The 57,671-nt window shown below is 59.4% G+C and carries 12 protein-coding genes (2 of these 12 cut by a window edge); 10 read left to right on the top strand and 2 right to left on the bottom strand.

The annotated features are described in order from the left end of the window. Both odhB and lpdA read left to right on the top strand, forming a co-directional pair. Positions 1 to 264, top strand: partial view of a 2-oxoglutarate dehydrogenase complex dihydrolipoyllysine-residue succinyltransferase gene (gene odhB / locus C5F52_RS12675; RefSeq protein ID WP_104798725.1) — the end only. 990 nt of this gene lie to the left of the window's left edge; only the last 264 of its 1,254 coding nucleotides appear in the window; the start codon falls outside the window, past its left edge; its stop codon occupies positions 262 to 264. A 13-nt stretch (positions 265 to 277) separates the two neighbouring features. Continuing rightward, positions 278 to 1,705 carry a dihydrolipoyl dehydrogenase gene (lpdA, locus tag C5F52_RS12670; RefSeq protein ID WP_104798724.1) on the top strand — a complete coding sequence of 476 codons (1,428 nt, stop codon included), beginning with the start codon at positions 278 to 280 and terminating at the stop codon, positions 1,703 to 1,705. A 65-nt stretch (positions 1,706 to 1,770) separates the two neighbouring features. Here lpdA and C5F52_RS12665 read toward each other — a convergent pair whose 3' ends face one another. Together C5F52_RS12665 and C5F52_RS12660 are read right to left on the bottom strand one after the other, a co-directional pair. Next, on the bottom strand, positions 1,771 to 2,466 hold the full coding sequence (locus tag C5F52_RS12665; protein ID WP_104798723.1) for a response regulator transcription factor: 696 nt from the start codon (positions 2,464 to 2,466) through the stop codon (positions 1,771 to 1,773). A gap of 20 nt (positions 2,467 to 2,486) precedes the next feature. Continuing rightward, entirely contained in the window at positions 2,487 to 4,445 is a 1,959-nt protein-coding gene (locus tag C5F52_RS12660; protein ID WP_161499696.1) for a sensor histidine kinase, read from the bottom strand. Between the two features lie 265 nt (positions 4,446 to 4,710). On the opposite strand from C5F52_RS12660, the gene C5F52_RS12655 reads away from it, so the two are divergent. The 8 genes from C5F52_RS12655 to C5F52_RS12620 all read left to right on the top strand — a co-directional run. Continuing rightward, on the top strand, positions 4,711 to 5,478 hold the full coding sequence (locus tag C5F52_RS12655; RefSeq protein WP_104798721.1) for a SapC family protein: 768 nt from the start codon (positions 4,711 to 4,713) through the stop codon (positions 5,476 to 5,478). Positions 5,479 to 5,573: 95 nt separating this feature from the next. Further along, positions 5,574 to 7,130 (top strand): TolC family protein, encoded by a 1,557-nt coding sequence (locus tag C5F52_RS12650; protein WP_161499695.1) that lies wholly within the window; start codon positions 5,574 to 5,576, stop codon positions 7,128 to 7,130. Beyond that, the gene (locus tag C5F52_RS12645) at positions 7,127 to 7,981 is read left to right on the top strand and encodes an efflux RND transporter periplasmic adaptor subunit (protein ID WP_104798719.1); all 855 of its coding nucleotides are present in this window, start codon (positions 7,127 to 7,129) and stop codon (positions 7,979 to 7,981) included. Before C5F52_RS12650 ends, C5F52_RS12645 begins: the two co-directional genes overlap by 4 nt. Positions 7,982 to 7,991: 10 nt before the next feature. Continuing rightward, complete coding sequence (locus C5F52_RS12640) at positions 7,992 to 9,896, top strand: HlyD family efflux transporter periplasmic adaptor subunit (protein WP_161499694.1); 1,905 nt, start codon at positions 7,992 to 7,994, stop codon at positions 9,894 to 9,896. Next, positions 9,893 to 12,076 carry a hypothetical protein gene (locus C5F52_RS12635; protein ID WP_146100079.1) on the top strand — a complete coding sequence of 728 codons (2,184 nt, stop codon included), beginning with the start codon at positions 9,893 to 9,895 and terminating at the stop codon, positions 12,074 to 12,076. The genes C5F52_RS12640 and C5F52_RS12635 overlap by 4 nt, the downstream gene beginning before the upstream one ends. Beyond that, the gene (locus C5F52_RS12630) at positions 12,073 to 14,109 is read left to right on the top strand and encodes a DEAD/DEAH box helicase (protein WP_104798716.1); all 2,037 of its coding nucleotides are present in this window, start codon (positions 12,073 to 12,075) and stop codon (positions 14,107 to 14,109) included. The genes C5F52_RS12635 and C5F52_RS12630 overlap by 4 nt, the downstream gene beginning before the upstream one ends. Next, a complete protein-coding gene (locus C5F52_RS12625; protein WP_104798715.1) occupies positions 14,106 to 15,035 on the top strand; it encodes a hypothetical protein in 930 nt (309 codons plus the stop codon). The genes C5F52_RS12630 and C5F52_RS12625 overlap by 4 nt, the downstream gene beginning before the upstream one ends. A 2-nt stretch (positions 15,036 to 15,037) precedes the next feature. Continuing rightward, positions 15,038 to 57,671, top strand: the 5' portion of a protein-coding gene (locus tag C5F52_RS12620; protein WP_104798714.1) for a glycine-rich domain-containing protein. Its footprint extends 19,223 nt past the window's final position; the window shows 42,634 of its 61,857 coding nt (coding positions 1–42,634); it begins with the start codon at positions 15,038 to 15,040; its stop codon lies beyond the right edge, outside the window.

The raw sequence follows: 57,671 nt of genomic DNA, 5'->3' as shown, positions 1-57,671 counted from the left end.
GGTACGTTCTCGATCTCCAACGGCGGCACCTTCGGCTCCATGATGTCCACCCCCATCATCAACCCACCACAATCTGCGATTTTGGGCGTGCACGCCACCAAAGACCGCGCTATGGTGGAAAACGGCCAAGTGGTGGTTCGTCCGATGAACTACTTCGCGATGTCGTATGACCACCGCATCATTGACGGCCGCGAAGCTGTCTTGGGCCTGGTGGCGATGAAAGAAGCGCTGGAAGATCCAGCTCGCTTGTTGTTCGATATCTGATTGAAGGATTCACATGTCTAAACAATTCGACGTCGTCGTCATCGGCGGTGGCCCCGGTGGCTATATCGCAGCCATTCGTGCTGCACAACTCGGTTTCCAAGTCGCTTGTATCGACGAGTGGAAAAACGCAGCCGGTGGCCCAGCGCCCGGCGGTACTTGTACCAACGTGGGTTGCATCCCGTCCAAGGCCTTGCTGCAATCTAGCGAACACTTTGATCACGCCAACCACCACTTCGCCGAGCACGGCATCAGCGCCACCGGCGTGAAGATGGACGTGGCCAAGATGATTGCCCGCAAAGACAACGTTGTGAAGCAAAACAACGATGGCATCTTGTACCTGTTGAAGAAAAACAAGGTCACTTTCTTCCACGGTCGCGGCTCGTTTGTCAAAACCACCGAAGCCGGTCACGAAATCAATGTGGCAGGCAAGGCGGAAGAGGTCATCACCGGCAAGCACATCATCATCGCCACAGGCTCCAACGCCCGTGCGTTGCCTGGCACACCGTTTGACGAAGTCAACGTGTTGTCTAACGACGGCGCCTTGCGCTTAGGCGCTGTGCCTAAAAAATTGGCCTTGATTGGTTCAGGCGTGATTGGTTTGGAGATGGGTTCTGTGTGGCGTCGTCTCGGCGCTGACGTGACCATCCTCGAAGGCCTGCCCACATTCTTGGGCGCTGTGGACGAGCAAATCGCCAAAGAAGCCAAGAAGGCGTTTGACAAGCAAGGCTTGAAGATCGAACTCGGCGTGAAAGTCGGCGAGATCGTCAACGGCAAAAAGGGCGTCACCGTCAACTACACCAATGCCAAAGGCGAAGCCATTGCCTTGGACGCTGACAAGCTCATCATCTCCATCGGTCGCGTGGCCAACACGATTGGTTTGAACCCTGAAGCCATTGGCCTGCAGCTCGACGAGCGCGGTGCCATTGTGGTGGACGGTGATTGCAAAACAAACGTTCCTGGCGTGTGGGCGGTGGGTGACGTGGTGCGTGGCCCCATGCTCGCGCACAAAGCCGAAGAAGAAGGCGTTGCCGTGGCCGAGCGTATCGCTGGCCAGCACGGTCATGTCAACTTCAACACCATTCCTTGGGTCATCTACACCAGCCCCGAAATCGCTTGGGTGGGCCGCACTGAGCAGCAACTCAAAGCCGATGGCGTGGCGTACAAAGCCGGCACATTCCCGTTCCTCGCGAACGGCCGTGCCCGCGCTTTGGGCGACACGACCGGTATGGTGAAGTTCTTGGCCGATGCCACGACAGACGAAATCTTAGGCGTGCACATGGTGGGCCCACAGGTGTCGGAGTTGATCTCTGAAGCTGTGGTGGCGATGGAGTTTAAGGCCTCGGCCGAAGACATCGCCCGCATTTGCCACGCCCATCCATCTTTGTCAGAAGCGACGAAAGAAGCGGCTTTGGCGGTTGACAAGCGCACCTTGAACTTCTAAGAAGTTTTAAGCCCTGACGCTTAAAAGCCCGCTGGCGACAGCGGGCTTTTTACATGGGTTGGCGGCTAAACGATCGTGATCGGTGCCGTGAAGGCATAGCCAATTCTGTGCACCGTTTCAATGGGCAGATCGCTGCCCAAGGTGTCCTTGGCTTTGTTGCGCAAGCGTCGAACCAATATTTCCATGCGCCTGAAGTCGTACACCGCAGGGTCGTGACCCAGACTCAGCACCAAATCTTGACGCGATACAGCTTGACCCGCGTGATGTGCCATTTTGTGCATCAGCACAGACTCTGAATGGGTGAGCTTGAAGCCCACACCCGAAGGCGATTGCAAGGTCCAGTTCATGCGACTCAGGGTCCAACGGGGGCTGGCATTGCTGCGGGTGCGACGCAATAAGTTGCTCACCAAGGATGACAACTCTTCGAGCTGAATCGGTTTGACCAAATACACATCGGCACCTGCTCGAATGCCCTCAATCCGCTGGTTACCTTCCCCGCGCGCGGTGGTGATGATCACGCCTTTGTCACGGAGTTGTACGCACTCGCTGAGCCATTTCAAACCATCGCCATCTGGCAGTCCAAGATCAAGTACCAGTACGTCGAATTGGTGCGTACGCAACCACTGGGTGGCCATTTTTAGACTGCTGACGCCATCGGCCACAAAGCCCTCCATGTTGAGGTAGGTGACGATGGCCTCTTGCAAATCGGCCTCATCTTCAATCACCAGCACGCGGCCGGGTAGGGTGTCTGTCGTAGTCATCGTGCTGCGAATTGTCCCTCTTATTTAAGTGGCAGCCACACGCAAAAGGTACTGCCTTCGCCAATGGCACTCTTGAGTTCTAGTTCACCCTGATGCATGTTCACAATGCGCCGCACAAACGCCAGGCCTAAACCCAAGCCGGAAATCGTACTTTCCGAACTCACCCGGTGGTAGTCGTCAAACACTGCTTGGTGATCTTTAGGATCAATGCCGCAGCCTTTGTCGATCACAGCAATCCCGACCCAACCTGGCTTTTGTCGTGTCTCAATCGCCACCACTTCACCCGCTGCTGAGTATTTACAAGCGTTGTCGATCAAGTTCAACATGGCCACTTCCAACAGATCTTCATCTGCCCAAACGTCGCCCACAGCGCGGGAGATGTTGAGGGTGAGGGGATGGTTGTCGTGGTAAGAAATTTGCGAATCAATCAGTTCACGCAACCACGCTGCCAAGGGGATGTGCTCGGGCTTCATTTCCTGCATCGCGTGCTGCAAGCGGTCGCCGTTGAGCCAGGTATCAAACAAAGACAGCAATCGTCGCGTAGCGCTGGCCATGGTGTTGAGTCGCTTATCGAGGTTCAACTGTCCTTTTTCTTGTTCTTTGCGCAGCAGGCTGATTTGACTGTCTACGATGCCCAACGGGTTGCGAAACTCATGCGAGATCAGTGCCCCAAAGCGCATGTATTTTTCGAGCAACTGAGTTTCAGTGTTCAAGGCGAGTTTGAGTTCCACCGTGCGTTTTTGAACCTCGAGTTCGAGTCGTTCTTCGGAGATGCGGGCATTTTTCAGCAAACGCTCGTTCGCTTCCAAGGCTTCGTGCTGTGCGTGTTCTCGCTCTTGCCGTTCGAGATGAACCATATCTGCCAGCGCTAAGGCCAGTAGCAGCATTTCAAGCGCAGAGGACAACTGAAGGCTGTATGACGTGAATGTATTGGTCGGGATCAGCTCAAAAGCGCGCAAGGTTGCGGTGATCGCGCCCGACCACAAAACCAACCAAGCTAATAAGAAAAAACGCACCCGTTTCTGGCCACGCCGATGAACCTGAATGCCCGCAATCACCACCAGCGCGCCGGCAGGCAGGGTGGTGAGGAACAAGACCTCCAGAATCCATTGCAACGGCACGCCATGCCAAGGTGCGGTGATTTGTGCGATGGCATCGACCAAATAAATTGCCGAAAAAATTTGTAGCCAACGCGAGATCTTTGGCACATAGCGGTTCGCTCCCAAAAAGCGAGAGGCAAAGAGCATTGAAAAACAGCCCGACAGACTCAAGAAGAAAGACTGTGCAATGGCATCAAATTGCCCCTCACCAGGCCATACAAACATCTGACCCAAACCATTGCCCGCCAGCATGGCCAGCCCAAAGTTGCCGACAAACAAGGTGTAGAGCAAAAATCGCAGGTCGGTCAGCGAGATGGATAGGAACAGGTTGTAGATCAACAGCGCGATCAGGCCGCCGAAATACAAGGACTGCAGGATGAATGCGTTTTGGACGTGATGCCTGAATGTGCGCTCTTGCCAAACGGTGATGGGCACAGTGAGGCTGTGTTGGCTGGTCACACGCATGTAAAACATCTGTTTTTCAGTGCTGATCTCGACTGGAAATGCAAAAAACCTGTGCAAAAAGGGGCGCGAGCTGATCGGTCGGCTTCCGCCCGTTTGCACCGCAGCTTCGTTGGGCGCGAAAAAATCCAGCGTGTGCAATTGAAAAAATGGCACTTCAATCACCCAAGACGTAGGCGCCTCTGCGTGTCTTTGCAAAGGAATGCGGACCCAGTAAGCCGAACTTGAAAATCCAAGGTTGATCTGTCCGCGCTCTTGTGACCATGCCTTGAACTGTCCCGCGAGGGCATCACTGCTCACATCATCGCGTGTCAATGTCCCTTTTGGATCTTCCAAAACAGCCACGTCTGTGATTTTGTCTAGCGACAGGGTTTGCACGTTCAACGTGGTGGCCTGCGCGATGGGTAGCCACGACATCAAGACCAGCACAAACCAGCGCAAACTGAAAAAAAACAGAGTCTTAAAGGTTGTGTTTTTTGTTACTTTAAATTTCAAAGTATCTGTATTTTTCGGAAATGTCGTATTTGGCATGTATTTGTCGAATGTGGTGTCTATGTGAATTAAATCATTGGAAATATCATCCCCAGCCAACCTCTTAATAAGAGGTTTTGCCAGTTGTCACTTTGATATGTTTAGGGTGATGGCTGGCTGCAGGTATTTGCTGATTTTCAATGGAGAAAAAATGTTTGAACAAGTAGTTCCCGTCAATAAAGAGCGTCACGCCAATAAAAAAGTGCGTACCAGCAGCGATTTTCGTTTTGCTTCGAAATTCCATGTGGCTTACGTCACCGTGCATGAGTTTGCACGCGCTGCTGCCATCTATCCCTTGGTTTTCTTGGAAGACAAAGCCAATGACGATTTTCGCCCAGTGGCCCTGATGGGTCTGGACGCCGGTGAGAACTTGTTTGTGGACAGCGAAGGCCAGTGGGCGGGTTCATACATTCCCGCCATCATTCGCCGCTACCCGTTTGCCCTGACCAAGGCTGCCGAAGCTGACCGTTATGTCGTTTGTGTGGACGAAGCCAGCGACTTGCTGAGCGACACCGAAGGCGCGCCGATGTTCGACGAGCAAGGCAACCCCACGCAAGTCATCGAGAACGTCAAGCGTTACTTGAGCGAACTGCAACAAATGGACACCATGACCCATGAGTTCAGCAAGTTCTTGATTCAAAACAACCTGCTCACGCCTCTGAACATGCGTGTGAATGCTGCCAATCAAGTGCGCAACATCACCGGTTGCTACGTCATTAACGAAGAGCGCTTAAACAACTTCACCGATGCCAAGTTTGCTGAGATTCGCCAAAAAGGCTACCTGCCTGCCATCTATGCGCACTTGATCTCTTTGTCGCAAATCGAGCGTTTGGCCAGCCTGAAAAAGTTGCCAGCTGACGCTGTGGTTGAAGAAGGCAAGGCCTCTGTAGGCCGCGCTGCCAAAGAAACACTGCAATAAGCAGCCTCACGGACCCCGATGGCTGCCTCTGATGGTGTGGCCTCGGGGTTTTTCCTTTTGCAGACCGGACAAATGTTTTTCAAAGGTAGATGAGCATGCGGAATTTTTCTGATTCATGGGCTTTGCGCACGCTGCCCTGGTGCTTGATGACGGCGTTGACCGCGGGCAGCCTCGGTGTACATGCGCAAGTCACAGCACCTGTGGCCAAGAGCAGTGCCGTGATGGCGACCGGCTTGACCTTGAAAGACCTGGTGCGTCAAGTGCGTGAGGCCAACAAAGACATTCGCAGCAAACGCGCAGAAAAAGAAATTGCCCAAACTGGCATCGACCGTGCCTCTGCCGCCTTTCAACCAGTGGCGACGTTGTCGGCCACCAACGGCGTGAACCGCCAACCCAACACCTACGAAGAAAAACTGGTGCGCAGTAACCAAGCGCTGTATTTGCGCGACGGGCAAGATTACTCTGCCGGCGTGAGTCAGTTGTTGCCCACGGGCGCCAAGCTCGAAGCCAAAACCACGCTGTCGCGCTTCATCACCAACATCAACCAGCTCGACGGTCGCCCCGAAGGTGCCAAAGACAACCGCACCTTCATGGGCTTGACACTCACCCAGCCCTTGGCCAAAGACGGCGGATTTACCGTCACCAACGCACGCACGGATGTGGCCGAGTTGGATGTGGCCGTGGCCCAGCACACCCAGTTTGAGACCGAGTCCAGCGTCGTGGCTGAAGCCTCATTGGCCTATTACGAATTGGTTCTGGCGCAGCATCGCGTTGCTGCCGCAAATGAAAAAATCCGCACCAGCCAGCGCTTGCTGACCGAAGCGCGCTCCTTGAACCGACAAGGCCGTTTGGCCGAGGCCGATGTCTGGGAAATTGAAAATGCGCTGTCCCGATTCCGCGCGGGCTTGAGTGAAGCTGTGCAGGGCGAGCGTGAGCGACTGAACCGACTCAACACCTTGGTCATGGCCGCCACAGGTACGGGCCTGCCCACTTGGCGCGCGTCTGATGCCTTGCCTGCCGTGGTCAAGCCCAGCTCCAGCGCTGCCGCTGAGGCGTCTGTGCGTCTGGCACTGGACTCTCGCCATGACTTCCTCATGCAAAAAAAGTTGCTGGAGCGCGAAGGCGTGCAGTTGGTCTATGCCCAAAACCAAGCCCTGCCACGCATCGATCTGATTGCTTCTTATGGCCGCAACGGCCTGGCTTATTCCGCACAAACCGCTTTTAGCGCAGACACCATGCGCAACTACCCCACATGGAGCATGGGTCTGCAAATGCAAATCCCGCTGGGCGAAAACCGCCAAGGCCGTGCGGACGTCGCGTCTGCCAGTTTGCGCCGTGAAAACGCCTTGCTCGCGATCAAAGCTTTGGAAGTACAGATTGCCAATGACATCGACACCAGCCTCAACATGCTCGCCAGCGCGTCCGAACGCTGGGAGTTCTGGCAAGACGTCGCTCGCCGTGAGCAGCAACAACTGGATGTTGAATACAAACGTTTCGCAGCGGGTCGCAGCGAAATGCGCGAAATCATGATGCGCGAAGAGAAAACCGTGAACTCCCGTTTGATGGTCATCGAGCAGCAAGTTGCTTTCGCCAAAGCGCAAATCATTCTTGAATCTGCCCAAGGCGTTTTGCTGGAGCGCTGGCCGTCATGAGTAGATCGACACGTTTGAAACGCAGCGTGCTTCGCATCGTCACTTCGGTGTCGATGCTTTTTCCGTTGTGTTCGGCCATGGCACAAACGCCTTCGCCTAGTGCGCCGGTTGCGGCGCTCAGCGCCCCCGGCGTCACGCAAGCTTTGCGCGACGTCAAACTCAGCATGACCGTGGCGGGTCGCATCGATGGCATGTTGGTGCGTGAGGGCAGTCGCGTTCGCAAAGGTCAGGTGTTGATGTATCTGGACCGCACCCTTGAAGAACTTGAGGTGCAACGCCGTCGCTTGCTCGTTGAAGACCGGGCACGCCTAGACGAACTCAAGCAAAAAGAAAAAACCCTGATGGAGCAAGTCGAATCCTTGCGCCCCTTGTTGGCCAGCGGCGGCGTGTCGCGCAAGCAAGCGGAAGATGAGGAAATTGCGCTGGGTGCCGTGTCTGCCGAGCGTAAAGCGCTGGAGTCAAGCAAGGAGCGTGAACAGGTTGAGCTCTCGTTGGCAAAAGAAACCTACGAGCGCCGCAACCTGCGCTCGCCCTTTGATGGCGTGGTCACCAAAGTGGGCCTGCGTTTGGGTGAAAGTGTCTCGCCGCATGAGCCCTTCATGTCGGTGGTCGACACCAGCCGCGTGCGCTTCATGGGCACAGTGCCTGCGCGCACAGGCATCCACTTGAAAGTCGGTGCCACGGTCAAGATTGAGTTGACCGTTGATGGTCAGTTGCGCAGTCGCATGGCCAAAGTGGTGTTTGTTTCGCCCGTCACGGACCCGTCCAGCGGCTTGATTGAAGTCATCGCTGAGTTTGAAAATGCCGACGGGTCTGTGCGCCCCGGCATCAGTGGCCGCATGCTGCTCTGAGTTTCGAAGCATGCGCACCAGCTCCAAACCATCCAACGCTGAACAGGCCGCCGCTGCGCGTGATGCTGCGGCCTCACGCTGGGCGGCGTTGGCTGTTTTTGAAGGACCTGTTCAATCGTTTTGGGAGCAGTACCTCCAAGCTGTGGGCCAAACGTTGCAGGCCAGGCGCGTTTTGTTGCTGGTGTCTGGCATTGGTCAACCTTGGCGCGCCTTGGCCCAATGGCCCTCCGACGCGCCCGAGTTGGAGGGCGATGGCGATGGCGTCTTGCAACTGATATCTAGTGTGGCTACCGATCAGCCGATGCTGGAGCCCTTTGCTCAGGGCGGTCACGCGCTGGCCATGCCCTTGCCACAAGCGCCGGCAGGACCGCAACAAGTTGTTGCCGTGGTCGCTTTGCATGCGGCAGATTTTGGTGCGACTGCAAGCGATTTGATGGCTTGGGCTGCTCAGGTGGTGCGCCTTCCTGCGGATTACGCCAGGCGTTGTGCGGCGAGCGACAGTGCCGTTTCGACAACCGTAGTTCAAGATCAAGCGGTGACTTTGGCGGACGAGCCTCACGCCGAGCGCCTTTACCAAATTTTGCGTTTGTCCATTCAGTTGTCGCAGCAGACGCATTTTCTGCACATGGCGTATGAGCTTTGCAATGCCTTGGCAGTGCGCTTTGATGGTGATCGGGTGTCGCTGGGTTGGGTGCACCCACCTTATGTTCGACTGACCGCCATCAGCCACGTTGAAAAATTTGATGCCCAGTCGACGATCAGCCGTGCGCTAGAAAGTGCGATGGAGGAAGCCGCCGATCAGTCGGGCGAGTTGGTCTATCCACTGCCCGCTGATTCGCGCAAGGTCAACCGTGCGCACGAGTCTTATGCGCTGATGCAAGGCGTGACCGCGGTGGCCAGCGTGCCGCTGCGCGATGGCGACATCGTCAAGGGTGTGCTGTGTTTAGAAAAGCGTCAGGGCACTTGGAGCGAGGTAGAACTCTGGGAGTTACGCCTCATCGCCCAAGCCACTGTGCGCCAGTTGGCCGACTTGCATGAGCGCGGTCGTTGGTGGGGTGACAAAGCGCGGCTGGCCTGCAAGCGTTGGTATGTGGAGAGTTTGAGTCCCCGTCACAGCGTGCCCAAATTGGCTGCGGCTGCCAGTGTGGTGGTCTTGCTGTTCTTGTTTTTGCTGCCATGGGCCTATCGCGTCGACGCCACGTTGACCTTGCGCAGCAAAGACTTGCTGTTCATGCCCGCGCCGTTTGATGGCTACTTGCGCCAAGTGCATGTGGAAATTGGCGACAAGGTAGAAGCCGGCCAAGTCTTGGTGCAACTCGACACCCGCGACCTGGTGCTCGAAGAGTCCATGGCCGAGGCCGATGTGATGCGTTACAGCCACGAAGCTGAGAAAGCGCAAGCTGCGCGTCAACTGGCTGAGATGCAAATCAACTTTGCCCGCCAAGATCAATCGGCTTCCCGCTTGGCTTTGATTCGACACCAACTGGCGCATGCCAAAGTGACCGCACCGCGTGCCGGCGTGGTGGTGGAGGGCGAGCTTAAGAAAAATCTGGGTGCCCCTCTGCGCAAGGGCGATTTGCTGCTCAAACTGGCGCAAACCGACGACAACTACCTTGAGCTTGAAATCGATCAAATCGACGTGCACGAAGTCAAAGTCGGCTCGACGGGCGAGTTCGCACTGGTGGGCCGACCTGACCAGCGTTTTGCCATCAAGCTGGACCGAATCGACCCGGCCTCCACCTTGCGCGAAGGCCGCAATATTTACCTGGCCCGTGCCAAGGTGCAAGAGGCTATTCCTGCCTGGTGGCGTCCGGGCATGGGTGGCACGGCACGCATTGATGCGGGTGATCGCCCCCTGATTTGGGTGTTGACGCACCGCACCGTGCGCTTCTTGCGGGAGTTGTTCTGGCTATGAGCATGGACGACGCCAGCGGCAAAACCTACAGCGATGCGTGGCATCGTGTGGCCAGCGTGCGTGCGTGTTTGCGCAGCAGCGTGCGCGCGCACCGCCAGACTTTTCGTGGCGAAGAGTGGGTGGTGCTGCGCGACAGCTTGGGCAGCGATTTTTTCCGTGTCACCGCGGACGCCTACGCCTTCTTGAGCCGCTTGAACCCGCAACGCACCATCGACGAAGTTTGGGGCGAGTTGATGGAAGACGAGCCCGAGTTGGCCTTGACACAGGAGGAGGTGGTTCAGCTGCTGGGTCAGCTGCATTTGTCCAACCTCTTACAGTTCGACCGAGGTGCCGCCGCCGCCAGTTTGTTTGAGCGATACAGCAAGCGACGTGGTCAGGAAATCAAGGCCATGCTGCTCGGTTTCTTGTCTATCAAGGTGCCGCTGCTCGACCCGGATCGCTTCCTTGAGCGCGCCATGCCCGCCATTCGCGTGCTCTTTGGCCCGCTCGGCGCTGGGTTGTATGTCGTGTTGGTCCTGCTGGGGCTCAAAGCCTTGGTGGACGAGTCCTACCATTTGTTCGACCAATCGGCCGGCTTGCTAGCACCTGCCAATTTAGGGCTCTTGTACGTGGGCATGGTGCTGGCCAAGCTGGTGCATGAGTTTGGCCACGCTGCAGCGTGCAAACGCTACGGCGGCGAGGTGCACAAAATGGGCGTGATGTTGCTCATGTTTGCGCCGCTGCCCTACATGGACGCCACCGCCAGCTGGGGCTTTCGCAGCCGTGCCCAACGCATGTTGGTCGGTGCCTCGGGGGTGCTGTCGGAGTTGGCTGTAGCCGCCTTGGCTGCGATGGTGTGGGCCCACACCGCCCCTGGCGTGATCAATGCCTTGGCTTACAACGTGATCTTTGTGGCCAGCGTCTCCACCGTCTTGTTCAACCTCAACCCGCTGATGCGTTTTGATGGCTACCACATGCTGGTCGACTTCCTCGACGTGCCCAACTTGTTCCAGCGCTCGCGCGACCAGCTCAAGTACTTGGGTGAGTTCTGGGTGCTGGGCATCAAGACGGCACAGCCCGTGGCGCGCACGCCCAACGAAGCGATTTTGTTGCCGCTGTATGGCGTGATTAGCCTGGGCTATTGGGTGGGCTTGATGTCCACCATCATCTTTTTCATTGCCGAGCAATATTTGGACTTGGGTGTGGCGCTGGCTTGGGTCATGTTCTTCAGCATCGTGGTCATGCCCGTGTTCAAGTTCGGCAAATTCTTGTTCACCAGCCCCAAACTGCAACACCAACGCGCGCGCACCTTGGCCATCACGATGGGTATTTTGGTGGTGAGTTTTGGCCTTTTAGGTGGTGTGCCCATGCCTGACCGTGTGCGTGTCAAAGGCGTGTTGCAGGCTACCCAGTCGCGCGAGCTCTACAGCGACAGCGGCGGTGCGTTGGTGGCGTTGTTGGCTCGTCCCGGCCAATGGGTGACAGCGGGTCAACCCTTGGCGCGCCTTGAGAACCCAGATCTTGAGTTTGAAATCTTGTCCGTTCAACAACAGCGTGAGCAGTTGCTAGCTCAGGAGCTGCAAGCCATCACCACCGCTGTGGCGAACTTCGAAGCCCTTGAGCGCCAGCGCGAAGCCATGGACCAAAAGCTCGCTGAGCTCATGCGCCAGCAAAACGCCCTGACTTTGCTGGCTCCCATCGAAGGCATTTGGAGTGCCACCGAGCTAGACGCCAGCCATGGCCAGTGGATAGCGCGTGGCGGTAGTTTGGGCACCATCGTGGACGAGCGCGATTGGCGCTTTGTGGCTGTGCTGCCGCAGATCAACACCCATTTGTTTGAAGCCGGCGTGCTGGACACCGAAATTCGCATTCGCGGTCAGCAAGAGTTCAACTTGCACTCGGCCAAGACCGAGGTCATGCCGTTTGAACAAGGTCAGTTGCCGTCGCCTGCACTGGGCATGGCGGGTGGGGGCGAAATTGCCGTGCAGTCGTCTGACCCTAAAGGTCTGGCCGCCGCTGAGCCTTTCTTCCGCATCCACGCACAGTTGCCAAAGGTGCAGGGCGGTGGCTCTGACGCTGAGGAGTTACGTCGCTTGCACGGTCGCTTGGGCACGATGCGCATCACCTTGCCCAACTCGCCTCTGCTGTTTCAGTGGGAGCGTGGTTTGCGCCAATTCCTGCAAAGGAAGTTCCGCGTATGACCACAACTGCTTGGTCCCCCATCGATGCACCCGTTTCGAACGCGCAGCCCTCACGCAGCGCGTCGGTCGAAAAACTGCGTCGCCTTGAAAAACTGCCCGAAGGCTTGGACGGCTGGGCGGACAAGGCGCAAGGCTGGTTCAAGCGTCGCCCCAGCGAAGCCGCTTTTCTGTGGGCGGATGCACAGCGCTGTGCCGAACTCTGCGCGCAGTACGCAGAACTCGATGCGGAGGCCTTGCAGCATGCCAAGGTCATGGCGCAAGAAAACCTGCGCCGCGACCCCATGTTGGCCAAAGGCCAGCTGATCGAGGCCTTGGCCTTGGTCGGGCAGGTGGCGTTTCGCGAAATGGGCATGCAACCCTATCCGGTGCAGTTCATGGGCGCGTTGTCGTTGCATCACGGCTGGTTGGCCGAGATGGCCACAGGGGAAGGTAAAACCCTCACGGTGGCCTTAGCGGCTGTGCTGGCAGGCTGGAGCGATCGCCCCTGTCACGTCATCACCGCCAATGACTATCTGGCCGAACGCGACGCCCAAACCATGCGTCGCCTGTTCGACGCGTGCGGTGTCAGCTTGGCCTCGGTCTACGCTGATGTCGCTGCCGAAAAACGTCCTGCGCTGTACAACTCAGACGTGGTCTACGTCACCCCCAAAGAACTGTTGGCCGATTACCTGCGCGACCAACTGGCCGCCGGTGCGGGTCAAGATGCCGATTGGCAAGCCTTTCAGCGCTGGATGGGCCGGGGCGAGGTTCGCGCTGAATCGTCGTTGCTGCTGGTGCGCGGCTTGCACACGGCCATCGTGGACGAGGCCGACAGTGTGCTGATTGACGAAGCCGTCACCCCTCTTATTTTGTCGGCCCGTCGACCCAGCCGCGGCTTGAGCGAGGCGGTGGTCATGCTGGCTCAGTTGGCTCCCAAGTTGGTGGCTGACGAGGACTATGACTGCATCACACGCACCCGCAGCGTTCGTCTGCGTGAGGGTGCGATGGCTGCGCTGGAGCGTTTGGCACCTGAGTTGCCGCCCGTGTGGCGTCCGGCCCCGCGTCGCGAAGAGCTGTTGCGGCAGGCCTTGCAAGTGCATTGCTTTTTCCGCGTCGGCCATCAGTATTTGGTGGACGATGGCGAGATCGTTTTGTTGGACGAATTCACAGGGCGTATGACCCCAGGCCGCACCCTTACAGCCGGCCTGCATCAAGCGGTGGAGGCCAAAGAAGGCCTAGAGATCACCGACCCCAATGAAGCCCTGAGCCAAATGAGCTTTCAGGCCTTTTTCCGTGGCTTTACCCGTTTGTCCGGCAGCTCGGGCACGGTGTGGGAAGCGGTGGACGAGCTGTGGCAGGTCTACCGCTTGCGTGTTGTGCGCGTGCCCACGCATCGGCCACGCCAAACCCGGTACTTGCCCGCCCATGTGATGTTGACGGTTGACGCCAAGTGGCAGGCCGTTGCACAAGAAGTTATCGAAGCACAGAAACATCAGCGCGCGGTGTTGGTGGGAGTGCGCAGCGTCGAGTCGAGCGAGGTCTTGGCCAGTTTGCTGCTTGCGCAGAACATCGAAGTGGCTGTGCTCAACGCGGTGCACCATGCCGAAGAGGCCGCCATTGTGGCTGTCGCTGGTGAACCCGGTCGGATCACGATTGCCACCAACATGGCGGGCCGCGGGACCGATATTCGACTGCACCCAGTGGTTGAGCAAAGCGGCGGACTGCATGTGGTCATCGCCGAGGTCAACGAGTCGGCGCGCATTGACCGCCAACTCGCCGGCCGTTGCGGGCGTCAGGGTGATCCCGGCAGCGTGTCTTTGTACCTGTGCCTAGAAGACAGTTTGGTGCTGCGCTATTTGCCATCTTGGGCGCGTCGTGCTTTGGTGCTGCTGCGTGCCCGATGGCCACAACACGCGCCCGTTTGGACCCAACGCGCCTTTGTTTGGGCCCAGCGTCGATCTGAAGGGGATGCGTTTGAGCGACGTTTCTCGGTGTTGCGCAACGACGACTGGATGGCCTCGGCTTTGCCATTCGCGCAAAGGGGCGGCGTATGAAAGCGCATCTGCACACACCTGCTGCGCTGTGGCCCGTCTGGCGTCAGCCTGCCGAGCAAACCCTGCGCGCCATGTTGGGCGAGCTCGAAGGTTTGGGCATCACCGGCGGTGAGTCGTCAGTGCGCGTGTCGCCCAAGGGTGCTGTGGGCGGCCGCTGGTTGGCAGGATTTTCGCCAGCTGGTGTTTCTGCGAAGCGTCTGATGGGCTTGCCTGATCGCTTGGCCATGCCTGGCGAAGACGCTGTGCAATTTCGCACGAACTTGCCCCGTGCGCGCCAGATTTATTTGGCGGTTGAACAAAGCGATACGCAGGTGGTGGCCAAGGTCTACCTTGAGTACGCCTTGCCTGCGCCAGACTTGAGTCGACGTGCCCCTGAGCATCGCCAAGTGGCTTTGTCGATCGAGGCGTGCAAATGGCGCGTCGACGCTCCCGTCGGCCGTGCACGTCACACCGAGTATTGGCGCATGTCGGGCCTGGATGGCGGGGCGACTGTGGCCCTGCTCAACGAAGCCCAAGGCCTGAGCCCCGTGGCGCAGCCCTTGTATGACGCCGTGGGGCAAGTGCTGGACAAGGCCTTGCACGCTGCCACCGATTGGCGGGGATACCGCTTGCTCGTGGTGCGCGAGCCAGGCCTTCCAAGTCAAGGCGTTTGTGTGCGTTTTTATGGCAGCGACTTGCGCGCCTTGGACGCGATGCAGCCTTTGGCAACTATGTTTGACGCTTGGGGCATTGCACCCGAGCGCCAGTCTGACCTCATGTCCGTTTGGGCGAACCAAGAACTGGGCTGGCTGCATGCCGGTCTAGACGCCCAATCTCAACCTTATCTCACCATTTATGGCGCTTTAAACAGCGCCGACACACGGGCCGTGTTGATGCGGCCCAGTGCTGCTCGCCCTGAGCCGCGAGCAACCATGCAAGAAAGCTAAAAATGAAAAAAGTCAAACGCTCAAACCTCGGTTTCATTCGTCACGCGTTCCGTCGCAGTCGCAGCACGGTCGAACGCTTGGAAGACCGCATCTTGCTTTCTGCCGAACCCCTGGTTCAATTCAACCGTCTCGACAGCGATCAACCGCTGATGGTTGAAAACATGGCGCACGACCTGCAGCAAAAAGCAGTCAATCCGCTGGACATGGAGACCATCTCCAGCATTGCCAGCTTGATTGACCTGACCAAGCCGCAATCCGAGCAAAGCAACAAATTCAACTGGACCGGTTCCACGTCGTCTTTGCTCAAACTCAACTCGCAACTGTCTTCGTTGGTGCTGGACTTGGGTGATGGCGACAGCCAAGTCAGCTTGAGCAACGAGGACAGCGGCCACTTGCGGTTGTCCCGCGTCGGTGGCGACGCGATGTACGACATCGTGTTTGCCAAACCCACCAGCATTTTGGGCATTCGAGGCGAGGGCGGTTTAGACCGCTTGCTGCTGGAGAACGTGGACCTGGGCTCCACCAGCCTGTCGGTGGACGTCGAGCACATTCAACTGCCCTCTACCAGCACCGTCACGGGGCAAGGCAACCTCATGTTCACGGCCAGCAACAGCTTCACGGGCGACCTCGGCGTTGCCGTCGTGGGCTCCGACAGCCTGGACCTCACCGCTAGCATTGACGTGGCCGGCACGATGCAAATCACAGGCAATGTGGTGTTGGCTGCGCAAATCAATGTGGACTTGCAACAAGAGGCGGCTTTGACGGGGTTTTACACCGTCCATGGCAGCACCAGTTCCAGCGTGCGCGTGACCGATGGCGCGCAGATCACGGCACACAGTGTGTCTTTGAGCGCGCACACCGAATCTATTTGGGGCATTGCCGCCAACGATGGCTTGGTGGGCGGCCGTTTAGCCCTGGATCTGAAGCAAAACACCGAAGCCGTGGTCGAAGGTGGCGTCACCCTGTTGTTAGCCCCAGAAGCGGCCGAAGACGGCAGCGAGGGCACCGGCTTGGTGATCGAAGCCATTGACTGGACCGATGCCTCCGTGGTGCTCGATATGAGCGATGGGGCGATTTCTGCCCTCTCCAAAACCACGGAAGCGGGCCAAGCCCTCGAAGGCTTCGAGTTGGGCTGGACCCAGATCGACATGGTGCGCAACACCATTGCCAGCTTGGGCAGCTCCGCCACAGGCAAGACCCCCGTCACCGTGGGTGCTCAGCCCGACCAGAGCGCAGGTTTGGTGCAAGTTTCTGCGGCCAGTTTTGATGGCCCCGGCGATGCAGACGGCGAAAACGCCGGTATCCAAGGCTCGGTCATGTCCAGTTTGGTGGGCTTGCACATCAGCAACATTGAGCACAACGTGCAGGCCTCTGTGGCCAACGCGACGCTCGATGTGGGGGCTTTGAATGTGTATGCGCTCAACGAAACCAACTACCTCGCCAACGGCAAGATTGCCATGAACCGCAGCAGTGGCAGCACCGATGTGTGGTTGGACAGTGTGGACCTCACCAGTGCCGGTGCCTTGGCCTTGATTGCGAGCGACGCGTCCAACTTCACCGCCACCAGCGAAGGCTTCTCGGCCGACATTCCGCAGATGGAGACGCTCAAGGTCGGCGTGGCATCGACCAGCAACACGGTCAATCGCAACGTCAAGGCTGTCATCCTCAACAGCAACGTGAGCGCCAGTGAGTCAGCTTTGCTGGCCAACAGCAGTGGCACCTTGATCGTCACCCTGGAATCGATGGCCGTGTCTGGCACCGAAGAACTCGATGCCGCGTCGACCACCGCCACCCCCGCTGCAGGCAACAGCGCCACCAGCAGCTTCCAAATGTCATTTGGTGGCACCTTTGCTTGGAACCAACTCACCGGTCAAGTGCAGGCCTATGTGGACAACAGCACACTCGAAACCACCGAAGGTGATTTGGCGGTGCAAGCTGTCAACAGCTCGTCCCTGACTGCGCAAAGCAAAGCCGGAACCGCGGTCTACAACAACTCGGGCGCTGCCGCCGGTGCCTCGTTGGCCTTCAACGCCGTCGGTTGGGACATGGGCAACATTGCCGCTGCTGGCATCAACAGCGTGCTCGGCACCGATATCGGTACCACCGAATTGCCCTTATTGACCCAAGCCTTCATCCGTGGCTCAGACGCTACGGTGGCGGGCGACCTCAGCGTGCTGGCTGAAGATGCTATTGCCGTCGATGCCCAAGTTTCAAACTCCTCCGATGTGGTGGTTGGCGAATCTGGCACGGGCTTGTCTGTGGGGGCTGCCATGATTTTGGCGAGCAACCGCGTGCGCTCAGAAACCCGTGCCTTTGTCGACGGCAAGAAGCGCCTTGAATCTGCCGCACAAGCCACCTTCGTGGTGGGCGGTGGTCTCACTGTCTCGGCCACGGATGAGTCGGGCATCACGGCCGACGTGGCCATGTCTGCCAACGTGTCCACCTCGGGCAGCGCCGTCGCTGCAGGTGGTGTGTTCTCTCGCAACGATGTGCGCTCGAACGTCTCCGCCGATGGTTTGACCTTGTCCCTTGAAGCGGAAGGCGACGCGTCGTTCACAGCCTCGGCCACGGCCTTGATCGAAGCCACCTTGAGTGGTGACGTGGTGGTCGCGGAGCCGGTCGCAGAAGAGGGTGCTGCGGCAGACACCCCAGTGGCAGCGCCAGATGCTGAGGCCGCTGCCGCTGGCGGCACCACGGTGGCTGCCAATGGCCTGATCGCCACCAACATGATCTTGGTTGAAGCCACCGCGTCGTTGCGCGACAGCTTTGCCACCGTGGGTGGTAGCTTGGGTGTGGAGGCTGAAAACAGCGCCACCATCACCGCCGAAAACACCGTCAGCACTGAAAGCACGGGCGTTGCTGCGGGTGTGGTGCTGGCCTTCAACACCGTGGGTTGGAAAGCCCAAAATATTTTCTCAGCCGCCATCGATGCCTTGATCGGCGCGGACGGCTTGGGCGTGGCGCAGCCTGCCGTGGCCAGCGCCGAAATCACCAACACCGAGTTGGACGTGGGCGAAGACTTGAACTTGACGGCCGTCAACGTGCCGCAAATCAACGCCACCATCGAAAACAGCGTCAGCTCTTCCGGCGGTGCAGCTGTGGGCTTGGTACTGGCTTCGAACTTGGTGAGCTCGGGTGCCAATGTGTTGTTGACACCCAAGACAGAGACGGGTGCCGGTGGTTTAAGTGCTGACGCCATCTTCAATGTGGGTGGCAATTTGCTGGCCAAATCCAGCGACACCTCGGGCATCGTGGCCCGCATTGGCGCGTCTGTGGGCAGCGAAGGCGCCGCCGCATTGGGCGCGCAATTGGTGCGCAACGATGTGCGCAGCACGGTCTTGACCTTGGTTGACAACGCCATGCTTGAAGTGGGGGGCGATGTGGAACTGCTCGCCCGTGGCTCGGCCAGCATCATGGCTTTGCTGACCGACCAAGCCTTGCCTTTGCTCGCCCAAGATGAAGCCGAAGTGGACCCGGCCGACGGCGTCTTCACCGAAACCTCGGCTGAAACTGCACCGCCTGAGAGCGCGGCCTCTATGGCCATCAAAGGTTTGATCGCTACCAACGTGGTGTTGTCCGATGTGCGCATGACGGTGCTCAACAGTGACATCCACGCAGGCGGCGACCTCACGGCCTTGGCCCGCAATGCTGCCGAAATTGAGGCAGAAAACAGCGCCAAAGCCGACGCCGATGGTGCCGCCGTGGGCGTCACACTCGCGTTCAACACCATTGGTTGGAAAGCTCAGAACGTGCTTTTCAACGCCATCGACACTTTGCTGGGCACCAGCATTGGCGACGAGCAACCCGCCCAAATTTTGGCCACTGTTACAGGTTCCAACCTCAGTGCCGATGGCAATCTGTCCATCGACGCCGAAGCGGTTGAACAAATCACCGCGACCATCGCCAACGAAGCTGCTTCGGGCGGCGCCAGTGTGGCTGCCGGCATGGTGTTGGCCAGCAACTTGGTCAACGCACGCGTGCGCGCCAGCGTGGCACCGGCTTTGAACGTGGCGCGCCGCGTGACTCTGTCCTCGGGCGGTAGCCTGCAAGTGACCGCTACCGACGAAGCCGGTATTTCGGCGGACGTCAGCATGGTTGCCAGCAGCGGTGGTGCCGCTGCAGTTGGCGGTTTGGTGGTGCGCAACGATGTCCGTAGCCAAGTGCTGGCCGAGGTGGACAGCGTCGAAGGCGCAGCCACCGAAGACTTCTTGGTGTTGGCCCTCGAGTCCGCCACCATCGAAGCCACCCTGTCGGGTGAAACCACATCACTGGCCGCCGCAGAACCTGCTGCCGATCCAGCTGCCACGGACCCTGCTGTCGATCCAGCAGTCGATCCAGCGGCTGATCCAGCCGCCGCTGAGACAGCCACTGCCAGCCCCTTGGCCCTCAATGGCTTGATCGCTACCAATTTGGTGCTCAGCGAAGCGAGCGCCAAGATCACCCACAGTGCCTTGACCGTGGATGGCAACCTGTCGGTGCAAGCCGACAACATCGCCACCATCAGCGCCGAAAACACCGCCAGCCTTGAATCTGACGGCACGGCCGTGGGTGTGACGTTGGCTTTCAACACCATCGGTTGGAAGCCGCAAAACCTGTTTGCCAACGCCATCGACGCCTTGCTGGGCAGCGATGCTTTGGGCACCGAACAACCCGCCGTGGTCAGTGCCATGGTGCTGGACACAGCGTTCACGGTGGGCGGCGATGTCGCCGTCACAGCTGGCGGCTTAGACGAAGACCCAGACGGCGCGGTGGGGGCCACCATCACCGCCACCATCAGCAACGAAACAACGGCCAACGCAGCCAGCGCCTCGGCCAGCTTTGTCTTGGCCAGCAACAAAGTCAGCACCACCAGCCAAGCCTGGGTAGGCCCACTTTGGCCTACAGCCGCAGCCATTGAAGGTGCGTATGCCGTGCCTATGGAAATTTTGGTCGGCGGCAATATGGACGTGACCGCCACCGACGCGGGCACGATTGAAGCCGAAGTCACCATGGCCGCGACCAGCGGCGGTGGTACCGCCGTGGGCGGCGTGGTGGTGACCAACGAGTTGCGTGGCGACGTACTCGCCACGGTCGACCGCGTGGCACTGACTGCGGCGGGCGACATCACCATCAGCGCCTCTGAAGCCTCTAGCTTGAGCTCAACACTGTCTGGCAGCACCGAAAGCCCCGCACCAGAAGAAGACGCAGAAGCTGCCGCCGAACCTGACGTGGGTGTCGAGCCCGCAGCAACACCCATGGCCATCAATGCCTTGATCGCCAACAACGTGGTGCTTGGATCGAGCCGCGCCATCTTGACCAAGAGCCAAGTGCAAGCTGACGGTAGCTTGACCGTACAAGCCGACAACGTGGCCGACATCACGGCCGAAAACACCGCCACCATGAGCTCTGGCGGCACCGCCGTGGGCGCGACTCTGGCCTTCAACACCATGGGCTGGGCGGCTCAAAACGTGTTGTTCAAAGCGGTCGATGCCTTGGTTGGTACCGACATTGGTGATGAAGACCCGTTGGTCGCCTTGGCCAAAGCCGAAACGGTGGAACTGGAGTTGGGTGGCGACTTGAACGTGCTCTCCAGCATGGAAGCCACGCTCACGGCCACCACCACCAACGAAGCCAGCAGCGAAAGCGCCGGCGCTGCCGCCAGTCTGGTGTTGGCCTCAAACATGGTCAGCACGGACGCACAAGCTTTTGTGCTCCAACCCAACGACAGCGAGACTTACACCCTGAACGTCGAGGGTGCTGTCACGGTGCAAGCCGAAGACACCCCAGCCATCGTGGCCAACACGGTGGTCACCGCCACTTCCAGCGGCGATGCCGCCGTGGAAGAGGGCGACGGCGAGTACCTGCGTGTCGACTACCACAGCGGCGACGGTGTCATCGATTTGGCCTTTGGTGACCAAGTGATGGTCGATGCCGATCACGAAGCGGGCGGCACGCCAGCACGCATTTACCGTTACATGGGCGCTGACGAAACAGTTGATCTGTACGAGGAAAACTACGACAACACCGGTCTTTGGTACGAACTGCTGCCGCCGGTTGGCTTTGTGGGCGACGTGTTGGCCTTCCTCGAATCGAGCATGCCCTCGGTTGAGAAAGAAATCGTGCTCACCACCATCCCAATGGGGGGCGTTGAAAGCAACGTGGGCATGACGATCTCCGGCGGTTGGGGTGACCTCACCGTGGGCGACTTCATCAACGGTGTCAACGGCGACACGCCAGCTGGCTTCAGTTCGACCGAGCAGGGCATGACCCTGAACTTAGGCTCCTTGTTGGGCCGTGCTGCGCCTGGACTTAGCTTAGAGCTGAACTTTCCGAACCCTGATCTGCCGTTTTTCGAGCACGAAGAAGTTTTGGGAAGTTTCACCCACGGTGGTGCTGTGTATGACTGGGGCATCCGTGCCGCCGTTGGCTGGCCCGATGCCAAGCTGTTGGATTTGATCAACCTGCCGGCTTTGCTGGAGGGGCGTTTTGAGCCGCTGTTGCCCGAGTTCTCGGCCTTGGTCTTCTTTGGCGATGTGGAGATGGACGCCAACCACATCTTGCCCGCGCAATTTGTGGTGCACATGCCCACGGTCTATGTCACCTTGATGGGCAAGCCCGTCGCGTTGACCTACAGCGAGGCCATCACCATTGACACGCCTGAATCGCTGCGGGACTACATCGACCCTGACATGGCGCCCATGGACATCGAGTTGGGTTCCTTGGACCTTGACGTGTTGATGGACGTGGCTGGCGTGGCCGATCGCGAAGAGACCTATTGGGACGACGCCTTGGAAATTGACGTCAGCAACCCAATGCTGACTTATTTCGAGCAAGTGTTCCCCTTCATCGCCACCGAACCGGACAGCACGGAATGGGGGGTGGGCCTGACGGTGGGAGCGGGTTGGCAAAACACCAATCTCTTGGAGATTTTGACCGGTGACAAAAAGCCTGAGGGCGTTCGCCAGCTCGACACGGGCATTCAAATTCAAGCCGGAGACGCCCAAATGTTGGGCGACAACGTGCAAGGGCCAGCGCTCAACTTAGAGCTTTACCTGCCCAACCCAGAGCTGCCGCATTACGAATACCACTATGCCTTAGGTGAAGCCGCTGTGACGCCGCCTGCCGATGCTGCTGAGCTGGACCCCGCCGCGCCCACCAGCGTGGCATGGGGCCTCAACGTTTCCGTGGGTTGGGCCGACACCTTGTTGTTGGACTTGGTCGACGCAGAGGCGTGGGCCGATGGTGACTTCAGCATGACCATGCCCGAGCTGAACTTTGATGTGTATGTGGACTTGCCCGAAGCGGGGGTCACAGGCGAGGTGAAAGCCTTCTTACCCAAATTCTTTGACATCACCTTACCTGCCTACAAAACCACCCTGTTGGGCCATGTGTTGGCGATTGACTTTGGCACCACCCTGCGCTTTGAAACGCCCGAAACCTACGCCGCCTACATCGACGACACCTTGCCAGTGGGCAAGGTCAACCTGCCGCGCCTCGACCTGGATGCGGCCCTCGCCGCGCAAGAAGCAGGCGACGACATTGATTTAGACGCTTGGACGTTCACACCCACCAGCGACATGGTCAAAGTCGACATGACTGACCTCGATGCGGTCAATGAGGCCTTTGAAACGCTGGTTCAAGTCATTCCTGAGCGCTACGCCATCACCGACGTCAATGGCACGGGCACCTTGTTCGGCGTTCAACTGAATGTGATTGATCCGTTCTTCAGTGACGCCCCCAATTTGATCGAATTTGCGCTCTCCGACATCTTGTCGGAGGACGTTTACAAGGTGATCGAGCCGTTCATCAAGCCCGCTTCAGGCCCTGAGGACGTTGTGGTCCTGACGCTGCCCGAATTGGCCTTGCCTGTGTTCAGCGAAACCGTGCCATTTGTAGACCAGTTCCGCGAATTGCTGCAAACCATCCCGACGGAAGTGCGTTTGTACAACCCGACGGTGTCTGCCAGTTTGTTGGGCTTGGCCATCGACCAGACCTTGCCCATCACCGATGCGGTGCAAGGCGTGGCCGAAGCGCTGGGCTTGGACATCTTCACCTTCGAAGACAACGCCGAAGACCCGAGCCTGAGCTACTTGCAGTTCAGCTTGCTCGACATGATCGAGAAGTTGCCCGAGACGGCGCAAGACATTTTGAAGCTGTTCATCGACACCGATGCCACCGACAGCGTGCCCCTCGAGTTGCATGTGCCCGAATTGGCGTTTGGTGACTTCACGCCGCCTGAACTTGAAAAATACGCCCCCTTCGTGCAATTGGGCGTGACCGTGTTGGCTAAGTTTGGCTTTGAGTTGCCCTTTATCCAACTCGACATGAGCAAGAACGACCCGGTGGTCGAAGCTGAAACAGGCAGCACAGGAGCCGGGGACACCACAACCCCACCCGAGACGGTGGTTGAGGCGGGCTTGACTTGGGTCACCGCTGAAGACGCTTTGGCAGCCGGCGCTGGCACAAACGAAGTGCAAACCCTGCGTTTGGCCGTTGACGCCAGCTTAGGCCAGGGCACGGCACGCAGCTTCCAGTTGGCTTTGGGCAACAGCAAAGTCACGGCGCCAATTGAGGTGCTCACTTTGGGAAGTGCCGCCAAAGAGCAACAAGTGCTGACCGTCACGCAAGCGGATACCAGCAAGCGTTTCTCCTTGAAGCTGGGTAGCTGGACTTCCGCCGAAATGGCGTACTCGGGTGACCCCACCATGGACGCGGCTCGCATCAAAGATGCCTTGTCCGCCCACCCAGACCTCGCCTCCGTCAAGGTGACGTATGGCACCGATGCCAGCAGCCACCGCACCTTCACCATGGCGTTCACCGCCAAAGACGCGACTCAGCCCAACTTGGGCCAAGTGCAGGCCTTGCCGAGCACTACCAAGGGGGGTAATTTGGCGTTTTCCGCCAAAACCCTGCAGGACGGCAGCGTTGCGAAAACCTCCACAGACCAAGTCGCGCTCATTCAGAGCGCGCTGGACAAAACCTTCTTTGATGCAGCAACCCAAGAAGGTTTGATCAACGTCAGCGTGGCCACCGATGGCAGCTATGTGCTGACCATGGACGGCAGATACAGCAACGTCAACCTCGATCAAATTCAAGCCCAAGGCGCCACGGCGGGTGTCAAGGTCAGCACGGCCACTCAAACCGAAGGCAAAGCTGCAACCGGCGCTAGCTACCTGATTGATTTGCAGGCTTCAGAAGCGCAAACCTTGTTCGATGCCCACATCACCGTGGGCGGCGAGATCTATGCCGTCAGCGACCTGTCCGTGGACGTGACCGCGGCCCAGCTCAAAACCCAGCTGCTGTCTGCCAAGTCCGCCAGCGGCAAGTTACTCAGCGCCAGTGGCGTAGCCCTGACTGTCAAGCTCGGCCAAACCTCGGGCCAATGGGTGGTGAGCTTTGCCTCTGCGACAAGTAGCGACAGCTCTTTGAAGCTACAAACTGCGTTGAAAGCGCCAGCGCCAACTGACAGCGCTGGAACCCCAGACACAGGTGCCCCAAATACGGGTGCCCCAAATACGAGCACGACTGATCCTACGGACCCAACAGGGGCCGTCGACACCACGGACCAACCCTCTTGGGTCGATGCCGATCAGCTCGGTGCCAGCGCCTCTGGCGTGTCTGAATTGCAAACCCTGGCCCTCAATGTGGCCAGCACGGCCATTGGCCAAGATAAATTTTTCTCGCTGGCTTTGGGCAATGCCAAGGTCACCGACGACATCGCGGTGCTGGATATTGGTGCCAAGAGCAATGAGCTGCAACGCATCACCTTCTTGAATCCGTTGGAGAACGCGAATAAAAAATATGTATTGGTCTTGGGTGATCAGACATCAGCGGAATTGACGTTTGCCAACAACCCCGACCGCGATCAAGCCGTCTTGCAGCAAGCCATCGAAAGCTTGCTGAAGGTCTCTTCGGCCAAGGGCAAAAGCCCCGTTACCGTCACCTTTGACCAAGGCTCAAAAGGCTTTCGTGCCTTTGACATCGTCTTCAGCGGTGCTTTGGCGGGCAAGAACATTGGGCAAATCACAGCTGAGCGTGTGCAACCCATCAGCAAGAGCCTGCCAACCAACACGCTCAGTTTCAACACACAGACCCTGCAAGAGGGACATGCCGGCAACACGGCGGCCGATCAACTCGCACTGATTCAAGCCGCACTTGATCAGAAGTTGGGCACTGACCAGATCACCGTCAGCCTCAGCAAGACGGGCCAGTTCATGCTGGCCATGCAAGGCCAGTTCGAAAACCTGAATGTTGACCAAATCAAGGTCAAAACAAAATCTGCGGGGGTCACGGTCACCACAGGCACCGATATTCAAGGCCAAAGCGCCACAGGCGCCAGCTACCACATCGCGCTGCAAGCCCCCGAGGGCACGACCGACTTCCACCTTCAGGTGGAACTCAACGGCGTGAACTACACCGTCGAAAACCTGTCCGTCAACGCCACGGCAGACGACGTGCGCACCCAGTTGCTGGCCGCGCAATCTGAAGCCGGCGAAATTCTGGATACCACGGGTTTGCCCATCACGGTCAGCCAAGGCACTGAAGCTGGTCAATGGACCGTCGCATTTGGTGCAACCGCTGATGGCATTTCTGCCACAACGCTGCGCTTTGCCTTGGCCCCAGTCGATGCAGAAGCGCCTGCCGAGCTGGTGCCCGAAATCGCTGCCGAACCCGTCAAGGGCGCGATGGCTGTGGGCGGCTTGGTGGTGCGCAACGATGTGCGTGCTTTGGCCCAAGCCTTCATTCGCTATGCCACCCTCACGGCTGGTTCAGTCAGCGTGACCGTGTCTGAGTCAGCGAGCATTGAAGCTGAGTTGGAAGCCGTAGCAGAGGCCAGTGGCGGCACGGGCAAGGGTTTGGCTGTGGGCGGCGTGATTGCCACCAACCTGATCCTTAACCAGTCAGCGGCTTACATCTCTGACAGCACGGTGGTCACCACCGAGGGCGACGTGACGGTGGAGGGCTCCAACACCGCCAGCATCACCGCCAGCAACAACAGCTCGATCAGCTCTGACGGCACGTCGGTTGGCGTCACGCTGGCTTTCAACACCATTGGCTGGGAAGCTCAAAACGTGCTCTTCGCTGCCATCGATGCGTTGGTGGGCAGCGACATCGGCGACGAAGCCCCGTCGATGGTCAAAGCCTATTTGCACGACACCGACGTGGAGTCAGCAGGCGCGATCTCGGTCACGGCGACCAACGAGGCCGAAATTCTCTCGGACATCAAGAACGAAGTGGCCTCGGCTTTGGCCGCGCAAGAGCCACCGGCCCTGGACACGACCAGCCTGACACCGCCTGCAGCCGCTGGGGGCGGCGCCAAGAGTGTCTCCGCTGGGTTCGTTTTGGCCAGCAACATGGTCAGCAGCGGTGCGCTTGCCACCATCACCCACAGCAACCCCTTGGTCATGCGTACGCTGACCGCCGGTGCTGGCGGACTGAGCGTGGCTTCTAGCGACGATGCGCGCATTGTGTCCACCGTGGACTTGTCGGTCATCTCGGGCGAAGAAAACGAGTTGGCCTTGGCCATGCGTGCGTTCGTCAACCTGTTTGGCGTGACTTACACCGACTTCTCGGGCTCGCAGCGCGTCATTTTTGGCGACCGCGTGCGCGTGGGCGGTGCCACCTACACCACCTTTGACCGTCCTGAAGTTCTCACGGCAGGCGAGCGCGTTGAACTCAAGTCCAATTTGGGCGGCGGCGAAGCGGGCGACATGTACGAGTACTTGGGCGAAGACGACCTCGAAGCCCCACGCTTGGACAAAACCGATTTCAGTGACACCGAACTGTGGCGCAAGATTCAGGGTTCAGCTGACACCACGTATGTCTTCAAAGGTTCGTCATCGGTCTTTGACCTGGGCGCAGAAGACTTCACCGACACCAGCCGTTGGATGGCCATTGATTTGGACGCCTTGGTCGATACCGCTGCAGCAGCGGCTGTCGCTGTGGGCACCTTGATGGACAAGGCCACCTTGGCTGACGATGGCGCTTCCGCCTTTGGTGGCTTGGTGGTGCGCAACGATGTGCGCAGCAACGTCAACAGCTTGGTCGAAGGTTTTGAGATTGACGTCACGGGTGATGTCAGCATCTCGGCCACCGAGTCGGCCATCATCTTGGCACAAGACAACAGTGTGGTCGAAGCCAAGACCGCAGGTGTGAATGTGGTGGTTGCCACCAACACCATCTTGGGTGGCGCGGATGCCTTGCTCAAGAACAGCACGCTCGTGACCGCCGAAGATTTAGAGGGCGAGCAAGCGGGTGACGTGAGCGTCACCGCCGACAACATCGCCTTCATCTTGGCTGAGGTCAACAGCACGGTCAAAGCGTCAACGTCTGTGGGCGTTGTGTTGGCCTTCAACACCATCGGCTACGCCCCTCAAAACTTGCTCTACAACATCGTGGACGGTGTGTTGGGCACCAGCTTGGCAGGGCAAGACAAACTCACCACGACCGCACGCATCGTCAACACGCCGCTGGAGCTTTCAGGCAGTTTGAACGTTGCGGCCACGTCGGACGGGCAAATCCAAGCGCTCATCGACAACTCAGCCTTGGCGCTGGATGTCAGCACCAAAGCCGACAGCAAGGCCATCACCGTGGCCCCTGTGATTGCGATGAACAAGATCGCAGCCACCACCGAAGCTTCGGTGGACGGCACCGGCAGCATCCTCGCTGAAGGCGACATCGTGGTCGAAGCCAATAGCAACACCCGCATCGAGTCCGAAGTGGCGGCCAGCGCTATTGGCATCTCGGCCAGCACCTCTGGGGCCGCCAAATCGGTGTCCGTGGGCGTGAGCTTGACCCGCAACGACGTGGACAGCGACGTCAGTGCCTTTGTGCGTGGCCTCTCCTTGGCCACCCCTGCCGAAGTCACGTCGACCAGTGGCAATATCCAAATTACGACCGAGCGTGGTTCGGCCATCGTGGCCAATGGCCGCGCCACCGCGATCGCCGTCTCTGCCAGTTTGACTGGCGGTGCCACTGCGGTGTCGGGTGCGGGCACCTTGGCCCTCAACCGCATCACGGGCAACGCGCAGGCGTACGCCCAGTGGGCCAATTTGGTCACCGAAGCTGAGGCCGATGAAGACGGGACCCAGACCAACGGTCAAGTCGAAGTCAAAGCACTGGACGATGCGCGCATCAACGCTTACCTGCGTTCGGTGGCAGCCTCGGTATCCATTGGCTTGGGTGGCTCCGCCACCGCTGCTGCCGTGGGCCTGTCGGTCGCGCGCAACTTGATCGGTCAATCACCATCTGTCGTGTCTTACGACTACAAAGCCACGGCTTACGACAAAGACAACAAACTCACCGAGTTGGTCAAAGGCAAGCGTGTCTTGCTGGACTCTGCCTTGATGGGCAACGACATCTACGAATACGTGGGCGACAAACTCACCAATGCCGCAGGCATTGATTTGGTCAACCAGAACTATTCAGACGAAAGCCAGTGGCACTTGGTCAGCTACAGCGCCAACGTCGCGGCCACTCGCGCACAGCTGATCCACAGCGCCGTACAAGCCACAGGCGACCTCAACCTTGAAGCGGTCAGCACGGCCGACATTGAGGCGACGGTTTTAGCGGCTGCCGCTGCGGTGGGTGCCAGCGCCAGTGCATCTGCTTACAGCTTGAGCGCTGCGGGTGCGTATGCGGAAAACCGCATCACTGCCAGCTTGCAATCGGGTGTAGTAGGCAACACCGCTGACCCACTGGCTATCGAAGCAGGTGCCATCTCGGTGCGTGCCGAGAGCCAAGCCACCATCGACGCCATCACCGGCGCTGCCGCGTTGTCGGCTTCTTTATCGGGCACAGGCACCGCCGCCTCCGTGGCGATTGGCTTATCGCTCGCTTTCAACAGCATTGACTCGGATGTCTTGGCCGATGTGGTCGGTGCCGATTTGGTGGCCCGCAGCGGCAACATCGACTTGCGCGCCATCTCCAGCGGCGTGGACCGCAGTGAACTCGACTACGACGCCATGCAAGAAGCCGGCTTGACCGCCGATGCTTTGAACGCGTTAGCCAATGCCGGCAAACAAGCCAGCTACACCAGCAGTCAAGGCCAAAGCTGGGATTACCTCGCCAGCGACGGCGAGGTTGAACTGCGCAAGATCGTCACGGGCAGTTTCTTGGGCACCACCTCGACCCGCATGCCCAAAGTGCGCGTGGACGTGTTGGATGACCAAGGCGAGCCAAGCGGCGACTACAACATTTATGTGCTGGTCAACAGCGACTTGATTTACGACGTGGTCGATCTGTTCGAGGCGGACATCATCCACAGCGACGATTGGCGCAAAGTCTCGACCGACAAGCAAACCGTCAAGTCTGGCTATACCGTGCAAGTGGCTGAGGGCCACACGGCAGGTGGCGAAGTCGGCCGTGTTTATGTTTACGGCGGGGCTACAGAAGACTACACCACTGAAGACGGTGAGCGCATCCAAGGCAAGACCTGGCACGACGTGAAAAATGGCGACGTGATCTTGGTGGGCAGCAACCACATGGTCACTTCCACCTTTGGACCGCCCAAAGAAAGCGGTTTGGCCGGCAGGCTCTACAAGTACCTGGGAGGCAACAGTAGCATTGACATTTCCACTGTTGATTTCACGAATGGCGCCGACTGGGAAGCACTGGCCGTTCAAGAAGACATCGCCTTGTGGAAAGAAGATTTCAGCGACACCACACGTTGGCGCTTTGCTGACGATTACGCCGATCCAGCCAGCCAAGGCAATTTGGTGCAAGCCTTGGAAGATGCAGGTCTCACGCTGCCCACACTGGACGAAGTTCATGCGGCCTATCTGTATCGCAGCACCGAAGGCTTGAGCTGCGACTACACCACGGAAGACGGCAAGCAAATTTTGGTTGCGGGCGACCGCGTCGGCTTGCTCTGGGGCGAGGACGCGGGCTACGTGTACGAATTCAAAGGCGATTTGCCTTTAGATAAGTTCACCCTCAACACCGCCGATGCTGCCGCAGGCGCCGACGCTGCGGCGGAAGCCGCTTTGGCCGAGGTGGAAATTGATTTGTCCGAAGAAGACTTCACCAACACCGATCGTTGGGAAAAAGTCAAACTCACGACCTACCGCCTTACCAAGGGTGACACCGTACGCGTGGCCCAAGGCCACGAGGGCGGCGGCGAGGAAGACCGCATTTACCGTTACATCGGCGTCAACAACCAACTGTTGATGGCCGACGAAGACTACTCGGACGATAGCCGTTGGGAACTTGCACCGGTCGAGATCAGTGTCTCGGTGGTCGAAGCGGGTCAACGTTGGAAGCTGGTCGATGCCGCTGGCAAGAGCTACACGCTCACCTTCAACGAGGCGCCTGCAGGGTCGTCGGCTGCTTCTAGTGCGGTGATCAGCCGCAACAGCATCAACGCAGTGTCCGTGGCAGCCTCGGCGGCCATCGGCATCAGCGGCGGTGGTTCGGGCTTGGCCTTCAGCGGAGCGGGCGCCGTGGCGGTCAACACCATCAGCGGTTCTACCGACGCCTTGTTGCGTGCCAGTTCGGCTACGGCCGAAGAGGGCGATGTGGTGCTCAATGCCTCCAGCGACAAAACCATCACCGCCACCATTGCGGCGTTGTCGGTGGCTGTGGGGGCGGGCACAGGCTCGGGCCTAGGTGCGTCCATTGGCATTGCTGTGGCGCGTAACTTGATTGGCCAAGAAGGCTTTGGCATGGTGGGCGACAACGCCATCTCGACCGTGCGTGCCTTGATCACCGATTCGGACGTGACCACGGGCGGCGTGCTCGACTTGCGTGCCGATGCGCGTCAAGTCATCGACGCCTTGGTGGTCTCGGCTTCGGCCGCGATCGCTGTGGGCGCGGGCAATGGCATTGCCCTCAGCGGCTCAGGCGTGTGGGCCGAAAACCAAATTGGCACCCGCGTGCATGCGGGCGTCACCACTTTGACGGCTCTTGGCGAGCGTCCAAGCGCCATCGAGGCAGACGAGGTCTTGGTGCTTGCTACCGACCGTTCTTCCATCCGTTCTTTCGCAGGTGCTGCCTCTTTGGCTGCGGCCTTTGGCGGCGGCAACGGCGTGGCCTTGTCGGTGGGCGTTTCCTTGGCGCGCAACATCATTGACGGCACCGTGCTGGCTTCGATCGACGGTGCGGTGCTCAGCGCCACCACCACGGTCACGGTGCAAGCCTTGTCAGACGCAAACATTCAGGTGTTTGGTTTGGCCGCTTCCATGGCGATTGCAGTGGGCGGTGCCACCGGCGTGGGCGTGAGTGGGGCGGGTGCGTCTGCACTCAACGTGATCTTGGGTGACACCTTGGCCCGTGTGCACGACAGTGCCATCACAGCAGGTGATGATGTCTTGGTGGATGCCAAGGCCAGCAACCGCATCAAGTCCACCATCATTTCGGCGTCGGTTGGCGTCGGTGCGGGTGGTGCCACAGGCATTGGTGCGTCGGTCGGTGTCTCGTTGGCACGCAACTACGTGGGCTACGACCCCGTGGCCTACACCGGTGCCGTGACCTTCACCTCCGGCACAGACAAGCCATCGCGCATCAGCAAGGGCCAAGTCGTGCGCATGAGCGCCGCCTCGGGCGCACGCGCCAATGAGGTTTACAAATACATCGGTGACGAGTCCCTGACCAGCACCACCGACAAAGACGGCAACGCGATCGATTTGATCTTGAGCCAAGACTTCTCGGACACCAAGAAGTGGGAACAACTCACGCAGCCAGCGGCCAACCGCATTGAGGCTTTTGTCACCGAATCATCGGTGCTCAAGCTGGCCTCTGCGCCAGATACGGTGCTGAACTTCACCGTATCTGCTTTGGCTCAGCAAAGCATTGCGTCCACCGTGTTTGCCGGCTCAGTGGCCGCTTCTGCAGGCGGCGCCACGGCGATCGCCGTGAGCGGTGCGGGCGGTAGCGCGGTCAACCGCGTGGGCTCGACCACACGCGCCTACGTCGCCAACACCACCGAGCGTGGTGTGCGCGTGGATGGCGACATCAAGCTGTTGGCGCTCGATACCTCCAGCATTGCCTCTTCCGTCATGGCCGTTTCGGTTGCTGCGTCGTTTGGCACCACCGGTGCCTCGGTGGCGATTGGCGTGTCTTTGTCTGACAACAGCATCACCAGCACCGTGGAAGCCTTTGCAGACCGTGCGCTGCTGGACGCGACCAAGGGCAGCATCACCCTCGATGCCAAGGAGTCGGGCACCATCGACGCCTCGTCGACGGCTGTAGCCGTAGCCATATCTGCCAGCATCGGTTTGTCGTTTGCCGGTGGCGGTGCCAACGCTTACAACACCATTGCCACCACCACACGCGCCTGGTCAGGCCGCAGTGGCGATACGGCGGTGACTGAAAGCATCACTGGGTTGAGCGAGCTGTATGCCGCCAAAGACATCAGCGTCACCGCCTTGAGTTCGTCCAACGCCAATGCGCGTGTGCGCGCTGCCGCGGCCAGCTTTGGCTTGGTCGCTGCCGCTGCTGCGGGTACACAAACCAGCAACACGCTGTCGCCCGTGGTGGATGCGTTCATCAAAGCCACAGAAGTCAAAACTCCCGGCACCGTGCTCATCGCCGCTCGCGCTGACCAAGAATCCATGGCGCGTTCCGATGCGCTGGCCATCAGTGGCGGCTTGTCGGTGTCAGTGGGTGTGTCTTCGGTGACGACCGTGGATGCCAGCAAGATTTATGCAGCCATTGACGACAAAGCCCAAGTGCAAGCCGGCGTGTTGCGTGTCAGTGCCAAGGCGTACGACAAGATTTACCAAAAGTCCTCGGCCTCCAGCGGTGGTTTGATTGCCGGTGCAGGTGCAATCTCGGACTTGCAAATCTTGGGTCAAACCGTCGCCCGTGTGGGTGAAAAGGCGGTACTCACGGTCGGTCTGCTCGACCTGATCGCCAACCGCGATCAAGACTTTGACGCCCAAGCTTTCAACATTGCCGTCGGCTTATTCGCCGGAAGTGGTGCTTTGGTGACCAACTTGGTCGCAGGCACCGCCGATGTCAAGATTGGCAGTGGCGCACAAGTGGACGCTGAATCTATCCTCATCAGCGCCAACAACCAAGCGGTCAAGAACAAGTACAGCAACAAAGAAAACTCGCTGGAGTCGTTCTCGGCCAGCGCTGGCTCAGTCAGTGCCATCGTCAACGCCACGACCTTGGGTTCGGGTGCTGCGAAGTTTGGCTCCAAGGTTGACATCGCGTCTGACGCAGCGCTCACGGTGTCCACATCTGGCACCAATACCGGTGTGTTCCGCATCGAAACCTTGTCCACCATCAACGTGGTCGACAAAGTGCGTGTGGATGGCATCGCGGGCTTGGCCATCACCGTGGCTGTGGCCACGCAAAAGGCCGATTCTGTGTCCAACATCACGGTGGGCTCAGGTGCCTCGTTGCGTAACTTGAGTGGTGATTTGGTGCTGGCCACCAGCACCAACGCTGACATGATGGCCGGCGCCAACGCCTTCTCGTTGTCTGGCTTTGGTTTCGCCAATGCCACTGCCACGGTGGACTTGCAAGCCAACAACGACATCAAACTCACCGACGCCGAACTGGTGGGCCGCGATGTCAAGTTGATGGCCGGCCAAACGCGTGACCGCGTGCCCAACATCATCTTGGGCAAAGCACGCGCAGACATGACCATGATTTCCCTGTTCGGCATCACGGCACCGGTTCGCTCGGTTACCGTGGATGAACAAAACCGCATTGAGTTGCAAGGCAGCACCGAAGTGCGCGCCATTGGCAACGTCGATTTACTGGCCGAAAAGGGCATTGGTACAGCCACCTTGGACGGCTTGGTGCTCAACATCGGTGGTGGTTTCTTCACAGGCTTGGTGGCCTTGGGCGACAAAACTTTCCGTAGCGACAACGAAGTGATCGTGGGTGACAAGGCCAGCATTGAAGCCGGCATGAATTACAAGACCGTGGTCAGCATTCAGCCCTACACGGTTTCGGGTAAGCCCAACTTGGCAGGTAGCACCTTGAGTGATGCTGCCATGTCGACGCGCATTGCCGCCATCAAGTCGGCGGGCGAAAAAGGCTTAGACCTGACCGAAGCCGAAAAGTCCAATCTCGGTTTAGACGCGCTGCAGTCCTACCACTATGTGGCCTTGGAACTCAAAGACGTGTCGATTGGTTTGACGACCGGCACCATCGTGGAGCTGGTCGGCACCGACTACGCCAAAGGCATCTCCGGTGCGGCCTACCAACTGACGCCCGGCAGCTACACCGACTTGAACTTGGTGCTCGACAAAGAGGACTACACCAACACCAGCCGTTGGACCCTGATCACGCCCACCCACAAACTGGCCACGACGGGCACCGTGGCTGTGGCCACCGACGACATCGTGCGCAGCAGCGACGGCCGTTGGTTCAAGCGCTCGGGTGCTGCACTCACCATTGATGCGGCGACCGAAAGCTTCAGCGCCAGCGCAGGTTGGTTGCAGATGCAAGTGCAGACCAGCGACAAAGGTAAAAAGCTGGCTCGCGAACTGAGTGATGATTTTTACGTTCTCAAATCCAAAGACGTGGGCTTGCCCAGCTTGGTCTACGCCAACGTGGCCAACCAACTGTTTGAAGACCGCGCCAAGATTGTGGGCTGGATGGGCAGCCATGCCGGCAATGCCGAAGCCATTGCCCGCTACCAAGCCTTGCTTGAAAAGATCGACGGCCAGCTCGAAAAAATGGGCCTGGCCAACAAGGCCGATGGCAGCAGCACCGTGGTGCCACGCACCCAGTTCGACCAATTGTTCCTGCGCTTGCCTACCATTGAGGCTTCGCCGGGCCTGATCAACATTGCGGCTGGCAGCAGTTCGCGCGCAGCCATCGACGTGGCATTCAACGCCGGTCGCTTGCTGGCCCATGACCAAGCCAACATCACCATCGCCAACGCGACACCATTTGGTCTTGAAGTCAACGATGTTGGCATTCGCAAGACCAGCCGTGTGGAAACAGTCAATGGTGCGTTGGTCACGCTGAACGCGGGCACCACCTACTTCAACAAAGAGGGCTTGAGCAAAGCCGGTGAGGGTGGTCAAAGCGAGATTCGCATCGTGCAAGATGCGTTCCTCAAAGAGGCCTATGGCATCAACGGCAGCCTCGGTGCCATTGCTGCACCCAGCGGCCCACAAGATCTGTATGTGCGCGGCAAGATCAGCAACGCCGACGGCGCGCTGTTCCTCACCAACATGGAAGGCAGCATCAACGTCACGGGCGAAGTGCGTGCGGCGTCGGTCAACATCAGTGCGACTGGCGACTTCAACCTGTCTACTGAAGATTGGTTCCACACGGGCGCTGACCCACGTCAGTACCTGGATTTCAACAAGACCTTTGGCTCAACGGTTTACAACGCAGACGGCAATCGAGATGACGCCTCCTTTGACTATGGCGATGCACGTGTCAACGCGTTGTTGGCCGCCGTTGAGGGCCAGGTTTCGGCCCGCACCCAAGAAAGCAACCTCAATGACACCCGAGGCACGGCCGACACACTGACCTCTACGGTGGCCATTACTGCCAAGCTCAACGACAAGTTTGACCAAGACCACTACAAACTGTCAGTGGACAAAGCGGGCGATGTCACGGTCACCCTGCAAACGGCCGTGAATGACACACGGGCGAACTATGAACTCTCGCTGATCGACAGCTCTGGCAAGGTACTGCGCACCATACAGACAGGTCGCACACAAACCTACACCTTCAGTGTGGAAAATGCCGGTAACTACTTTGTGCGTGTCAGTGCTGTGCGCACTTACCCCGCCACCACCATCAACAGCCCCGCCACCACGCCGAGCTACACCTACGAGTCGAGCGCCGGCAAGAAGATGGTGAAGCCTGGCGACACCGTGCGTGTGGGCGACAAGGTGTATGCCTATGACACCAATGGCAAGGGTTACCCCATCACGGGCGAAGCGCGCGAGATCAACCTCTCCATGGAGGACTACTCTGCGTCTGACGACTGGTGGCAGGTTGACTACAACTACAAATCAGACAACTACAAAATCAGCGCCGAATTCGTCGCACCTGTGAAAAAGTCCATCGTGTTTGCGATGGGCGCGATCGACATCAATGCCCGTTACCTCAACATCGACGGCACATTGCAAAGCGGCGTTGACAACATTGACCTGACGATTGGCAAAGACTTTGCGCCTGGAAAATCCAGCAACTTCACCGACAGCTTGGGCAACACACTCAAGGGCATCAGCTACGGTGCGGCGGGTCTGTCGACGGTGGACGGTTACTTTGACGCCAACACTGGCACCATCATCTTGGACGACATCAAGCCCACGGGCGGTGTCATTAATCTGACCGGCACCATCATCAGCACCGGCAACGGTGAGATCAAGGTGGCCAGTGGTTACGCCTCAATCAACATCGACAACCAGAGCAAGTACGCCTTGGCCACGGGGGTGATCGATGCCTCAGAAAACCGCATCGGCAAAGTCACGGTGACCGACAGCGCCACGCTCAAGCGCGAAGTCTTCACCTTCGAAAACGGCAACTACAGCCAACAAAAACTCCAAGGCACACTCACGCCCGCCAGCGCCCCCAACGGCGTCAGCAGCATTGTTTACACCGACAACGGCATCACAGGCGGCAAACTGGCTGAACTGGGGGCTGACTTGACCTACAACCCCGAGTCCGGCCGTTACTACGTCTGGACCGAGGGTCAGGCCAAGACGCAGACCAACCTCAAGGTCTACGAGCAGCGCAGCTTCAACTTGCTGGGCTGGGACTGGGACTTCTTGGTGCCCGACACGGCGGCCAACTTCAACGAAACACGCTTCACCGACGGGGCACCTTTGCTGGAGTCCGAATTGGTCCTCAGCGCAGCCGATGTGGCCCAGTTGCTGGGCGTCAGCAGCTTTGACGATGCGGTGTTCGTTGAGTACTTGCAAAAACGCAACCTAGCGGTGGACTTGGTCAAAGACAAATCGCTGGTGCGTGACGTCAAAACCAACATTCTCTACACCTACGTGGGCGACAGCGGCAAGGTGCAGTTCCCTGTGATTGATTTCACGGACAGCGCGTTGTGGGCCAAGCAGCAGCAGCTCAAGGGCGGCAAAACGATGCCCGACCCAAGCAACCCGTTGACTGGCAACATCATCAAGGCGACCGGTGATTCGTCGATCAAGATGGTGGATGACACGGGCAAAGAGGTGAGCTGGACGCCCAAGAAGGCCAACGACACGTACGAAAGCGATTTCGCCAACCAAGAAATCACCACCGACGGCCCCAAAGAAGAGGGCGGCGGTTGGTTACGCGAGAAGGTCATCACCACCAAAGTGACCACCGTCACCGGTTTGAAAGACTTCTACACCTACGGCCTCAAGGCCGACTTGCCCATCAAGGTCACGACCTTGGTCGGCGCAGCCAAGCCCGAGGTGAACATCCTCACCACGGGCAAGTTGCTGCTGCGCGGCAGTATCTCGATGGGTGCGGTCACTGCGCCCGACGATGCGGATGCCGTGTTCACCCCCATGGCCCTGTTGGCCGATGCCCTTGAAGTGGGCAGCAATGTGGTCATCAGCGGTGCTTTGCCTGACATTCAGGCCAACAGCGACGTCACCATCACGGTCAAAGACCCCGTGGGCAAGCTCAACATCCGCGCCACCGGCAACGTGGTGGTCAACCAGTTGCAAGACCGCGACCATGATCCGCTGGCAGGCAACCGTGGCCTGAAGATTGGCCAAATCATTGCCGCCACCTATGTCGACCAGCTGATCGTCAGTGCTGGCAATGTGACCATCAACTCGGTTTACGGCATTGAAGACGCTTCGGTGCTCAACTCACGCATCGTGGGCGAGCGTGTGGAACTCAACGCAGGCGCAGGCTCGGTCCGCGTCACCGTGGACAGCAACGTGATGGGCAACGGCGGCATCGCCGCCAAAGGCGCGGGCAGCGTGACGCTGACTGAAGCCTTGGGCGACATGGTCTTGATGGCACCCAAGGGCTGGGAGGGCGCCTCGGTGCTGTCCACGCTCAGCGATGTGCAACTGACCGCCAAGCACGGCGCGATTTTGGACGGTGTGTATGAGCGCGCCATTGCCAACGTCAGCGCGACGCTGGAAGCGTTGAAAGCCTCGGGCTTCACCGACGCACAACTGGAGGCCGCGGGCTTGGGCAACCAAGCCATGTTGGCCGACAAAGCCAAATACGCCATGGCCCCAGATTTGGTGAAGGCCTTGTTGCCGCACCAAGACCTGCTGGGTCAAGGCCAAGCGGGTGGGGCAGAGCGCCTCAACGTCCAAGGCCAAAACATCACCTTGTTGTCAGAGGGCACAACGGCGGGTGTGAGCTACGGCGTAGGCCGTTCGTCTGACCGCGTGACCATCTTGAACCCCGGTGACTTCAACGCCTTGTCTGCCGCCAACAAAACCTTGTTGTCGCAAGCCAGCGCCGCCGACGTCATCGAAACCCGCTACCGCCGTTATGAGTGGATCGGTCAAGAAACCACGGTCGACTTGTCGTCGGTGGGCACTTTCAACAACCCCACGCTGTGGCGCGAAGTTGCGGCATCCGCAACAGCACCGGCTGACTTGCCCATTTTGGGCACCAGCGACGGCATCAGTGACATTCAGACCGGCCAATGGGTCGACAACCAACGCGAGTTGCTGAGTGTGACGATTCAGATCACCGATGACCTGAACATCAGCGCCACTGGCGATGTGGCCGTCAAGTCTTTGGGCGACGCTGTGTTGCGTGCCGAGGCTGATCTGCGTATCAGCGAAGGCAGTCGCAGCGCTTTGGACCTGTTCGGCATCGAGGCTGCAGGCCGGGTGCGCTTGGCCGCGGGGGGGGCTATCACCGCGCTGGGCAGCACCGAGCGAGCTTGGTTGCTGAGTTCCGGCGGTGACATCAGCCTGTTGGCCGATGGCACCACGGGCAGCACCACGCTGGGTGGTCGCATTGCCATGGCCGACGGCTCGGCCCTGCGCATCGACATCGGTGAGCAGGGAGAGGCCTTGGCGGGGGGCATCACCTTCGCGCCAGGCGTGCTCAACCTGAGCGCCGCTGGCTTGGTGAACGTGCAAGAGCAAAACGGAGACCTGTGGCTGGCTTCGGTGGCGTCAATGGGTGAGGGTGCGAAAGGCGCTGTGTCACTCACCGCCGCAACGGGCGAAATTCTCGCTTCAGAGCGCAGTTACCACAGCGAATTGACCCATGTGATCGGCGTCGATGTGCGCTTGGTCTCTGGCACCGTAGGCACCATCGATGGTGCGCGTAATTTGGGCAGCGTCGTGCGTGCCTTGCGCTTGGAAGCGCGCAGCTTGGCAGCCTCGGTCTTCACCGGCCAAAACGCGATGATTCACATTGAGAACATCGGTGACTTGGACCTTGCACAACTCGACATGAAGCGAGGCCGTGCCTTGGTGCAAACCACGGGTTCGCTGAGCTTGACTGCCGTCGTACAAGTCACGGCCAACAGCAGCAGCGAAATTGCGCTGACCGCCTTGGAAGGCGACGTGTTGCTGTTCAACGACCTGACCTTCGGTCAAGGTCGCCTGGCCTTGTCGGCCGGTGGCAGCGTGTGGCAATCGGCCAACTCTGACGTGCTCAATGCGGGTGGCTCGGTGGACATCACGGCTGATTTCGGTGGCTTTGTGCAAGCACAAGGGGCCAGCTTGTCCACTCACGCCGCTTCGGGCGGTGGTGCCATCACCATTCGTGCGGCTACCGATGTGGTGGCTTCGTCGATCAACGCCAGCACGGCGGTGTTGGATGTGTGGTCGCTGCAAGGCCACATCCTCGAAGCGCTGGGCGCAGACGGGTTGGGCGATGCAGGCAGCGACTTGAAGGGCGCCAGCCTCACGCTCAAAGCGGCCCGCTCTATCGGCACTTTGGGTCGACGTGGTGAGGCGATTGAAATTTCTACCGCCAGCCTCTCGGCAGACGCGGGTGAAAACATCGCCTTGATCAACGACAAGGCCTTGAGCCTCACCAAACTCAACGCCGACTCGGTGGTGCTGCGCACCAGCGCCGGCGCTTTGATGGTGGATGCCGACATCACCATCACCCGCCAAGCGCTGTTGCAAGCCGGCACAAGTGGTTCGGTGGCGGTCAAAGACGGCGTCACCGTCAGCGTGACCGAGGGTGCGCTGAGCATCTTGGCAGCTCAGGGCATTACCTTGGGCGCGAACAGCGTGGTGTCCAGCGTGGGCAGCGTGGACTTGCAAGCCAGCGCGGGCGCACTGGCCATGAACGCCAGCGCACGCATCGCCAGCAAGGGCGGCAATATCTTGTTGTCGGCTGGTACCGACATCAGCTTGGCCACGGTGGATGCACGCTTGGCCAATGGCAACTTACAAACCAATGGCTCACGCTTGGGCGTGTTGGCCGGTGGGCGCATCAGCAACGCTTTGGCGGCCAACGCCACAGGAGCCAACCTGTACGGCGTGGACGCCATGTTGCAAGCAGGCAGCGGCATCGGTGGCAGCACAGACGCCAGCGCACTGCGCTTGGCACTCACCCGCGTGTCGGCACAAACGGCAGCAGGCGACATCCGCTTGCACGCTTTGAGCAATTTGGAAATCGGTCCGGTGGCTGATTTGCGCATGGATCGCGTGGTCGAAACCGGCTTGATGGCGCCTGTGTGGACACTGGCCCAAAGTGGACTGCGCACGGGGGCCAACGGCCATGTGTTTGTGAAAGCTGATGGCAGCCTCACCTTGACAACAGACCCCGCGCTGGACAACGGCACAGCCATTCAAACTGGCTTGGGTGGCAACGTCACTGTTGCCGCCACGGGTGCCGTCAACTTAGCCAGCGCTGCGCTGGCCGACGTGCCTGTCATCCACGCGCGCGCACTGAATGTGTCTGCCACCAGCATCGCCGCCATGACCGTGGCGGTGGAAGAACTCAGCGTCACCTCCACGACGGGCAACTTGGCCTTCAGCGATGTGGATGTGTGGGGTGAAACCAACCCAGGCTTGGTACTCAAAGACATAGCCTCGTCCGGTAACGTCACCATCACCGCACAAAACGACCTCAGCGTGACCAAAATCCGCACCGGCAACAGCGCCGATGTGAGCTTGCTCTCACTCGCCGGCGATTTGCTGATGGTGGTCGCCGATGCCTTGGCTGACAATTTGGACGAACTGAGCCTGTTGGCCGCCGGTTTCATCGGCAGCCCACGCCTGTTCACTGGTGCCAACCGCACCGAGTACCGCTCTGGTGCTGCATTGCGCTTAGGCACAGCCAGCACCCAACTGCCGGTGGGCACATCTGTCATCGAACCGACGACAGATTTGAGCGCCGATTTGTCGACCCAGCATTTGGTCTTGCGCAGCGACAGCTTCATCACCCTCGCGGGCGTCTACTTGCCGCAAGGCTCAGTCAGTACCTCGCTGCAAGCGGCGCAGGGCATTTTCTTGAGTCAGGCAGTGTCTGACATGGCCACCCGCCTCAGTCAGAGCCTGCAATCGCCCAAAGTCGTGGTGCTCACGGATACCGCCTTGTTCACCCTCGACGAGGCGGCTGTGCTTTCTCGCTTGGCGGGTGGCGGCGGTGGCGGCGACGAACAGGCGGCCACACTGGCCAGCCCGGCCGTCGTTTTGCCGGGCGCTTTGCCTGTCGCCTCGGGTGTGGCCTCTGTGCTGCGCTTGGGCAACAACGCGTTTGGTTCAGGCAGCGAAACCTTGACCATCACCCTTGGCGTGGCCAGCGGCCAAATTTCGGCCACGGCCCCTGCTGGCGTGACCGCGTCTGGTAGCAACACCGATGCACAGCGCAGCTTCACCGGCACCGCCGCGAAGCTGAGCACTTGGTTTGCCAGCGTCAGCGCCCCAAGCTACACCGGTGCCGCCGGAGACACCTTGAGCGTGAAAGTGGCGCGCGGCGCTGTCTCGGTACAAACCCAGCTGGCCTTGTACGGCAGCAGCACCCAAACACTCAGCGCACCGACGTTGAGCCAAGTGCCCGTCACCAGCTATATCACCGCCAATTCGCCCTCTAGCCTGAGCATGGGCAGCTTGTCCATCAGCGGCTCTGGCTCGCTGACCTTGACGCTCAGCACCCCCGCATCTGCCACCTTGTCTGCCACCTCCGGCAATGGGGTGACGGTGGGCGGGTCGGCCACCGCACGCACGCTCAGTGGCAACGCCGCTGACTTGCAAGCCTTTGTCACCACGGCCAACAACCTGCGCTACACCGGCGCGACCGGCAACTTGACGCTGCGCTTGGCAGACGCCAGCGGCAACGCCAGCAGCTTGACGCTGAGCTTGGCCACACCTTTGGTTAGCGGCACCACGCAAACCAGCGGTCGCTTGACTTTGCCTACCGAAATGGTGCGCACCTCGGGCGCTGCACTGCCCCTGAAGTGGGCCGCCACTGCCATCACGGCAGGAGCGAATGCCAACGAGGTGTTGGCCTTGGACGTGCTGGCACCTCAGTCCCTGTTGAACATCCCAAGCCTCACTGGCAGTGGTGTTGCCGTTTCTCAAGGCGACAGCTTCACGGTGGGTCAATCCACGCTTACCGCCACCCGTCTGAGTGGTACCGCCGCCGACTTGAATGCCTTGTTGTCTGCGGGCACCCTGTCGCTTACCGCAAATGCCGCTACTACTCTCAGCAACAGCTTGGGTGTGCGCCTGATCGGCACCGATGGCAGCAGCTCGGCCAGCATGACCCTCAGCTTGGCCAGCACCTCTGGCACCCAAAACGCCACAGCGCTGAACTTGACCCTGCCCACCGCGGTTGGGGTAGGGGCAGGTACGTCCATCGTGTTGCAAAACGCCTTAACTGGCGGTTCTGGCCAACACAGCCTCACGCTCAGCGCAGGCAGCGCCACCCTGAGTGCCGCCAATGCCAGCGCGCTCAACCCGCAAACCGCCAACGGCCAAGTCACCCTGACAGGCACCGTTGCGCAGCTGAACGCCTATTTGGCTTCGGGCGACTTGAGCGCCAACAACAGCGCAGGCCAAACCCTGAGCTTGTCGCTGCAACAAGGCGGCACCGCCCAAGTGGTGGGCACGGTCAACTTGATCGCATTTGCGCCAGCCTTGCCCACACTCAGCTTGCCAGCCAACGTGTATGTCATGCCGGGCAGCAGCTCTTCGTTGGTGTTGGGCACCACGCCGATCACGGGCGATGGCCCGTTCACCCTCACGCTGAGCACCAGCGGCACCCTGACCGCCAACGACACCACGCTCGATGGCTCGGCGGCAGATACCGCCACCAGCGCCAGCAGCATCACCCTGACGGGCGATGCCACTGCGCTCAATGCTTACCTGAACTCTGGCAAATTGCGCTTTGTGGGCACAGCCAGCACCTTGGTGCTGACCCTGCAACAAGCCGACGACAGCAGCCGCCAAGTGGTGGCACGCGTTGGCATGGCTGCGGCCAACTTGGCCGAAGTGGCCGGCGCTACACCGCTGCAATTGAGCTTGCCAAGCACCGTGAACGTGACCACGGGTGCCACAGCGCAGCCTTTGGTACTGGGCTTGGCCGTGCTCGACGGCCTCAGCAGCGACAGCCACAGCTTGACACTGACCGTCGCCGAGGGCAGCAGCTTGACCGCCAGTGGCACCACCTTGGACAACGCGGATGCCAGCATCCACGCCAACGGCACCACCGTCACCCTCAACGGCAGCTTGGCTGAGTTGCAAACCTACCTGCAATCGGGCTTGTTGCAATTGACGGGCCATGCCACTGCCTTGAACGTTACCTTGGCCAAAGGCGCACAAAGCATCAGCCGCCAAGTCGCGCTGAGTGCCACGGCTGCCAGCAGCTTCCCCGTGGTCACCGTGCCTAGCGCCTTCTTGGTTGCAGCCGCTGAAGCCACCGTGCTGGACTTTGGCGCCAATGCGCTGGGCAACAGCAACCTAGGCCTGACCCTGACTTTGTCGGTGGGCACAGGCACGTTCAGCTTGGTAGACGCCAGCGCCCACAGCAGCGTGACGGTGACCCCAAGCAGCAACGCCATCACCCTCAGCGGAACAGCCGCCCAACTCAGCGCTTTGTTTGACGATGCCGCCCATGGCCTGAGGCTCGATGCCATCGCCGGACAAGCGATCACCCTGCAAGTCAGCGATGCCGCTGACAGCACACGCTCGGTGCAAACCTCCATCGGCCTGCAAGCCTTTGGCGCGTCAGACACCAGCGTCAGCAGCCCCGCATTTGCCAGCCTGTCGGCCCAAGTGTGGGTCACCGCCTTTGTCGCCTCACCACTGAGCTTTGCCTCTGTTGCGCTGAGCGGCAGCGGCACTTTGGAATTGACCTTGAGCGGCACTGGTGCGCAATTGGTCGTCACCGCCTCCAGCGCCGATGCCAACTTGGTGGACGGCACCAGCGTGCGCATCGTGTCGGGCAACGGCACCGAGGCACTGAAGTTGCGCGGCACTGCCAGCGATTTGGCCGCCGTCTTGACGGCCGGCTCAGTGCGCTACGTGGGTAGCGCCAACACCTTGGTTTTGACCTTGGCTCCGGTCGACGGTGCCTCGGCTGTCACCAGTCGCATGGCCAGCGCGGAGGTGAATTTGGTTCTGCCTGCGGGCGTCACCACGACGGTGAGTGCGGGCGCTGCAATGACACTGCCGCAGACCATCGTGACCACTGCCAATTCACTGGTGCCGCTGCACCTGTCAGCTTCTGCGCTAGGCGCAGGCGTGACCAGCTTCACGGTGCAGCTTTCTTTGTCCACACTTCAGTTGCCTGGCAAAGCACTGAGCACCAGCGCCCCAGGCAGTATTGCTGATGTGAGCTGGAGTGAGAGTGGCGGCAACACCACCTTCACCGGAGCAACCGCCGATCTCAACAGTTTCTTCAGCACTTACGGCAACGTGTTCTTAGATGGCACGGGACTGTCATCGGTAACTGTTTCTGCAAATAATGTCCTGAAGTCGATCGCTTTGACGCAGGCCAACAGCGGTGCTGTCATGACGGGACCAAGTCTCTCTGTGCCATCAAAGTTTGCACTCATCAACAGTGCCTCTGATTTGATGTGGAGCCAAGCTGTCACCAGCGATAGCAGCCTGACCGTCAAGCTCAGCATTGCAGCTGATACCAATTTGGGTATCAGTGCTGGTTTGACCGCCTTAGGTGTATCGGCATCAAACATTTCCGCGGCTTCGACCAACCGTTCATTAGTCTTGACCGGTACCGCAGCTGAGATCAATGCCATTTTGAGCGGCACAGCTGGAAAGGTGAGTTTTGCCGGACCAGATACCACCTTGAAGGTGGAGGTGGTTGATGTCAACGGCATCAGTGTTTTCGGGCAAGCCGTGCTGGAATCCGTTGTACCTGTGATTCTTTCTCCAGCCGAAGTCCTTGTACCAACCCTCGCCCTGCAGCAAAGTTATTTGACCAAGACGTCGAGCGGTGAAATAAAGTTGTCATCTGATGCTATTGGCTTTGCGGGCGTCGGCGACTTAACGGTGACCTTGCAAGTTAGTGCAGGTGCCACGTTAGCTTCTTCTTTGGGTAACCACATCAAGACAGCCGTTGGCGCTGGCAATGTGGTGCTCAGCGGCAGTGGCACAACAGCGTTGACTTTGCAAGGCAGCGCAGCAGATTTGAATTCGTATTTGTCTAGCTCAGATCGCATTCGTTTCACTGGAAATGCGGCTAGCTATCAATTGACTGTGTCGGTTCAAAGCAATAACAGTGCGAATCAGCTAAGTTCGTTCACACAAAAGCAAGCAACAGTTACAAGTATTGTTCAGAGCGTTGATTTGCTGTCTGCTTCTTTTGGCAATGCGGGTGGATTGGCTCAGTCGGGTACAAATACAAACCGATCTGCCGGCGGCGGTGGCGGCGGCGCGGGTGGTGCGGGTGGTAATGCGGGTTTCAAACCCCAGGGCACGAGTAGTGGTGGTTTGGGGGGCGTAGGTAAGCAGTCCAGCATCACTGGATCCTCAACTTATTACGCAGGCGGGGGTGGCGGCGGCACAGATAACAACACGGTGTCGTATGGATTTTTGAATGGTTCAACCGAATATCCAGATGGCGGTTCTGGAGGTAATGGCGGTGGGGGTTTGGCATCGCGAGCAGGTAATGGCTTCAACGGCACTGCGAATTTAGGCGGCGGTGGCGGCGGCGCAGGTGACAACGGTAAGGGTGGGAATGGCGGCTCCGGCGTTGTGATCGTCAGGTATTTGACAAGCAGCATGACAGTGGCTGTTACGGGGGGCCCCACCACAAGCTCCATTTCGGGGGGGTACACCGTTCAAAAATTCACTGCGAACGGCACTTTGACGATTTCGAACCCTTCTGCAGATGCAAGTCTTGAATACTTAGTCATTGGCGGTGGTGGTGCCGGTGCGTCCACAGTTGCGCAAACCAAAATCGGCGCAGGCGGTGGTGGTGCCGGTGAATTTACTGAAGGTAAATTCCGTGTTTTGTCGGGTGCCAGTTTCAACGTGACGGTGGGCGTTGGTGGCATTGCACCAGCGACAACGGGTAGTGGTGGCGATGGCGAGGCATCCACCCTGTCAACGTCAGACGCACACCTCATCGTTCGTGCTGCAGGTGGTGGGGGTGGAGGCTATTTCTCTACTGTCGGCGCTGTGGGTGGCTCTGGCGGCGGTGGCGGCGGAAGAAGTCTCACTGCTGGCGGCGCTGCTGTTTCAGGCTTAGATGTGAATATTCCGGCATCTCTGGTCGTTCAGAGTGGCAACAAATTGGTGTTCAGTGCCAACGTCATGGGCTCATCCACGACGGATACGCGCACTGTTGTATTCACCACAGATGTTTCAGCGCAGTTGCTAGTCGACGTGGCAGGTGCCAACATCACTGCTGTCGGATCTGGGACAAACCAGCTTATCTTGACGGGTACAGAAGCTAATTTGAGTGCCTACCTTTCAGGGGGGACTGGTCTGAAGTTCACCTCGGCCGCGGGAATTCAAGAGTTGACAGTGGCTGTTCAAAGACAAGATGCCAACGGAAACGTCTTGTCTGCCGTGTCGGGTGGCTCTGCCGTTCATGTTTTGGGTGCGTTCAGCGGTCAAGTCGTCGCACCATCATTGAACTTGCCTGAGTCATTTGCGGTTGATGCTGCCTCTGGCGAAATCCAGCTTGCAAGCAATTTCATCAGTTTTGCTGGCTCTGGCGCGCTCACCGTAACCTTGACGGTTGATGCGTCAGCAAAGATCAGCTCAGCATTGGGTAACCATGCTGCTTCGGCAATTAACGCGGGCAATGTATTGGTCAGTGGCTCAGGGACTGCAGCTCTTGTGCTGACGGGTTCTTTGGCCGATATCAATACTTACTTATCGTCTTCTGGTCGTGTTCTTTTTGTGGGAAGTGCTGGCGTTCCAACCCGTCTTACCGCTACCGCTGCGACATCAAATGCAAGTATTTCAGTTAAGGCATCTGCTGACATTTATACCCAACTGAAAACGGTTGAAACTCGAAATGGTTTTGATTTGAGAAGTATGTTGGGGGCAGGTTTTGCTCAGGAACGGTTCACGGGTATCAGTGGCGATTTGGTCAGCAATTTGACGGCCAACACGACAAAGTACACCGTCAACAATCCAGATTCGGTGGCACTTTTAACGGGTGTCAATGGCAACTTCCAGATCACAGCCGCAACGGGTGATAGCTATGGCCAAAGGCTCACCGGCTGGATTCAGGTTCCCATCGATGGGTCTTACAGGTTCTGGGCTAACGGCAATAACCAAGTGGAGTTCCGCGTCCAAGCCACGGACACAAGCGGTAACGCCATGGTGGATGTCAATGGCAAGGCGGTTTGGAGTACCGCCGCAAAAGAAACTGAATACAACGGGTTAAATGAATGGGACACATCAGGAGAAAACATCGGTTCGCCTGCACAGTTCCTCAAGGCTGGCAGCTATTACCAATTTGAGGTGCTGCATAAGGAAGATGGTGACGAGTTGTTCGGATTTGCGACCGACTTTGTTCAGCTCGCTTATTCCACTGGCTCCGAAACACCAGCCACCCCCACACTCATCCCAGTGGCTTGGCTTACCCCTGCGCTGTTACCGGACAACCTGAATTTGACGCTGACAGGAACTGCGTTGACGGCAATGACCGATGTCACAGGTGTCACCGTGTCTGGGAACAACTCCAACACATTGACTTTGACAGGATCATTCACCGCGCTGAACAACTACCTTGCGCAAGCATCGAATGTGCAAGCTGTGGATGGCCGGACAAGTTATCTGATCTCCTACCGCCTCACCGGTTCGCAGACGGATCGTTTATCAATTGACCGTACGGAACAGGTCAAAGTTATTGCTCCGGCTATTCTTGTTGGAGCAGGGCAGACTTCTCCAAAATGGTTGGCGGGCCCAACTGCGTTGACCATTACCAGCGGAACATCTTCGCCTTTGACATGGTCTGGGGCTGACTTCGATGCCATAGGCAATGTCAATGTGACCCTCACCTTGGCCGAGACTCCTGTCAACGGCCAAGGCCTGAGTGCCAACTTGGCGGATGGCTCATCGGTCTTTACCGATGGCAAGACTTTGAGCTTTTCGGGCACCGCGATAGAGGCTGAAAATTGGCTCAAAGGCACGGCAGGTAGCGTTAGCTACATTGGTGCGGGCGACACCTTGACTGTGAAAGTGGCAGACGCCAGTAATGCCACACGCTACTTGCAGACATCGGTCAGTCTCGTAGCCGCTGTTCAGCCCTTGGAGGTGCAAAACACAGCTGCTATGACTTTGCCAAACGGTTTGGTTCAAACCGCTGGGGTGCCTGTTCAGTTGACCGCAACGGGCCACAGCGGTTTCACCTTCACAGGCACAGCCACGTTGAGCCTCGACCTCGATGACGTGCCCACCCACTTTGCCTTGACTAACCTCAGCACCTCAGGCGTGACCGCATTTGGCTTGACCGCTGCAGGCGCAGAGGTCGCGTTGACTGATGCGACGGCTGTTGGCACGCGCCTCAAAGGCACAGCCAGTGCGCTGACCACGCTGTTTGCCACCCGTGGCAACGTGCAATGGACGCCTGCAAATGGCGACAGCGCTTTGGTGTTCACCCTCAGCCCCGGTGCAGCCAGCCAGTCGCTGGCTGTGACGGTTCAAGCCAGCGATGCTGCAGCGCAAGGCACGTCCAACGGCCCAGCTTTGCAGTTACCAGCCAGTTGGTTGGTGAGCGCCGGTTCGGCTCAGGTGCTGGCTTTTGGAAGCACCGCCATCACCCACAGCGCCGCGTCTGAAACCCTCAAGCTCACCTTGACCTCGACCCAAGGTGTGTTCACAGCAACAGGCGGGCTTGTGCAGTCTGGCAGTGGTACCAACACGCTGGTGCTCAATGGCACAGCGGCCAGCTTGAACAGCTTCCTCAATGCCAACAACGTGCGTTTGAACACCTCGGCCACCGCGCAGCTGACGTTCACCCTCCAGGGCACCACCGGCGCACAAGGTCAAGCTCTTCAAGCCACGGCCCAAGCCAGCGTGCAATTGGCGGGCAGCATCGCGTCCCAAGCCAGCTTGGCCATGACGCTTGCACCAAGTTTCACGGTGGTTGCCAACGCGGCCAGCCCGCTGGTGTGGGCGCAAGACCTCTTGCCAAGCAGCAGCGATGCTGTGAACGTCACGTTGACGGCACCCGCTTTGGGCACTTGGACCGTTTTCAACGAAAGTGGTGCCAACACCGACGGCGTCACAGCCAGCGTGTCCACGGTGGACAGCCGCTCAGTCTTGGCGCTGCAAGGCACCGCCACCGCCGTCAACGCGTACTTGCGCACAGCGGGCAACGTGGTCTACACAGGCCCAGCCAGTGCCGTGACTTTGCAAGCCCAAGCTGCCGGTCAACCGGCCAGCAAAGCCAGCCTGAATTTGCAGGCTGCCACTGCGCAAGCCGCGCCTACGCTCCGTTTGCCAAGCAGTGCGGCTGTGGTGGCCAATGCCGCTTCACCCTTGCTGTTCACGACATCGCCTTTGAGCTGGTCTGGCACAGCCCCTGTGGCGATGACTTTCACGGTCACGTCGGGTGTGTTGTCAGCCACCAGCGCGTCGGGCGTCATGGTCACGCAGGCTTCTGACAACCTCCAGCGCGTCACACTCACCGGCACGGTCAGCGACTTGAATGCCTTCCTCAGCGCCAAAGCCCTGACCCTACAAGCCACGGGAAGTGCCGTATTGGCTGTGTCGGTGCAAGTGCTTGATGCCGTGACGGCGGGTCAGTTCAATCTGACCACTGCCGAGATGTCTGACGGCAGCACCACGGGCTTGGTCTTGGCCATGCCACAGCGCATCAGTCAACCAACCAGCGGTGCCACACCGCTGGTGCTGACGGAGCCATTCGCAGCCAACGCTGGTGCGTTGACCGTGACTTTCACCGCCTCGGCTGGTGGCAGTTTCACAGCCAACGCCACGGACGACGCAAGCGGCAATGCCGATGGCGTGGCCGTGGTCAGCAACACGGGCACAGCGCTGGTGTTGAGCGGCGATGCCGCGGCACTCAACACTTACCTAGGCACGGTTGGCAAGCTCTCCGTGAGCAACGCCAACAGCCTGCAAGTGCTGGCACAAAGCGGCACTGGCGCTAGCTTGCGCGCAGTGGCTGCCACCGTGTTGTTGGATGCCACGGCAGTGGTGTCTACGCCCACACTGAGTGGTGTGTCACTGGCCTTGCCGGTGATGGACGGTTTGGCTTCTGTGCTGCGCTTGACCGGCGTTCAAATGGGGGGCGACGGTATCTTGACCCTTACTTTGAGCACCACAGGTGCCATCAATGCCACAGCCCAAGCGGGTGACGGCGTGGTGGTGGGCGGCACAGCCCAAGCACGCACCCTCACCGGCACGGCCGCGCAGTTGGCTGCCTTTGTGGCCGCAGACGGCCGCATCAGCTACACCGGCGCAGCTGCTAGCTTGCAACTGAGTTTGGCCAATGCCGTGGGTGGCTTCACCTCGGCCAGCTTGAATTTGGAAACCCCCACTCAGCCGTCATTGACTGCAGCCAAAGGCGTCGCTCTGAACCTGCCTGCCGAGATGGTGCTGACCCCGGGTGCGCTGGTGGCCGCCTCCTTTGGCGCGACAACCTTGAGTGGCTTGACCGCTACCGACAACGTCACCTTGACACTGTCCAGCACTGGCAGTGCCACCCTCGATTGGGCGGCTGACACGGGCTTAGGTCTGGCTCAGGGCAGTGGCACCCGTTTGACGCTGAGCGGCACAGCCGCCGCGCTCAACACGTGGCTGGCCAGCGGCGCATTGCGCTTGGGCGGCGGCACGGGTGCGTTGCAATTGACCGCGCTGACCCAAGGTGTGACCACCGTGGGCGCGGTGGCTGTGGCGACGAGCCCAGTTGTGACCGAGACACACACTGCACCGCAACTCAAGTTGCCAGTGAACTGGAGCTTGCCCGCCAGCACCAACGCCGAACTGCGCTTGGGCTCGGATGCGCTCAGTGGCAGCGGCGTGTTGACCCTCACCTTGACCGTCAGCCAAGGCGTGTTGACCCTGCAAGGCGACACCACAGCCTTGGCCCCGAGCGGCACAGGCACAGCCACCGTGACGCTCAGCGGCACCGACAGCGTGCTCAATGCCTACTTGGCATCGGGCCAGCTGCGCTTCAACGGCAACAGCGGCAGCCTGACGGCCACCGTCGTGTCGCAAGCCAACACCAGCCTGCAAGTGCAGGCTGTGGCGTCCCTCGACACCTCGGCCACGCCCGAGTTCGCACCCACCTTGGCAATGGTTGTTCCTGGCAGCTTATCGCTGCTGGGCAGTACTTCGCCTTTGGTGTTCAGCAACGGCGTCTTGTCGGCCAGCGGCGTGACGGGCAACGTCACCCTGACGCTGGCAGCGGCCAATGCAGCGGCAGGTCAATTCGAATTCACAGCACGCAACGGCGTGACGGCATCGCTCAACGACAGCGGCCATTTGGTGTTGATTGGCACAGCAGCCACTTTGAACAGCTGGTTGGCCGATGGTGCCAGCTTGGCTTGGAATGGCACGGCCAGCAGCGTGGTGCTCACCGCCACCTCTGGCAACGCCAAAGCACAGGCCAGCCTCGAGTTGGGCAACTCTGTGGCCGGCGTGTTGGACGTCACCACCGGTGCTGCACTCACCGATGCTGGCATGTTGGGCGCGATCCATGTGGATGGCGACCTGAATATCACCAACGCATGGCTCAGCCAACAAGGCTTGAGCCATGGCGCATCGCTCAAGCTCCAAGCTACGGGCAACATCAGCTGGCAAGCCAGCGGTGTGTCACTGGCCAGCATTGCTTTGCAAGCGGGTGGCCTGTTGCAGGTGCAGGGCACCTTGAAGGCGGACAAGGTCAGCTTGACAGCCGACGCGGCCATCACCACCGCAGCCGATGCGGTGGTGCAAGCCAACCAGTTGGTGTTGAACACCCTGGGTGGGGATGTGGGCAGCGCTGCTGCAGCCTTGCGCATTGATTTGCAGGGCACAGACGCACATTTAAGTGGCGACGTGCATGGCGCGGCTTACCTGAGCGAGCTCAGTGGCAACTTGCTGTTGCAACGCTTGCGTGTGAGCGGCTTGGCTTCGCTGGGCACCGTGGACGGCAGCATCTTGGGCGTGTCTCAGGCTGGTTTTGCCGATCTGACTGCGGCCAGTGTGGCCCTCGTGTCTGCGGCGGCCATAGGTGCCGATGCTGACGCCTTGGTGCTGAGTACCGCCAACGTGTCTGCCAGTGGCGTGGGCAAGGTGCTGATTGAGTCGCAAGGCTCGGTGTCTGTGACGTCCTTGGCTGTGACGGGCCCCGACGCTATAGCCTCCTTGACTGGCCGAGGCCATGTGGCCTTGGCAGGTGCTATCAACAGCAGCGGCTCATTCACCTTGAACGCACGTGGCGATATCTCGCAAAGCGAGACCAGCACGGTCACGGCCGGTGGTGCCTTGAGCATCAGCAGCGTGCGCGGCAACATCAGCCAAGCCGCAGGCGCCAGCTTGGCAGGCTTGGGCGTCGTTCTAGATGCTGGTGCCGCCCTGACTTTGGGCAGCGTCAATGCGGGTGCAGGCCTTTTGAGCTTGACCGCGCGTGCCGGCTCGATCATCGATGCCGACACCACAGACAACACCGATCTCACGGCAGCCAGTGTGTGGATGAGCGCGAGCGAATCCATCGGCGACAACGTGTTGGCCGGTGGCCGCGTGACTGCAGGCGGTTTGGCCGGCAACGCCATTGACTTGAGCACCGCGACGGTATCGGCGGAGTCTGCTGGCAGCATGCGCTTGGCCAGCACGGGCAACCTGACAGTGGCCAGCATCTCCAGCAGCTTGGGTCTGCACACCACCGACGGTGGTGACATCCGGTTGACGGTGAGCGGCGACACTTTGACGGTGGCTGACACCGCCAAGGTCAGCGCCACGGGCATTGGCCAGGTGGTACTGAGCGCGCACAACACGGGCAACACCTCAGTGTTGTCGGTCAAAGGCTTGGTCAGCACCGAAGAGGGCACTGTCCACCTCAGCGCCGACACCTCGGTGAACTTGGTCGCCAACAGCGCTGCCTCATTGGCGATGACCGATCGCGTGCGCACTTTGGGCGACGTGGTGGTCACGGCCAGCAAGGGCTTGCGTATCGTCGACCTCAGTGGCGACAACGCCGCAGGAACCTTTGGACGCAGCGCTTCGCCAGGTGTGATCCGCATCGAAGGCGACCAAACCATCGCCAATAACCAGCGCTTGTCGCTGCAATTGAGCGGTGAAGACAACAACCAAAACGACCAGCTGCAAGTCACGGGCAACTTGACTTTGAGCAGCGGCAGTGCGTTGGACATCACGTTGGCATCGCAGTTGGAACCGCGTTTGGCACGCAGCTATGCCTTGATCGACGCAAGCTCGGTGAACGGCCACTTTGGTTCGAGTACCGGTTTGTTCGGCTTTGACGACGGCAGCAGCTTGCTGCAACTCACGCCTGTGTTTGAGGACACGATCGAAACGGGTTTGAGCTTGGAAGTGGTCAAACGCCCTGCAGCGGACACCCTGAGCATCACCGCGCACAGCAAGACAGACAAAGACACGCTGGGCACCTTCTTCAACTCGCCGTACTTTGGCGAGGGCAAGGCCTACAGCGCTGGGATGACCGTGCAAGCGGCTGAGTTCTTGACGGTGGACGGCATCTTTACCCTCGCGAGCAGTCTCAAAGACATCAGTGTCGTCACAGGCGGCACGGTCAAGGCCAACAGCTGGGTGATTGGCGGCAACAACCTGAACGCGTTTGTGGGCTTGAATGGTCCATACCGTTTAGACACCAACCACGACGGCAGCTTGTTGGACGAAGAGCCCAACACCACAGCGGCTGGTTTTGAGTTGACCGGTTTGGATCTGGGCTTGGCCTTGTTCCAAGACAGCGCCGTTGAAAGCAACAGCTCACCCCGCAGCTGGTTGAGTCTGTCGGCCACAGCAGCCACAGCCATCGAAGTGGGCTTGCCCTTGGTGGACATTCGCGCTGAAGACTTGAAGCTCGAAATCAACGTAGGCAGCGATGGCTCGGTGGTGGACTACACCCAGAAGCTGGACATCGCGACCGGCGGGAAACTGGCCGATGGCACCACGGACGAGGTGAAGACGCTGAATTTCTTGGGCAGCCAAGGCACGCTGGTGCGCGCTTCGGGCTACTTGGAGGTGGAAGTGGACGGCTTCTTCTCGGTGGCGGGCAACTTGGGCTTTGAGAAGTCCACCCGTGCCGTGACCTTGGCCGATGGCACCGAACTCAACGTGGACACGCTGAGTTTTGGTGGCCAGAACCTGCGCGCCTTTGCGGGCGTGAATGGGCCGTATTGGCAAGACACCAATGGCGACCGTGTGTTCAGCGAAGCCGAAGCCAACCCCAAATCTGTGGGTATGGCCATGAGCGACGTGAGTTTTGCCTTGGTGTTGGCGGATGCAGCCGCAGGTGCTGAAGGCGCTGACGGTCTGCAATGGACAGCGCTGAAGGCCGCAGCGGGTAGCGTGGCCTTTGTGGGTGTGCCGAACGTCACACTCGCGGCGCGCGACTTGGCGGTGGACATCAACCTCGTCAGCGGTGTGAGCGCCAAGCTGGATGCCGACACCAAAGTGCTCGACTTCACCGCCGGTGAAGACGCTTTTGAGGTGGTGACCGGCACCGGCAAGACCATCACGTTGGACATGGCCGGCGACACGGGCCAGTTGGTGCGCGCTAGCGGCACCATGGACATGCAACTGGGCAACTTCTTCCAGTTCACAGGTTCGATGGGCTTGGAGCGCCGTGCGCAAGACGTGGTCTTGGCGGATGGCACCACGGTGCAGACCGAGATGCTCAGCGTGGGCGGCACAGGCCTGACCGGCTTTGTGGGCTTGGGCCCTTACGGCTCAGACGCCAATGGCAACGGCAAGTTCGATACCAACGAAGTCAACCCCGATGCAAAAGGCTTGGGCATTCGCGATGTCGAATTTGGCTTGGCCATTTTCAACGGCAAAGCCGCATACGACGACACCCAGTGGCTGGCCATGACTGGCTCGGTCGGTGGCGTGGACCTGATGCTGGGCTTGCCAGATGACCTGAAATTGCAGGTCTACAACTTGGGTGTGGACTTGAACTTGGTCAGCCACACGGCGGCCACGGTGGCTGCACCTTTGGTTCATGTGGCCGGCGCGGTCACGGTGGATGCCAACCAAACAGCCGCCTTGGTGCTGGGCACCGACGTGTTCGGTCAAGGCGGTGAGGCTCTGACTGTCACGCTGAACCTTGAGGATGCCAGCAAGGGCAACCTGTCGCTGGGCGACATCGACTTGAAGGCGCAAGACGTGCTGCCTTTGCTCCGTGAAGCAGCGACCAACATCACCCAAGTCAGCAGCTTGATCGTGGCCGGTGTGTTCACGCAAGGTGATCTGCTGGTGGTCAGCGGTGTCAGCGAGACGCCACTGAGCTACACCGTGGCCAAAGAGGATGTGCAAGACGCACAGGGCGCTGCTTACACAGCCGCGCAAGTGCAAGTCAAGCTGGCCGCTAAGTTGCGTGAGTTGATCAACGACAGCAACGCGCAAGCCACGGTGGTGGCCAGCGGTGCAGGCGCTGTGATTCAGTTGGAGGCCCAGGAGAGCAGCACCGAAGGTGTGTTCACAGTGCAAGTGACGGTCAGCGGCTTGGGTGACCTGTTGCGCGTCGACAGTGCGGTGGCCGTCAAAGACAAGATCCAAACTCTGACGCTGAGCGGCAAAGCCGCTGCGTTGAGCAACTTCTTTGGCTCGCATGCCGCAGACACCGGCCTTCGCTACACCACGTTGGACGCGAGTGCGCAGGCGTTGAATTTGCTGGTGGTGGGCGAGGGTGGCTCGACCACCGCCAAGTTGTGCATCAGCAACGTGGACTTGAACGATGCCGACACGTTGAGCCAAGGCTTTGCCGACGTTCAGCCCGCCATCGTTGGCTTGTCTGGCAAAGCTTGGGTCACGGTGGATGCACCGTCCGAGCTGGTGTTTGACGAGGCCGACTTCGCGGTGTTGGGCAAGGCGTCTGCCGATCGCTTGTTGAGCTTGACGTTCACCTTGCCAGCGCCTGCGACGGGCACCACGCCTGTGGGCAGCTTGACGGCTGTCACGGCTTTGACCGATGGCATCGTGATGAGCGGCAACGCCCAAGCCTTGACGTTGGTGGGCAATGCGGCCAACTTGGCCACGTTCCTGAAAACGTCGGGCAAGTTGCTGTACACCGGCCAATTGACCACGCTCAACGCCAGTTTGCAACTCGCCGACAACACGTCTGCATCGTCATCCGTGACAGTGGTTTTGGTGAAAGACCAAGTGATTGACTTTGCCGATCGCTCCACCGAATCGCTGGCCAAAGACCAAGCGATTTCTGTCACCACTGGCACCGGCCAAGCCTTGCAACTCACGCACGACGGCGCACGCGGCGAACTGATGCGCGCTTCGGGCGGCATACAGTTGTCGTTGGCGGGCTTTGTGCACGCAGGCGGCACCTTGGCGATTGAGAAGTCGTCACAAACCGTGACGCTGGCCGACGGCAATTCGGTGCAAACCGACATGTTGACGGTGGGCGGCACAGACCTGCAAATGTTTGTGGGTGTGGGCGGACCCTACCGCACTGACACCAATGGCGATGGCCTGGTGACCTCTGACGACGACAGCAATGCCAGCGCCATCGGTCTGTCGGCTGTGGGCGGCGAGTTCGCCTTGGGCTTGTTCTATGAAAAATCGTTGACCAACCCACGCAATTGGGTGGCCCTGCAAGCCTCGTTGGACGAAGTGGCTCTGGTGGGGGTGCCCGGCATCACCGCCGTGGGGCACGACATTGCGGTGGCGATCAATTTGGTCAACGGCGTGGCGGCTGGCAGTTCTGCCAACACCCAAGTGATTAACTTCGCTGCCAAACCGCTGAACGTGGCCACGGGCTACGACACCACCGCTGTTTTGGATATGGCCGGTAGTCAAGGTCAGTTGATTCGCGCCAGTGGTGGGTTTGAGCTCAACGTGGGCGACTTTGTGTACGTCAACGGCACGTTGGGCTTTGAGAAATCAGCCACCACCGTGACGCTGGCCAATGGCACCGATGTGCTGGTGGACAGCCTGACCGTGGGCGGCGCACAGCTCAACGCCTTTGTGGGCGTAGGCGGTGCCTACCATGTGGACAGCAACCGCGACGGCGTGATCAACGGCACCGATACGCCGAATACTTCGGCACGCGGTTTTGTGCTGACCAACGCCGAGTTCGCCTTAGCGCTGCTCAGCGCACAAGATGTGACTGTGCAAAGTACGGACAGCGCTGCCGTCAAGCAGCTGAAGCAAAACACGCTGAACCTGGGTAGCTTGGGCTGGATGGGCTTGGAAGTTTCGGCCGACCAAGTGG

Source organism: Limnohabitans sp. TS-CS-82 (genome assembly GCF_002943475.1).
This window is presented reverse-complemented; position numbering and strand designations above follow the sequence as displayed.

Bases quoted from the DNA above. Each gene is read 5' to 3' on its own strand.
- C5F52_RS12640 (WP_161499694.1), top strand. From the start codon at position 7,992: ATGCGCACCAGCTCCAAACCATCCAACGCTGAACAGGCCGCCGCTGCG.
- C5F52_RS12660 (WP_161499696.1), bottom strand. From the start codon at position 4,445: ATGTCGTGGCTACCCATCGCGCAGGCCACCACGTTGAACGTGCAAACC.
- C5F52_RS12650 (WP_161499695.1), top strand. From the start codon at position 5,574: ATGCGGAATTTTTCTGATTCATGGGCTTTGCGCACGCTGCCCTGGTGC.
- C5F52_RS12655 (WP_104798721.1), top strand. From the start codon at position 4,711: ATGTTTGAACAAGTAGTTCCCGTCAATAAAGAGCGTCACGCCAATAAA.
- C5F52_RS12625 (WP_104798715.1), top strand. From the start codon at position 14,106: ATGAAAGCGCATCTGCACACACCTGCTGCGCTGTGGCCCGTCTGGCGT.
- C5F52_RS12645 (WP_104798719.1), top strand. From the start codon at position 7,127: ATGAGTAGATCGACACGTTTGAAACGCAGCGTGCTTCGCATCGTCACT.
- C5F52_RS12665 (WP_104798723.1), bottom strand. From the start codon at position 2,466: ATGACTACGACAGACACCCTACCCGGCCGCGTGCTGGTGATTGAAGAT.
- lpdA (WP_104798724.1), top strand. From the start codon at position 278: ATGTCTAAACAATTCGACGTCGTCGTCATCGGCGGTGGCCCCGGTGGC.
- C5F52_RS12630 (WP_104798716.1), top strand. From the start codon at position 12,073: ATGACCACAACTGCTTGGTCCCCCATCGATGCACCCGTTTCGAACGCG.
- C5F52_RS12635 (WP_146100079.1), top strand. From the start codon at position 9,893: ATGAGCATGGACGACGCCAGCGGCAAAACCTACAGCGATGCGTGGCAT.